This window comes from Klebsiella sp. Ech2A, from assembly GCF_030078455.1.
Classification (GTDB): domain Bacteria; phylum Pseudomonadota; class Gammaproteobacteria; order Enterobacterales; family Enterobacteriaceae; genus Klebsiella; species Klebsiella terrigena.
In genome coordinates this window covers 1-52,662 of the sequence record NZ_JAQGFU010000019.1, presented here as the reverse complement: position 1 = coordinate 52,662, position 52,662 = coordinate 1, and the positions used below count along the sequence as shown (strand labels likewise).

General features: G+C 59.0%; 51 protein-coding genes, 1 pseudogene and 1 other annotated feature. Of the genes and pseudogenes, 28 read left to right on the top strand and 24 right to left on the bottom strand.

The window, feature by feature from the left end:
* The 5 genes from PFH44_RS06890 to PFH44_RS06870 all read left to right on the top strand — a co-directional run.
* Positions 1-650: 2-dehydro-3-deoxygalactonokinase (locus PFH44_RS06890; RefSeq protein WP_283824634.1), on the top strand; the 650-nt coding region annotated here is incomplete at its 5' end.
* The gene (locus PFH44_RS06885; protein ID WP_045853750.1) at positions 634-1,251 is read left to right on the top strand and encodes a 2-dehydro-3-deoxy-6-phosphogalactonate aldolase; all 618 of its coding nucleotides are present in this window, start codon (positions 634-636) and stop codon (positions 1,249-1,251) included. The genes PFH44_RS06890 and PFH44_RS06885, both read left to right, overlap by 17 nt.
* Positions 1,248-2,396, top strand: coding sequence for a galactonate dehydratase (dgoD, locus tag PFH44_RS06880; protein WP_045853751.1), 1,149 nt, complete (start codon positions 1,248-1,250; stop codon positions 2,394-2,396). Before PFH44_RS06885 ends, dgoD begins: the two co-directional genes overlap by 4 nt.
* A 177-nt stretch (positions 2,397-2,573) precedes the next feature.
* Entirely contained in the window at positions 2,574-3,911 is a 1,338-nt protein-coding gene (locus PFH44_RS06875) for an MFS transporter (RefSeq protein ID WP_161795632.1), read from the top strand.
* A gap of 51 nt (positions 3,912-3,962) precedes the next feature.
* Positions 3,963-5,189 (top strand): DUF3748 domain-containing protein, encoded by a 1,227-nt coding sequence (locus tag PFH44_RS06870; RefSeq protein ID WP_283824633.1) that lies wholly within the window; start codon positions 3,963-3,965, stop codon positions 5,187-5,189.
* A gap of 1 nt (position 5,190) precedes the next feature.
* Here the strand turns inward: PFH44_RS06870 and PFH44_RS06865 are convergent, their stop codons facing one another.
* Positions 5,191-5,523 (bottom strand): YceK/YidQ family lipoprotein, encoded by a 333-nt coding sequence (locus tag PFH44_RS06865; protein ID WP_045853754.1) that lies wholly within the window; start codon positions 5,521-5,523, stop codon positions 5,191-5,193.
* Positions 5,524-5,762: 239 nt separating this feature from the next.
* Positions 5,763-5,837 (top strand) — a sequence feature (ROSE (Repression Of Heat Shock gene Expression) occurs in the 5'-region of heat shock genes and acts as an RNA thermometer to modulate expression.).
* Between PFH44_RS06865 and ibpA the strand changes: the two genes are divergently transcribed.
* From ibpA to PFH44_RS06850, 3 genes are all read left to right on the top strand, one after another.
* Positions 5,831-6,244, top strand: a complete 414-nt coding sequence (gene ibpA, locus PFH44_RS06860; protein WP_041143322.1) for a small heat shock chaperone IbpA — start codon at positions 5,831-5,833, stop codon at positions 6,242-6,244. It overlaps the preceding feature by 7 nt.
* A gap of 112 nt (positions 6,245-6,356) precedes the next feature.
* Positions 6,357-6,785, top strand: a complete 429-nt coding sequence (gene ibpB / locus PFH44_RS06855) for a small heat shock chaperone IbpB (RefSeq protein ID WP_283824632.1) — start codon at positions 6,357-6,359, stop codon at positions 6,783-6,785.
* Positions 6,786-6,975: 190 nt separating this feature from the next.
* A complete protein-coding gene (locus tag PFH44_RS06850; RefSeq protein WP_283824631.1) occupies positions 6,976-8,637 on the top strand; it encodes a putative transporter in 1,662 nt (553 codons plus the stop codon).
* On the opposite strand, the gene PFH44_RS06845 is transcribed toward PFH44_RS06850, so the two are convergent.
* Positions 8,584-9,351 (bottom strand): GntR family transcriptional regulator, encoded by a 768-nt coding sequence (locus PFH44_RS06845; protein ID WP_041143319.1) that lies wholly within the window; start codon positions 9,349-9,351, stop codon positions 8,584-8,586. The two genes, PFH44_RS06850 and PFH44_RS06845, sit on opposite strands and share 54 nt — an antisense overlap.
* A 298-nt stretch (positions 9,352-9,649) precedes the next feature.
* On the opposite strand from PFH44_RS06845, the gene PFH44_RS06840 reads away from it, so the two are divergent.
* From PFH44_RS06840 to PFH44_RS06820, 5 genes are all read left to right on the top strand, one after another.
* On the top strand, positions 9,650-11,272 hold the full coding sequence (locus tag PFH44_RS06840) for an alpha-glucoside-specific PTS transporter subunit IIBC (RefSeq protein WP_283824630.1): 1,623 nt from the start codon (positions 9,650-9,652) through the stop codon (positions 11,270-11,272).
* A complete protein-coding gene (locus tag PFH44_RS06835) occupies positions 11,269-12,591 on the top strand; it encodes a 6-phospho-alpha-glucosidase (RefSeq protein ID WP_045853758.1) in 1,323 nt (440 codons plus the stop codon). Before PFH44_RS06840 ends, PFH44_RS06835 begins: the two co-directional genes overlap by 4 nt.
* Before the next feature lie 107 nt (positions 12,592-12,698).
* Positions 12,699-13,046: a YidH family protein gene (locus PFH44_RS06830; RefSeq protein ID WP_045853759.1), complete on the top strand. Its 348-nt coding sequence runs from the start codon at positions 12,699-12,701 to the stop codon at positions 13,044-13,046.
* 7 nt (positions 13,047-13,053) lie between these two features.
* Positions 13,054-13,398 carry a DUF202 domain-containing protein gene (locus PFH44_RS06825; protein ID WP_045853760.1) on the top strand — a complete coding sequence of 115 codons (345 nt, stop codon included), beginning with the start codon at positions 13,054-13,056 and terminating at the stop codon, positions 13,396-13,398.
* Positions 13,399-13,457: 59 nt separating this feature from the next.
* The gene (locus tag PFH44_RS06820; protein WP_283824636.1) at positions 13,458-13,898 is read left to right on the top strand and encodes a radical SAM protein; all 441 of its coding nucleotides are present in this window, start codon (positions 13,458-13,460) and stop codon (positions 13,896-13,898) included.
* A 7-nt stretch (positions 13,899-13,905) separates the two neighbouring features.
* On the opposite strand, the gene dsdA is transcribed toward PFH44_RS06820, so the two are convergent.
* Complete coding sequence (gene dsdA / locus PFH44_RS06815; RefSeq protein WP_283824629.1) at positions 13,906-15,234, bottom strand: D-serine ammonia-lyase; 1,329 nt, start codon at positions 15,232-15,234, stop codon at positions 13,906-13,908.
* Between the two features lie 17 nt (positions 15,235-15,251).
* Positions 15,252-16,589, bottom strand: coding sequence for a D-serine transporter DsdX (dsdX, locus tag PFH44_RS06810; protein ID WP_237372191.1), 1,338 nt, complete (start codon positions 16,587-16,589; stop codon positions 15,252-15,254).
* 226 nt (positions 16,590-16,815) lie between these two features.
* Here dsdX and dsdC point away from each other — a divergent pair, with 226 nt between their 5' ends.
* Complete coding sequence (gene dsdC, locus PFH44_RS06805; RefSeq protein ID WP_045853764.1) at positions 16,816-17,745, top strand: DNA-binding transcriptional regulator DsdC; 930 nt, start codon at positions 16,816-16,818, stop codon at positions 17,743-17,745.
* A gap of 62 nt (positions 17,746-17,807) precedes the next feature.
* Here the strand turns inward: dsdC and emrD are convergent, their stop codons facing one another.
* The 4 genes from emrD to tisB form a co-directional block, all read right to left on the bottom strand.
* On the bottom strand, positions 17,808-18,992 hold the full coding sequence (gene emrD, locus PFH44_RS06800) for a multidrug efflux MFS transporter EmrD (protein WP_045853765.1): 1,185 nt from the start codon (positions 18,990-18,992) through the stop codon (positions 17,808-17,810).
* Between the two features lie 175 nt (positions 18,993-19,167).
* Positions 19,168-20,001 carry a DMT family transporter gene (locus PFH44_RS06795; RefSeq protein ID WP_283824628.1) on the bottom strand — a complete coding sequence of 278 codons (834 nt, stop codon included), beginning with the start codon at positions 19,999-20,001 and terminating at the stop codon, positions 19,168-19,170.
* Positions 20,002-20,070: 69 nt separating this feature from the next.
* Positions 20,071-20,517, bottom strand: coding sequence for a GNAT family N-acetyltransferase (locus tag PFH44_RS06790; RefSeq protein ID WP_128876859.1), 447 nt, complete (start codon positions 20,515-20,517; stop codon positions 20,071-20,073).
* Between the two features lie 88 nt (positions 20,518-20,605).
* Positions 20,606-20,695: a type I toxin-antitoxin system toxin TisB gene (gene tisB / locus PFH44_RS06785; RefSeq protein WP_072051767.1), complete on the bottom strand. Its 90-nt coding sequence runs from the start codon at positions 20,693-20,695 to the stop codon at positions 20,606-20,608.
* Between the two features lie 575 nt (positions 20,696-21,270).
* On the opposite strand from tisB, the gene ivbL reads away from it, so the two are divergent.
* From ivbL to ilvN, 3 genes are all read left to right on the top strand, one after another.
* Positions 21,271-21,363, top strand: a complete 93-nt coding sequence (gene ivbL, locus PFH44_RS06780; protein ID WP_283824635.1) for an ilvB operon leader peptide IvbL — start codon at positions 21,271-21,273, stop codon at positions 21,361-21,363.
* Positions 21,364-21,464: 101 nt separating this feature from the next.
* Positions 21,465-23,153: an acetolactate synthase large subunit gene (gene ilvB / locus PFH44_RS06775; RefSeq protein WP_283824627.1), complete on the top strand. Its 1,689-nt coding sequence runs from the start codon at positions 21,465-21,467 to the stop codon at positions 23,151-23,153.
* Between the two features lie 3 nt (positions 23,154-23,156).
* Positions 23,157-23,447: an acetolactate synthase small subunit gene (gene ilvN, locus PFH44_RS06770; protein ID WP_283824626.1), complete on the top strand. Its 291-nt coding sequence runs from the start codon at positions 23,157-23,159 to the stop codon at positions 23,445-23,447.
* 1 nt (position 23,448) lies between these two features.
* Here the strand turns inward: ilvN and PFH44_RS06765 are convergent, their stop codons facing one another.
* Positions 23,449-24,240 (bottom strand): DeoR family transcriptional regulator, encoded by a 792-nt coding sequence (locus PFH44_RS06765; protein WP_045853769.1) that lies wholly within the window; start codon positions 24,238-24,240, stop codon positions 23,449-23,451.
* Positions 24,241-24,575: 335 nt separating this feature from the next.
* On the opposite strand from PFH44_RS06765, the gene rbsK reads away from it, so the two are divergent.
* The 7 genes from rbsK to uhpT all read left to right on the top strand — a co-directional run bounded on the left by rbsK (position 24,576) and on the right by uhpT (position 32,985).
* Positions 24,576-25,496 carry a ribokinase gene (gene rbsK, locus PFH44_RS06760; protein ID WP_041143306.1) on the top strand — a complete coding sequence of 307 codons (921 nt, stop codon included), beginning with the start codon at positions 24,576-24,578 and terminating at the stop codon, positions 25,494-25,496.
* Between the two features lie 26 nt (positions 25,497-25,522).
* Complete coding sequence (gene fucP / locus PFH44_RS06755) at positions 25,523-26,839, top strand: L-fucose:H+ symporter permease (protein WP_283824625.1); 1,317 nt, start codon at positions 25,523-25,525, stop codon at positions 26,837-26,839.
* An 11-nt stretch (positions 26,840-26,850) separates the two neighbouring features.
* Positions 26,851-27,867 carry an aldose 1-epimerase family protein gene (locus PFH44_RS06750; RefSeq protein WP_283824624.1) on the top strand — a complete coding sequence of 339 codons (1,017 nt, stop codon included), beginning with the start codon at positions 26,851-26,853 and terminating at the stop codon, positions 27,865-27,867.
* 82 nt (positions 27,868-27,949) lie between these two features.
* Positions 27,950-28,543 carry a transcriptional regulator UhpA gene (gene uhpA / locus PFH44_RS06745; RefSeq protein WP_128876863.1) on the top strand — a complete coding sequence of 198 codons (594 nt, stop codon included), beginning with the start codon at positions 27,950-27,952 and terminating at the stop codon, positions 28,541-28,543.
* A 17-nt stretch (positions 28,544-28,560) separates the two neighbouring features.
* A complete protein-coding gene (uhpB, locus tag PFH44_RS06740) occupies positions 28,561-30,042 on the top strand; it encodes a signal transduction histidine-protein kinase/phosphatase UhpB (protein WP_161795660.1) in 1,482 nt (493 codons plus the stop codon).
* A gap of 9 nt (positions 30,043-30,051) precedes the next feature.
* Positions 30,052-31,380, top strand: a complete 1,329-nt coding sequence (gene uhpC / locus PFH44_RS06735) for an MFS transporter (RefSeq protein ID WP_045853773.1) — start codon at positions 30,052-30,054, stop codon at positions 31,378-31,380.
* A gap of 213 nt (positions 31,381-31,593) precedes the next feature.
* Complete coding sequence (gene uhpT, locus PFH44_RS06730) at positions 31,594-32,985, top strand: hexose-6-phosphate:phosphate antiporter (protein WP_045853774.1); 1,392 nt, start codon at positions 31,594-31,596, stop codon at positions 32,983-32,985.
* A 47-nt stretch (positions 32,986-33,032) separates the two neighbouring features.
* Here the strand turns inward: uhpT and PFH44_RS06725 are convergent, their stop codons facing one another.
* Complete coding sequence (locus PFH44_RS06725) at positions 33,033-33,944, bottom strand: LysR family transcriptional regulator (protein WP_045853775.1); 912 nt, start codon at positions 33,942-33,944, stop codon at positions 33,033-33,035.
* 105 nt (positions 33,945-34,049) lie between these two features.
* Between PFH44_RS06725 and PFH44_RS06720 the strand changes: the two genes are divergently transcribed.
* From PFH44_RS06720 to nepI, 3 genes are all read left to right on the top strand, one after another.
* Positions 34,050-34,502 (top strand): DUF1198 family protein, encoded by a 453-nt coding sequence (locus tag PFH44_RS06720; RefSeq protein WP_283824623.1) that lies wholly within the window; start codon positions 34,050-34,052, stop codon positions 34,500-34,502.
* 103 nt (positions 34,503-34,605) lie between these two features.
* Positions 34,606-35,133, top strand: a complete 528-nt coding sequence (locus PFH44_RS06715; RefSeq protein WP_045853777.1) for an SRPBCC family protein — start codon at positions 34,606-34,608, stop codon at positions 35,131-35,133.
* A gap of 256 nt (positions 35,134-35,389) precedes the next feature.
* On the top strand, positions 35,390-36,577 hold the full coding sequence (gene nepI / locus PFH44_RS06710; RefSeq protein ID WP_283824622.1) for a purine ribonucleoside efflux pump NepI: 1,188 nt from the start codon (positions 35,390-35,392) through the stop codon (positions 36,575-36,577).
* Between the two features lie 82 nt (positions 36,578-36,659).
* On the opposite strand, the gene PFH44_RS06705 is transcribed toward nepI, so the two are convergent.
* The 4 genes from PFH44_RS06705 to PFH44_RS06690 form a co-directional block, all read right to left on the bottom strand.
* Complete coding sequence (locus PFH44_RS06705) at positions 36,660-38,039, bottom strand: carbohydrate porin (protein ID WP_283824621.1); 1,380 nt, start codon at positions 38,037-38,039, stop codon at positions 36,660-36,662.
* Between the two features lie 92 nt (positions 38,040-38,131).
* Complete coding sequence (locus PFH44_RS06700) at positions 38,132-38,434, bottom strand: PTS lactose/cellobiose transporter subunit IIA (protein WP_283824620.1); 303 nt, start codon at positions 38,432-38,434, stop codon at positions 38,132-38,134.
* A 133-nt stretch (positions 38,435-38,567) separates the two neighbouring features.
* Positions 38,568-39,893 carry a PTS sugar transporter subunit IIC gene (locus PFH44_RS06695; protein WP_283824619.1) on the bottom strand — a complete coding sequence of 442 codons (1,326 nt, stop codon included), beginning with the start codon at positions 39,891-39,893 and terminating at the stop codon, positions 38,568-38,570.
* 11 nt (positions 39,894-39,904) lie between these two features.
* Entirely contained in the window at positions 39,905-40,219 is a 315-nt protein-coding gene (locus PFH44_RS06690) for a PTS sugar transporter subunit IIB (protein ID WP_041143294.1), read from the bottom strand.
* 294 nt (positions 40,220-40,513) lie between these two features.
* Between PFH44_RS06690 and PFH44_RS06685 the strand changes: the two genes are divergently transcribed.
* Positions 40,514-41,455, top strand: a complete 942-nt coding sequence (locus PFH44_RS06685; protein ID WP_283824618.1) for a LacI family DNA-binding transcriptional regulator — start codon at positions 40,514-40,516, stop codon at positions 41,453-41,455.
* Positions 41,456-41,573: 118 nt separating this feature from the next.
* On the opposite strand, the pseudogene PFH44_RS06680 reads toward PFH44_RS06685, so the two are convergent.
* The 10 genes and pseudogenes from PFH44_RS06680 to PFH44_RS06635 all read right to left on the bottom strand — a co-directional run.
* Positions 41,574-41,865 (bottom strand): annotated as a pseudogene (locus tag PFH44_RS06680) (YicS family protein).
* Between the two features lie 100 nt (positions 41,866-41,965).
* Positions 41,966-42,868, bottom strand: coding sequence for an EamA family transporter (locus PFH44_RS06675; protein WP_041143291.1), 903 nt, complete (start codon positions 42,866-42,868; stop codon positions 41,966-41,968).
* A 121-nt stretch (positions 42,869-42,989) separates the two neighbouring features.
* Positions 42,990-43,298, bottom strand: a complete 309-nt coding sequence (locus tag PFH44_RS06670; RefSeq protein ID WP_045853782.1) for a CcdB family protein — start codon at positions 43,296-43,298, stop codon at positions 42,990-42,992.
* 2 nt (positions 43,299-43,300) lie between these two features.
* Positions 43,301-43,537 carry a type II toxin-antitoxin system CcdA family antitoxin gene (locus PFH44_RS06665; protein ID WP_045853783.1) on the bottom strand — a complete coding sequence of 79 codons (237 nt, stop codon included), beginning with the start codon at positions 43,535-43,537 and terminating at the stop codon, positions 43,301-43,303.
* Between the two features lie 98 nt (positions 43,538-43,635).
* Positions 43,636-45,069, bottom strand: coding sequence for a PTS N-acetylmuramic acid transporter subunit IIBC (gene murP / locus PFH44_RS06660; RefSeq protein WP_283824617.1), 1,434 nt, complete (start codon positions 45,067-45,069; stop codon positions 43,636-43,638).
* A 24-nt stretch (positions 45,070-45,093) separates the two neighbouring features.
* Positions 45,094-45,996 (bottom strand): N-acetylmuramic acid 6-phosphate etherase, encoded by a 903-nt coding sequence (gene murQ, locus PFH44_RS06655; protein ID WP_283824616.1) that lies wholly within the window; start codon positions 45,994-45,996, stop codon positions 45,094-45,096.
* A gap of 163 nt (positions 45,997-46,159) precedes the next feature.
* Entirely contained in the window at positions 46,160-47,323 is a 1,164-nt protein-coding gene (locus PFH44_RS06650) for a multidrug effflux MFS transporter (protein WP_283824615.1), read from the bottom strand.
* Positions 47,324-47,371: 48 nt separating this feature from the next.
* On the bottom strand, positions 47,372-48,736 hold the full coding sequence (locus PFH44_RS06645) for an efflux transporter outer membrane subunit (protein WP_045853787.1): 1,365 nt from the start codon (positions 48,734-48,736) through the stop codon (positions 47,372-47,374).
* 3 nt (positions 48,737-48,739) lie between these two features.
* Positions 48,740-51,847 carry an efflux RND transporter permease subunit gene (locus tag PFH44_RS06640; protein ID WP_283824614.1) on the bottom strand — a complete coding sequence of 1,036 codons (3,108 nt, stop codon included), beginning with the start codon at positions 51,845-51,847 and terminating at the stop codon, positions 48,740-48,742.
* Positions 51,847-52,662 (bottom strand): efflux RND transporter periplasmic adaptor subunit (locus tag PFH44_RS06635; protein WP_283824613.1); only part of this gene is annotated, 816 nt, incomplete at its 5' end. The genes PFH44_RS06635 and PFH44_RS06640, both read right to left, overlap by 1 nt.

Below are 52,662 nucleotides of genomic sequence, written 5' to 3'. Positions count from 1 at the left end.
CTCCTTACTTACCGGTTCCTGCCCATTTTTCGGCGATTTGCCAACATTTAACCGCCGTTGGCGACAATATCTGGATCGTTCCCGGCCTTAGCGTCTCCCGGGAAGATAACCGCAACGTGATGCGCGGCGAAGAGACGCAGCTGCTCGGCGCGCGCGCGATCGCCCCCTCATCGGTCTATGTGATGCCCGGCACCCACTGCAAATGGGTGCAGGCCGATCGCGAGCAAATTCTTGATTTTCGTACCGTGATGACCGGCGAACTGCACCATTTACTGCTGCAACACTCGCTGGTGGGCGCCGGTCTCCCACGGCAGGAAACCTCCGCGGCGGCATTTTCTGCCGGCCTCGAGCGCGGGCTGAACTCGCCCGCCGTGTTAGCGCAGCTCTTTCAGGTTCGCGCTTCGCACGTTCTCGGCACGCTGCCGCGCGAGCACGTCAGCGAGTTTTTATCCGGTCTGCTGATTGGCGCTGAGGTTGCCACTATGAGCGAAAGCGTGATTGGCCAGCAGATTACCCTCGTTGCCGGAGAGGCGTTGGCGAACCGCTACCAGCAGGCGCTGGCCACATTTGGTCGTCAGGCGACGGTCGTTTCCGGCGATACCGCATTTCAGGCAGGTATAAGGAGCATCATATATGCAGTGGCAAACTAAGCTTCCGCTGATCGCAATTCTGCGCGGCATCACGCCGGAAGAGGCGCTGGCGCACGTGGGCGCCGTTATCGACGCGGGATTCGATGCCGTCGAAATTCCGCTGAACTCGCCCCGCTGGCAGCAAAGCATTCCGGCCATCGTCGAGGCGTTTGGCGATCGGGCGCTGATTGGCGCAGGCACCGTGCTGCAGCCGGAGCAGGTTGACGAGCTGGCGAAGATGGGCTGCCGGCTGATCGTTACGCCCAATATTCACGCTGAGGTTATTCGCCGCGCGGTGGGCTACGGCATGACCGTCTGTCCCGGATGTGCGACCGCCACCGAGGCCTTCACCGCGCTCGATGCGGGTGCCAGAGCCCTGAAGGTGTTCCCGTCCTCCGCTTTTGGCCCGGATTACATCAAGGCGCTGAAGGCCGTTTTACCGCCAGAGGTCCCCGTTTTCGCCGTCGGTGGCGTCACGCCGGAGAACCTGGCGCAATGGATTGATGCCGGCTGTATCGGTGCCGGACTGGGGAGCGATCTTTATCGTGCCGGACAGTCCGTTGAACGCACCGCCCGCCAGGCTGCCGAATTTGTTAAAGCGTATCGAGAGGCTGTGCAATGAAAATAACCAAACTGACTACTTACCGTTTACCGCCGCGGTGGATGTTCCTGAAAATTGAAACCGATGAAGGCGTTGTTGGCTGGGGCGAGCCGGTCATTGAAGGGCGCGCGCGCACCGTTGAAGCGGCGGTACATGAGCTGGGAGAATACCTGATTGGCCAGGACCCGGCGCGTATTAACGACCTGTGGCAGGTGATGTACCGCGCCGGTTTCTATCGCGGCGGCCCTATTTTGATGAGCGCCATTGCCGGTATCGATCAGGCGCTGTGGGATATCAAAGGAAAAGTGCTGAATGCGCCGGTATGGCAGCTGATGGGCGGCCTGGTGCGGGACAAAATTAAAGCCTACAGCTGGGTTGGCGGCGATCGCCCGGCGGAAGTTATCGATGGCATTAAAAAGCTGCGCGGGATTGGCTTTGATACCTTCAAATTAAACGGCTGCGAAGAGATGGGGGTTATTGATAATTCCCGCGCGGTAGACGCAGCGGTGAATACCGTGGCGCAAATCCGCGAAGCCTTCGGCAATGAAATTGAGTTTGGTCTTGATTTCCACGGCCGCGTCAGCGCGCCGATGGCCAGGGTGCTGATTAAAGAGCTGGAGCCGTATCGTCCGCTATTTATTGAGGAGCCGGTACTGGCCGAGCAGGCGGAATATTATCCAAAACTGGCGGCGCAAACGCATATTCCGCTCGCGGCGGGTGAACGTATGTTCTCGCGTTTCGAATTTAAGCGGGTATTGGAGGCGGGCGGCCTGGCCATTCTGCAGCCGGACCTGTCGCACGCCGGGGGGATCACCGAATGCTATAAAATTGCCGGCATGGCCGAGGCCTATGACGTGGCGCTGGCGCCGCACTGTCCGCTGGGCCCGATCGCCCTGGCCGCCTGCCTGCACGTCGATTTCGTCGCCCGCAATGCGGTCCTCCAGGAACAAAGCATGGGCATCCACTACAACAAGGGCGCGGAACTGCTCGACTTTGTGAAGAATAAAGAAGACTTCAATATGGAAGGCGGCTTCTTTAAACCGTTAACGAAGCCGGGGCTGGGTGTGGAAATTGATGAAGCCAGAGTGATTGAGCTCAGTAAAAATGCGCCGGACTGGCGTAATCCATTGTGGCGTCATGAGGATGGTTCCGTCGCCGAATGGTAATGTGCGTCATGCTTTGCACCGGTGATGCGTTGGCTGCATTTTCTGACCCCAGTTACATACTAACGTATGCTCCAGGGAGTGTGAAAAGTTGCCGCCTTTCCCCGGCACAAATTATTTAGCGCATTACGCTTAAGTTATTAATAAAAATTCAAATAAACCCTCTGTAAATTACAGGGCATGGTGAGCGGTTTCGCTATGCCCAAAATCTGGAGACAGATTGCTATGGATATTTCAGTGACTGCTGCAAAACCCGGTCGTCGTCGTTATTTGACGCTGGTCATGATCTTTATTACCGTTGTTATTTGCTACGTTGATCGGGCGAATCTTGCCGTCGCGTCAGCGCATATTCAGGAAGAGTTTGGGATTAGCAAAACGGAAATGGGCTATATTTTTTCGGCTTTTGCCTGGCTATATACGCTGTGTCAAATTCCCGGCGGCTGGTTCCTCGACCGCGTCGGTTCGCGAATGACCTACTTTATTGCCATTTTTGGCTGGTCGGTGGCGACGCTATTTCAGGGCTTTGCCACGGGGCTGATGTCGCTGATTGGTCTGCGAGCGATTACGGGTATTTTTGAGGCCCCGGCTTTCCCGACCAACAACCGCATGGTGACCAGCTGGTTCCCGGAGCACGAGCGCGCCTCGGCGGTCGGCTTCTACACCTCCGGTCAGTTTGTGGGGCTGGCGTTCCTGACGCCGCTGCTGATCTGGATCCAGGAGCTGCTGAGCTGGCACTGGGTGTTCATCGTCACCGGCGCTATCGGTATTGTCTGGTCGTTAGTTTGGTTCAAGGTCTACCAGCCACCGCGCCTGACTAAAAGCATCAGCAAGGCCGAGCTGGATTATATTCGCGACGGCGGCGGCCTGGTGGACGGCGATGCGCCGGTCAAAAAAGAGGCGCGGCAGCCGATGACCGCGGCCGACTGGAAGCTGGTATTCCATCGCAAGCTGGTCGGCGTCTACCTCGGGCAGTTTGCCGTCACCTCCACGCTGTGGTTTTTCCTGACCTGGTTCCCGAACTACCTGACTCAGGAAAAGGGGATCACCGCGTTAAAAGCGGGCTTTATGACCACGGTGCCGTTCCTTGCCGCATTCGTTGGCGTGCTGCTCTCGGGCTGGCTGGCGGACCGGCTGGTGCGAAAAGGCGTCTCGCTGGGCGCCGCGCGTAAAACGCCCATTATCTGTGGGCTGCTGATATCGACCTGTATTATCGGCGCGAATTACACCAACGATCCGGTGTGGATTATGACCCTGATGGCCATCGCCTTCTTCGGCAACGGCTTTGCTTCTATCACCTGGTCACTGGTGTCATCGCTGGCGCCGATGCGCCTGATTGGGCTGACCGGCGGCGTGTTTAACTTTGTCGGCGGTCTGGGGGGGATCACCGTTCCGCTGGTCATCGGTTACCTGGCGCAGGGATATGGCTTTGCGCCTGCTCTGGTTTATATTGCCGTCGTGGCCCTGATTGGCGCGCTTTCCTACATCGTGCTGGTGGGCGATATTAAACGTGTAGGCTAATTCTTGCCGATACTATACCCTGATGCGAACGCCGTGCATCAGGGTAGTCCTATGAAACAAATCACTTTTGCCTCTCGTCATCATCAGTTGACCAATACGCGCGTCTGGACTGCGGACAGCCAGTGGCTGGTTTTTGACGTCCGTCCGTCCGGAGCCTCCTTCACCGGGGAGACGATTGAGCGGGTCAACGTCCACACCGGCGCGGTAGAGACAATCTATCGCGCTCAGCAGGGCGCCCACGTTGGCGTAGTGACCGTTCATCCAACGAAAGATGCCTACGTTTTTATTCACGGACCCGAACATCCGGATGAGAGCTGGCGGTATGATTTCCACCACCGCCGCGGCGTGGTGTCGTTTCAGGGTGAGTGCCGTAACCTCGATGCGATGGATATCACCGCCCCCTATACCGCAGGCGCGCTGCGCGGCGGTAGCCACGTCCATGTTTATAGTCCTGATGGTCAGCGGGTCAGCTTTACCTATAACGATCACGTGATGCACGAGCGCTCGCCCGCGCTGGATCTGCGCAACGTAGGGGTAGCGGTGCCCTATGGCCCGGTGGTTCCGAGCGGGCAGCATCCGCGTGAATACGGCGGCAGCCACTGGTGCGTGCTGGTCAGCCGGACGACGCCTGAGCCGGCGCCGGGCAGCGATGAAATCAACCGCGCTTATGAAGAGGGCTGGGTCGGTAGCCACGCCCTGGCCTTTATCGGCGACACGCGATCGGCAGAGGGTGAAAAGGTCCCCGAACTGTTTATCGTCACCCTGCCGGATAGCGAACAAGGCTGGAAGCAGCAGGGCGACGCGCCGCTGGCGGGTACCGAGACGACGCTGCCCGCGCCGCCGGCCGCGGTGATGCAGCGGCGCCTGACCTTTACCCACGACCGCCGCTATCCCGGATTAGCCACCGCGCCGCGCCACTGGGTGCGGGCTAACCCGCAGGCGACGGAGATTGCGTTTCTGATGCGCGATGATGCCGGCGTGGTTCAGCTGTGGCTGATTTCGCCGCAGGGTAGCGGCCTGCGGCAGCTCACCGCTAATCGTTCGGATATTCAGTCGGCGTTTAACTGGCACCCGTCGGGCGAATGGCTGGGATTTGTGCTGGAGAATCGGATTGCGCTTTGCCACGCGCGGTCGGGGGCGGTGAGCTTTTTGACGGCTGAGGGAGAAAGCGCGCCTTCAGCGGATGCGATCGTCTTTTCGCCGGATGGCAAATATCTGGCATGGATGGCGGAGGTGGACGGCTATCGTCAGCTGTGGACCACCGAAGTTACGCCTTAGATCAAGGGGTTGTCATTGATGCTGGCGGGATAACCGAATTGGTCGCCAGCGTCTCTCTTTCGCTTTTTTCTACGCGCGATTTTATCGAGCTATCGGTACGGAACATATCCCACGGCAGCAGCAGCGTGTCCATCACCGCGGTGAGGGGCATATCTATTGCCACCAGGGATTTTGTGCCCCAGTTGGCATCGCTGTTGCCCAGCATCTGCGCGCTGGCTCGCGTTCCCGGGTAGGTTCCTTCCTTGCCGCCGGTATGAGACATCACGCTGGAGCAACCGCTCAAGCCTACCATTCCGCCGAACAGGACCAGCTTTAACAGACCGCTTTTCATCATTCTTCCATTATTGTTTCGGGCATTGAGATAACCATTTATCGGTTATATCGAGCCATCCTCTGAATGCATAGCGTTATTGCGCCGCACTGTGGCAGGCATCGCATTTTGCCTTTTGTGCTACCCCCAGTCTAAGCAATCGTCGGCAAACTGCAAAAAAAATTGCGGCATTCGTCTTGAAAAGCGCGTCGGGAAACCCATTTTAGAAACGTGGCCCGATGAGAATACGCCTGCGGGGTATTCCGGGTAATAACGACCTGTCCATGATGGAAGGTCATAAAACTCTCGCTGATTTCAGGAGCTATTTATTATGCGTAATTTCGATCTCTCTCCGCTGTATCGTTCTGCTATTGGTTTTGACCGCCTCTTTAATCTGTTAGAAAACAATCAGAGCCAGAGCAATGGCGGCTACCCTCCGTACAACGTCGAGCTGGTAGACGAAAACCATTACCGCATTGCGATCGCCGTTGCCGGCTTTGCCGAAAGCGAGCTGGAGATCACCGCCCAGGACAATCTGCTGATCGTCAAAGGTGCCCATGCCGGTGAGCCGAAAGAGCGTACCTACCTCTATCAGGGCATCGCCGAGCGCAACTTTGAGCGTAAATTCCAGATCGCGGAAAACATCCACGTTCGCGGCGCAAACCTGGTGAACGGTCTGCTGTATATCGAACTGGAACGCGTGATCCCGGAAGCGGATAAACCGCGCCGTATCGAAATCAACTAATCCCGTCGGGTCGCCCGCGCGGCCCGATATTAAAACTTGCTCGCCGTCAGGGGGCAGATGCGGGTTAACCAACCCGCGGTATTCACTCGCTTCTTAGAAGGAGAAACACATTATGCGTAACTACGATTTATCCCCGCTGCTGCGTCAATGGATCGGTTTTGACAAACTGGCCAACGCTCTGCAAACCGCCGGTGAAAGCCAGACCTTCCCACCTTATAACATCGAAAAAAGCGACGATAACCACTATCGCATTACCCTTGCGCTGGCCGGTTTCCGTCAGGAAGATCTGGATATTCAGCTGGAAGGTACGCGCCTGAGCGTGAAGGGTACGCCGCAGCAGGCGGAAAAAGAGACGAAGTGGCTGCATCAGGGGCTGGTAAGCCAGGCCTTTAGCCTCAGCTTTACGCTGGCCGAAAATATGGAAGTCTCCGGAGCCACCTTTAATAACGGTTTGTTGCATATCGATCTCACCCGCAATGAACCGGAAGCGGTCATCCCGCAGCGGATCGCCATTAGCGAGCGTCCGGCGCTTAACAGCTAATCTGACCCCCTCATCAAAGCCCCGATCCGTCGGGGCTTTTTTTTGCCGTGCAGCGTTGAAATGATCCGGCAGAAATAGCCTCTACGCGCTTTCGATGACCCGCTGATTATTGTGCGCCAGGCTGCATACAGGCCCGGAGGCTTGGGCCATAATCCCTGTCATTACTAATGTTATTCACAGGGAAAAGACGATGAGTGATATAGCATTGACCGTCAGCGTCCTGGCGCTGGTTGCGGTCGTCGGATTGTGGATCGGCAATGTCAAAATTCGCGGCGTGGGTTTTGGCATTGGCGGCGTGCTGTTTGGCGGTATTATCGTCGGCCACTTTGTCGACCAGGCCGGCGTGACCCTCAGCGGTCCCATGCTGCACTTTATTCAGGAATTTGGCCTGATCCTCTTCGTTTACACCATCGGTATCCAGGTTGGGCCGGGGTTCTTTGCCTCTCTGCGCGTCTCAGGGCTGCGGCTCAACCTCTTTGCTATCCTCATCGTTATTCTCGGCGGCCTGGTGACCGCGGTGCTGCATAAGCTTTTTAATATTCCGCTGCCGATAGTCCTCGGCATTTTCTCCGGGGCGGTCACCAATACCCCGGCGCTGGGGGCCGGGCAGCAGATCCTGCGCGACCTTGGCGTGCCGCTCGACGTGGTAGACCAGATGGGGATGAGCTATGCCATGGCCTATCCGTTTGGCATTTGCGGCATTTTGCTCACCATGTGGCTGGTGCGCCTGTTCTTTCGCGTCAACGTCGACAAAGATGCCCAGCAGTTTGACGAGAGCAGCGGTAACGGCCATGCGCTGCTGCAGACCATTAACGTCCGCGTTGAAAACCCTAATCTGAACAATATGGCGATTCAGGATGTGCCGATGCTCAACAGCGACAGGCTGATCTGTTCGCGCCTGAAGCGCGATGAGCTGCTGATGGTCCCGGCTCCGGGCACGCTGATCCAGACCGGCGACCTGCTGCATCTGGTGGGGCGCCCGGAGGATTTACACAATGCGCAGCTGGTTATCGGCAAGGAGGTCTCCACCTCGCTCTCCACCCGCGGTACCGATCTGAAAGTCGAACGGGTGGTGGTGACCAGCGAGAAAATCCTCGGCAAGAAGATCCGCGATCTCAACTACAAGCAGCGCTATGACGTGGTTATCTCCCGGCTTAATCGCGCCGGCGTGGAGCTGGTGGCCAGCAGCCACGCCAGCCTGCAGTTTGGCGATATCCTTAACCTGGTGGGGCGCCCGGAAGCAATTGACGCGGTTGCCGCTGAGCTGGGTAACGCGCAGCAAAAACTGCAGCAGGTTCAGATGCTGCCGGTCTTTATCGGCATTGGTTTAGGGGTGCTGCTGGGTTCTATCCCGCTGTTTATTCCAGGTTTTCCCGTTGCGCTTAAGCTGGGCCTGGCCGGCGGGCCGCTGATTATGGCGCTGATCCTCGGGCGAATCGGCAGCATCGGCAAGCTCTACTGGTTTATGCCGCCCAGCGCCAACCTTGCGCTGCGCGAGCTCGGGATCGTGCTGTTTTTGGCGGTTGTTGGCCTGAAGTCGGGCGGTGATTTTATCCTGACGCTGACCCACGGCGACGGCCTGAGCTGGATAGCCTACGGTATTTTCATTACCGCCATTCCGCTGCTGACGGTCGGGGTTCTGGCGCGAATGCTGCTGAAAATGAACTATCTGACCCTCTGCGGCATGCTGGCCGGTTCAATGACCGATCCCCCGGCGCTGGCCTTCGCCAACAACCTGCACGCCACCAGCGGCGCGGCGGCGCTGTCTTATGCCACGGTTTACCCGCTGGTGATGTTTTTACGCATCATCACCCCGCAGCTCCTCGCCGTGCTGTTCTGGGGGATGAGCTAACGGACTATCGAGGTGGACGCGGCGTAAGTGGTAGTCCACCTGATACTCGCTGGCGTTGCGAAACATAACGGAATAATTGAGAAATTCGCCGCTGTCGCTGTAGGAGAGCGAGGTGATGCGCAGCAGCGGCGTCTGCTCAGGGACATTCATCGATTTTGCCAGCTGCTTGTCCGCCAGCACCGGGGAGAGGCTCTCATAGTTACCGCTAATCGTTAGCCCGCACTCCTTCTCGATGTAGTCAAATTTTGACCCCTCGAGATGCACCAGCGACAGGTTACGAAACAGTTTGACCGGCATATAGCTGTCTTCCAGCATCAGGGACTTTCCGTCCACGTAGCGCACGCGTCGTGAGAAATAGATCCGCTCGTTAATCTGAATCCGCAGCTGGCTGGCAATCGCGGGCGGCGCGGGCATCACCTCGAAAATCAGCACCTGGCTGACCACCTCTTTCCCCTGCTGGCGCAGCACCTCGGCCAGGCCGGTCAGGTTGGTGGTTTCATGGTGCACATCTTTGCGCGCAACGTAGGTGCCGCTACCGTGGCGACGTACCACCAGCCCCCAGTTCACCAGCAGGTCGATGGCTTTGCGAATGGTCATCCGCGCGACGCCAAACTCCTGCGCCAGCTTTTTCTCTCCCGGCAGCGGGCTGCCGATATTGAAATCCGATGAATTGAGCCGCAGACGCAATCTTTCAGCAATAGATTTGTAGATCACCAGTAGACCTCTATTCCAGTATCAGAGGTAATTATCAAACCTCTGTTTCGTATTTAAAATCATTAAATTACATATGAATACGCTGACATTTTTACAGGCTGGAGATGGGTGGCATTGTTGTTGTCTATGTTTTATTCCAAAAGTAGACAACATCGCTGTAATTAAAACCATGAAAGCGATCACGAATCGCACCGACATTGCATGTTGGATGACGGGTAAATTCCTATTCTCGCTTTAGGCCGATACTCAAGACAAATAAGGCCTCTAACCCTACTGGTTGTTAAATGAGGATTTTAAAATGCTCAGTCAAATACAACGTTTTGGCGGCGCCATGTTTACCCCGGTTTTGCTGTTTCCGTTTGCCGGGATCGTGGTCGGGATTGCCATTATGTTGCGCAACCCGATGTTTGTCGGCGAAGCGCTTACGGCCCCCGATAATTTATTTGCGCAAATCGTTCACATTATTGAAGAGGGCGGCTGGACGGTATTTCGTAATATGCCGCTGATTTTCGCCGTCGGCCTGCCGATTGGCCTCGCTAAACAGGCGCAGGGCCGGGCCTGTCTCGCGGTGCTGGTCAGCTTCCTCACCTGGAACTACTTCATTAACGCGATGGGGATGACCTGGGGCCATTTCTTCGGCGTCGACTTCTCCGCCGAACCCACCGCCGGCAGCGGCCTGGCAACGATCGCCGGAATTAAAACGCTGGATACCAGCATCATTGGCGCAATTGTTATTTCCGGCTTCGTGACCGCGATTCATAACCGCTATTTTGATAAACCGCTGCCGGTTTTCCTCGGTATTTTCCAGGGCTCTTCGTTTGTCGTCATCGTGGCATTCCTGGCGATGATCCCCTGCGCCTGGCTGACGCTGCTCGGCTGGCCGAAGGTGCAGATGGGTATTGAATCTCTGCAGGCGTTTTTACGCTCGGCCGGGGCGCTCGGGGTCTGGGTTTATATTTTCCTTGAGCGGATCCTGATCCCAACCGGCCTGCACCATTTTGTCTACGGTCCGTTTATCTTCGGCCCGGCGGTGGTGGAAGGCGGCATCCAGATGTACTGGGCGCAGCATCTGCAGGAGTTCAGTCAGAGCACCGAGCCGCTGAAGGCCCTGTTCCCGGAAGGCGGCTTCGCCCTGCACGGCAACTCGAAGGTCTTTGGCTCGGTGGGTATTGCGCTGGCGCTCTACTTTACCGCCGCCCCGGAAAACCGCGTCAAGGTTGCCGGCCTGCTGATACCGGCCACCCTGACCGCCATGCTGGTCGGCATTACCGAACCGCTGGAGTTCACCTTCCTGTTTATCTCTCCGCTGCTGTTCGCCGTGCACGCCGTGCTGGCGGCGACGATGGCGACGGTGATGTATATGTGCGGCGTGGTAGGCAATTTTGGCGGCGGTTTGCTGGATCAGTTCCTGCCGCAAAACTGGATCCCGATGTTCCACAACCACGCCTCGATGATGTTTATCCAGATCGGCGTCGGGGCATGCTTCACCGGTATCTACTTCGTTATTTTCCGCACCCTGATCCTGCGCCTCAACCTGAAAACGCCGGGACGGGAAGAGAGTGAAATCAAGCTCTACAGCAAGGCCGACTACCAGGCGGCGCGCGGCAAAACCAGCGCCGCGGGCGCGACGGAGACCAAGCTCGGCCAGGCCGCAGGCTTCCTGCAGGCGCTGGGCGGGGCGAGCAATATCGAGAGCATCAATAACTGCGCCACCCGACTGCGTATCACGCTGGTCGATATGGCGAAAACGCAAAGTGACGACGTCTTTAAAGCGCTGGGCGCCCACGGAGTGGTGCGGCGCGGCAACGGAATTCAGGTCATCGTTGGCCTGCACGTTCCTCAGGTTCGCGACCAGCTTGAAACCCTTATCAAAGATTCTCTACAGACCGAACAAAACACCATGACGGAGGCAGTATCATGAAGAAATTCTCAGTTGTTATCGCAGGCGGCGGCAGTACCTTTACCCCGGGCATCGTATTAATGCTGTTAGCGAACCAGGACCGTTTCCCGCTGCGGGCGCTGAAATTTTATGACAACGACGGCGCGCGGCAGGAGACTATCGCCGAAGCCTGTAAAGTTATTCTCAAAGAGCAGGCGCCGGATATTGAGTTCAGCTACACCACCGACCCGCAGGCGGCCTTTACCGACGTGGATTTCGTGATGGCGCACATTCGCGTCGGTAAATATCCGATGCGTGAAAAAGATGAAAAAATCCCGCTGCGTCACGGCGTGCTGGGCCAGGAAACCTGCGGACCTGGCGGCATCGCCTACGGTATGCGCTCTATCGGCGGCGTGCTGGAGCTGGTGGACTACATGCAAAAATATTCGCCGAACGCGTGGATGCTTAACTACTCCAACCCGGCGGCCATCGTGGCAGAAGCGACCCGCCGCCTGCGCCCGGATGCGAAAATCCTCAACATTTGCGATATGCCGATCGGCATCGAAGGGCGAATGGCGCAAATCGTCGGCCTGAAAGACCGCAAGCAGATGCGCGTGCGCTACTACGGCCTTAACCACTTCGGCTGGTGGACGTCGATTGAGGATCTGCAGGGTAACGACCTGATGCCAAAACTGCGTGAACATGTCGCTAAATATGGCTACGTTCCGCCGTCAAACGACCCGCATACCGAAGCGAGCTGGAATGATACCTTTGCCAAGGCAAAAGATGTGCAGGCGCTGGATCCGGACACCATGCCGAACACTTACCTGAAGTATTATCTGTTCCCGGACTATGTGGTGGCGCACTCCAACCCTGAGCGCACCCGCGCAAACGAGGTCATGGATCATCGCGAGAAAAACGTCTTCACTGCCTGCCGGGCTATTATTGCCGCCGGTAAATCCTCTGCCGGCGATCTGGAGATCGACGAGCACGCCTCGTACATCGTTGACCTCGCGGCGGCGATTGCCTTCAACACCCAGGAGCGCATGCTGCTGATTGTGCCGAACAATGGCGCTATCCATAACTTTGACGCCGACGCGATGGTCGAAATTCCGTGCCTGGTTGGCCATAACGGGCCGGAGCCGCTAACGGTGGGCGACATCCCGAACTTCCAGAAAGGGATGATGGGCCAGCAGGTGGCGGTCGAAAAGCTGGTGGTCGATGCCTGGGAACATCGCTCCTACCACAAGCTGTGGCAGGCGATTACGCTGTCGAAAACCGTGCCGAGCGCCTCCGTTGCGAAGGCTATCCTTGATGACCTGATTGCGGCCAATAAAGAGTACTGGCCAGAGCTGCACTAATCCCTCCCTCTAACCGGCATCCGTTGGGTGCCGGTTTTCCCTCTTCCCCTGTTCGCGATGAATTAGGCTATGCTGGAGCCTGGCCGTGGCACGAACAAGGAACCCTGATGAAAATCTCCCGCGTGGGTGAAGCGCCGGATTACCGCTTTTCACTCGCTAATGAACGTACCTTTCTCGCCTGGATCCGCACGGCACTGGGCTTTCTCGCCGCCGGGGTCGGCCTCGATCAGCTGGCGCCCGACTTTGCCACGCCGCTGATCCGCGAGGTGCTGGCGCTGCTGCTGTGCCTGTTTGCCGGTGGCCTGGCCATTTACGGCTATCTGCGCTGGCTGAGTAATGAAAAGGCGATGCGTCTGAAGCAGGATCTGCCCTACACCAGAACGCTGCTGGCGATCAGCATTCTGCTGCTGCTTGTGGTCGTGGTGGTGACGGGACTGGTGCTCTACGGTGGATAGGCGACGGATGCGGCGGGAGCGCGACCCTGGCCTGCAGCCGGAGCGCACGTCGCTGGCCTGGTTTCGCACGCTGCTGGGCTACGGGGCGCTGATGGCGCTGGCTATCAAGCATAACTGGCACAGCGCGGGGGCGCTGTTCTGGCTGTCGATTGGCGTGCTGGTTGCCGTAGCCATTATTCTCTGGCGCTATACCCGCAGCCGCAACCTGATGGATATCAGCGAGAGCGATTTTGCACAATCCCGGGCGGTACGTGACAAATTTTTGATCTCCCTCGCAGTGCTTTCGCTGGCGTTAATGTTTGCTGTAACTCATCTACGGCAGATTGTTTTATTCATTAAGGATGTGACATGACAGGACGTTGCCACAGGAGGAGTGCCGCAGAGAGAGAGCTGAAGGTACTGGACGTCAATATTTATCGCCATCACTGCCTGAGCCCGCAGGAATATTATCACCAGCTACGCCAGCAGGGCGTTTCAGCGATCCGCTTTGTTCCGCAGCTTCAGCCACAGGATGCCGAGGCCTGGGGGGATTTTCTGTGCGCGGTTTTTGCCATTTGGGTACGCGAGGATATCGGCCGGATGGTGATTTTGCCCTTTGAGAGCGCTCTGCGCGGCTGGTGCGGGGAAGCGGTGCGTCCCGCCGGTGCGCCGGTTACGCCGGATTGTCGCGACTGTCCGTGGCTGAGGTTATGCGGCGGTGATTGCCCGCCGCTGAATGCGCAAAATAGCCCAAACCCGCTGTGCGCGGGCTATCGCCAGTTTTACAGCATGAGCGCGCCCTATATGCGCGTCATGCGTGACTTACAAAGCCAGCAGCGCTCGCCCGCCGAGCTGATGCCGCTGCTGCGCTGACGACGGGCTAGCGGCCCTTCGCCAGGTACTGCGCCATCTCTTCTTCCGGCACCATGCCGCCGCCGGTGGCCCACACCAGGTGGGTGGCGTTCTGCATCTGCTCCGGGCTAAAGCCGTGCATCTGCTGGTACGCCGCGCTGGCGCACACGCGCTGCGGCCCGGCCATGCCCGCCAGCGCCGAAGGCTCGAGGCGGATATTCTCCGCCTGCGCCAGCCAGCCCAGCATGTCGTACATCGTCTGGTCGTCGAGGGTATAGAGGCCGTCGAGCAGGCGCTCCATTGCCCGGCCGACGAATCCCGACGCGCGGCCAACGGCGAGCCCGTCGGCGGCGGTGAGGTTATCGATACCTAAATCCTGGACCGCAATCGCGTCGTGCAGCCCGGTATAGACCCCGAGCAGCATGCAGGGAGAGTGGGTCGGTTCGGCGAAGAAGCAGCGCACGTGGTCGCCGAAGGCCAGCTTGAGGCCAAACGCCACCCCGCCAGGGCCACCACCCACGCCGCATGGCAGATAGACGAACAGCGGATGGTCGGCATCGACCACCCGGCCCTGCTGAGCAAACTGGGCCTTCAGACGCTCGCCGGCAACGGCGTAGCCGAGGAACAGCGTGCGCGAGTTTTCGTCGTCGATAAAGAAGCAGTTAGGGTCTGATTCGGCGGCTTTACGCCCCTGCTCAACCGCCACGCCGTAATCCTGATCGTACTCCACCACCGTCACGCCGTGGCTGCGCAGCTTGGCTTTTTTCCACGCCCGGGCGTCGGCGGACATATGCACGGTGACCTTAAAGCCGATGCGCGCGCTCATGATGCCAATCGACATTCCGAGGTTCCCGGTGGAGCCGACGGCGATGCTGTACTGGCTGAAGAACTGTTTAAATTCAGGCGTTAGCAGCCTGCTGTAGTCGTCCGCAGCGGTGAGCAGACCGGCTTCCAGCGCCAGCTTTTCCGCATGGGTCAGCACCTCATAAATGCCACCTCGCGCTTTAATTGAGCCGGAGATGGGCAGATGGCTGTCCTTTTTCAGCAGCAGCTCGCCCGCCACCGGCTGCGCAAATTCCTGCTCCAGCCGCGCCTTCATGGCCGGGATTGCCACCAGCTCGGATTCAATTATCCCGCCGGTAGCCGCGGTTTCCGGGAAAGCCTGCGCCAGATACGGCGCAAAGCGATCGAGGCGGGCGCGGGCGTCCTGGACGTCTTCGCCGGTCAGGCCGACGTAGGGTAACCCCTCGGCCAGAGCGGTGGTTGCCGGGTTAAACCAGGCGGTTTCTTTCAGGGCAATCAGATCCTTCAGCAGCGGGAACTGTGCGATTAAAGTGGTCATGTCAGCGTTTTTCATATTACGTCTCTTGGCGCTCAGATGATGAAAGAAAGCAGGAACGTGCAGGCCAGCGCAAGTAAGGATGCGATAAATGTGGCCGTTGTATAGTATTTAAACGTCTCGCTCAGGCTCGCTCCGCAGTATTGTTTGACCAGCCAGAACAGGGAATCGGTGACGATCGTGCAGCCAATTGCGCCAGAACCGATGGCAATGGCGATGATCTCCGGACTCACGCCGGGATAAAGCGGCAGCATCGGAGCAACGATGGCGGTTGCGCCCATCATCGCGACGGTGGCCGAGCCGACCGCCGCGTGCAGGATCAGCGCCACCAGCCAGGCCAGCAGGATGGGGTGCATATGCAGGTTCGACAGGATCACCGCCAGCGAGTCCGCCAGGCCGCTGGTTTTCAGTATCGCGTTGAACGCGCCGCCGGCGCCGATAATCAGCAGGATATTGGCAATTGAACCAAAGCCGTTCTCGGTATGGGTCAGTAGGACGCTCATTCCGAGATGCTGACGGATGCCGAGAATGTAGTAAGCCACGAAGACGGCAATAAACATGGCGGTGATCGGGTTACCGATAAACTCCAGCAGCATGTACAGCGTGCCGCCCCTGGTCATATTCAGCTCGGCAACGGTTTTTACCAGCATCAGCGCGATAGGCAGCAGGATAGTAAAGAGCGTAGCGCCGAGCGACGGCAGCGTCTCTTCCTGACGAACTTCCAGGTTAGAAAACTCGGCGGGAACCGGCTTAAACGGCAGGCGATTGCCGAGGAGCTTAAGGAACAGAGGGCCGCCAACCAGCGAGGCCACCAGCCCGACCAGCAGGCCGTAGACGATAACCGTCCCGATATCGGCGCCGAGCTTATTGGCAACGAACAGCGCGGCCGGATGCGGCGGAACCACGCAGTGGACGGCCATCAGCGCGGTACACAGCGGAATCGCCAGCTTCAGCAGCGAGGTGTGGGTCTTTTTGGCAATGGAGAATGCCAGCGGGATCAGCAGCACGACGCCAACTTCCACAAACAGCGTAATCCCGCAAATCAGGCCCACCAGCACCATAATGACGTCAACCGATAGCCAGCGGCAGCGCTGGAGCGTCAGGCCGATACGCTCTGCGGCGCCGGAGACCTCCATCATTTTACCCAGGATAGTGCCGAGGCCGATGACCGCCGCAAGGAAGCCCAGGGTTCCGCCAATCCCGCTTTCAATGGCGTTCACCATATCCAGCGGGCTCATCCCCATCATTGCGCCGACAAAAAAGCTGGCTAACAGCAGCGCCAGGAAGGGGTGAAACTTCAGTTTGACTATAGTTAACACGATCAGCACGATGCTTATCAGCAGCGTGCTCACAACCCAAATCTGCGACTCCATACCCCACCTCGCCTGTGAATAATCTGCGCTTATTGAACAGAAAAACGCCACCGGCTGACAAACGATATAATTGGCTCTTCAGGTGAATTAGATTGAATCAAATGAGTGATTGATGTCTAAAAATGGCGTTGTTTTTCGTTATGGGTCACTTTTATTCATCTTTAAGGCGGCGATAGGCGGCCGTTTTCTTTACAATCAGCGCTGATAAAATCGGGGGAGACGCAGGATGGATGCGCAACAAGAGAGGGGTAACCGGCTGCTCAACGGCTGGCAGCTGTCAAAGCTCTATACCTTTGAGGTGGCCGCGCGGCACGAATCTTTTGCCCTGGCGGCGGAAGAGCTATCGTTGACGCCCAGCGCGGTGAGCCACCGCATGAACCAGCTTGAAGAGGAGCTGGGTATTCAGCTGTTCGTGCGCTCGCACCGCAAGGTGGAGCTGACCCACGAAGGCAGGCGGGTGTTCTGGGCGCTCAAGTCATCCCTCGATAGCCTCAATCAGGAGATCCTGGATATCAAAAATCAGGAGCTGTCCGGCACCCTGACGGTCTACTCGCGGCCGTCGATTGCCCAGTGCTGGCTGGTCCCGGCGCTGGGCGACTTTACCCGCCGCTACCCGTCGATCTCGCTGACCGTGCTGACCGGCAACGATAACGTCAATATGCAGCGCGCCGGCATCGACCTGGCTATCTACTTCGACGATTTGCCGTCATCGCAGCTCAGCCACCACTTTCTGATGGACGAGGCGATTGTGCCGGTATGCAGCCCGGACTATGCCCGCCAGCACCAGCTGCAGCAGAATCCCGATAACCTCCAGCACTGCACGCTGCTGCACGATCGCCAGGCCTGGAGCAACGACTCCGGCACCGACGAGTGGTTTAGCTGGGCGCAGCAGTTTGGGATGACTATGCCGCAATCGTCGGGGATTGGCTTCGATCGTTCCGATTTAGCGGTGATAGCGGCGATGAACCACGTCGGCGTGGCGATGGGGCGCAAAAGGCTGGTGCAAAAGCGGCTGGAAAGCGGGGAGCTGATCGCGCCGTTTGGCGAAATGACGCTGAAATGCCACCAGCACTACTATGTGACCACGCTCCCGGGCCGCCAGTGGCCAAAAATCGATGCCTTTATCCACTGGCTGCAGAGCCGGGTGCAGGCTTAGCAGCCGGATGGGGAGCCCAGGCAGGACGCATCGCGACCGGCCCGGGGAGAATCGCCGAAGCCCTAAACCGGCTGCTGATGGCGGCTAAAGCGTGACGCCAGCGGCAGCCAGCACAGCATAATCAGCAGCCCCATCAGCATCATCAGCAATCCGAGGCTGCCCTGGCCGGTCTGCGGCATCATGGCCGATAGCCAGGCCAGGACGCCGGAGCCGATATTCTGCAGGCCGCCAACCAGCGCGCCGGCGGTACCGGCGAGGAACGGGAACGGCTCCATTGCGCCGCTGGTTGCCAGCGGAAACAGCATGCCGGCACCGAAGAAGAACAGCGCGGCCGGCACCAGCAGCGTCCAGACGGTCATGACGCCCATCAGCCCCGGGATCCACATCATAATTCCCGCCAGCAGGCAGCAAATCACCGATTGCCACATCAGCGTCGGGAAGCGCTTGTTCTGACGCCCGGCGAACCAGGCGCCGAAGAAGGCCGCCGGGATCGGCAAAATAAACAGGATGCTGACCGCCATGCTGCTCAGGCCCAGCACGGCGCCCATCAGCACGCCGGAGCAGGCCTCGAAAACGGCAATTCCCGCGAGGCCGCCAACCAGCATCAGCAGATAGCAGTTGAACGCGCCGTTGCCGAAAAGCGTTCTGTAGCTGGTGGCGAGGCGGGTTCGCGGCGCGCCGGCCGGGCGGGTTTCCGGCATCCAGCGCGCCATGCTGAAGGTCACCACGGCGCACAGTACCAGCAGGAAGGCGTAGCAGGCGCGCCAGCTCCAGAGGGTATTGAGGATCCCGCCAAGCAGCGGTGCCAGCAGCGGGCTGACCAGAATCCCCATATTTAGCAGGCTGTTGGCGTGCCTGAGCTGCGCGCCTTCGTATAGATCGCGCGGCAGGGTACGCGCCATGACGCCGCCGACGCCGGTGCCCATGCCCTGAATCGCGCTGGCGACAATCAGCACCGTCAGGCTATGGGTGGTAATGGCAACCAGCGTCGCCAGCATAAAGATAGACATGCCGACCAGAATCACCGGGCGTCTCCCCACGCGGTCGGACAGCGGCCCGTAAAAGAGCTGCGATACGCCGTAGGTCAGCAAGTAGGCCGCCATCACGCTCTGCACGGCGCCCTCGCGGGCGTTGAGCGAGACGGCCATGTCGGCAATCGCCGGAATATATATGGTCTGCGCCATCTGGCCAACGGCCACCAGCACGACCAGCATCAACAACAAATTGAAGTTCTTATGCCGTTTCATGTCGATGAATACTTTGTTAGTAGAGATAAATGAAGAATATGTGACTGGCACATCCGGTAAACGATGGAGGAATCTACCACATAAAAATGACAGAACAACCACCCGGCGGCGATTGTCGGGGAATTAAAGGCAGGTTTTGTAAACAATAATCGGCAACTAATGTTGCCATGATCCGCTAAGAGAGGCGCAGCAGGATCGCGCCGGCCGCGATGCCGCAGGCGGCGGCAATGCGCAGCGGTATGACCCGCTCTTTAAGCAGCACGAAGGCGATGAGCGCGCCGAACAGAATCGAGGTTTCACGCAGCGCGGCAACCACCGCCAGCGGCGCCTGGGTCATGGCCCACAGCGCCAGGCCGTAGGAGCCCATGGTGCTGACGCCTCCGAGCAGCCCCTTGTGCCAGTGCTGGCGCAGATAGCGGCTGACTTCACGCCGACGAGCGATCGTCGCCCAGCCCAGCAGGCAGCTTCCGTTCATCAAAAAGGACCACAGCGTGTAGCCCAGCGCAGAGCCGGAGAGCCTGACGCCGGTACCATCAACCAGGGTATAGCCGGCAATAAAGCAGGCGTTAATCAGCGCCAGCACCACGCCGCGGCGCGAGCTGGCGCGCCCGTTGTAGGCCATCGCCAGGATCGCCAGACAGATGACTCCGATGCCCGCCCATGCCAGAGGGGAGAGGCGGTCGCCGAGGAATGCAACGCTCACTATCGCCACCAGCAGCGGCGCCGTGCCGCGCATCAGCGGATAGGTCTGGCTCATGTCCGACACCTGGTAGGTTTTTGCTACCAGCACGGTGTAAACCACCTGCAGAGCGCTGGAAAGCAGCAGATACGGCGCGCTGGCGAGGGTCGGCTGCGGTGCGAAAGGCAGCAGCAGCAGGGCAATAACCGCCGCCGAACCGCTCACGCTGATTGCCGCGTACATCTTATCGCCGCTCGCCTTGACGATCGCATTCCAGCTAGCGTGCAGCAGGGCGGCGAACAGCAGAATGCAGAAAACGTTTATCGTCATCAGGGTGGGGCACTGTCGGGACAAGGTAGTGAAACTGTAACATGCGTCATTTCGCCCAGCCAGAGGCGGCTACAGCGAGCAGAACAGGCGATGCGTTACCCGCGGCTCATCGTAAACCGGACGAAACCCCAGGCTTTCATAGAACGGCCACGCCGACGACGGCGCGTGGGTATTAAGAAAATCGAACCAGGTGCCGGAATGGGTGATAACCGCCACCAGCAGCTGCTGCCCGACGCCCTGGCGCCGGTAGCGCTCGCCGATGTACAGATGACGAATGCGCCCGGCCCGCGGCTGCTGGCTGTAGGCGTCAGCGTTCAGCCCACAAACGCCCACCAGCTCTCCACCACGGAAGGCCCCAAGCAGCTTTTCTCCCGGCGCGTTAAAGCGGTTTTCTCCGCTCTGCCAGTTCTCCGCCAGGCGGCGCAGCATATTAAAGTGCTGGGCGAGGCTTTCGCTACGCAGGGCGAGAAAGCCGGCGTCGTCCGGCGTGGTGGCAGCAATCAGCAGCGGTGGCATACGTTTCTCCATCAGTTGGCGCAGGTAAAGGGAGACCTCCTGTAGAGGGGCGGTTTCCCGCCCCTCTCAGGTGCGACCTGAACCTGAATCAGCGGAACTGTTTCAGGACAGCATCAAGCAGTTGCAACAGGGCAACCATGAGTTTCAGGATAAGAACAATAATATCCATCGTGCCCATACGCGTCTCCTCGGTAAAGGAGCACAGCCGGCTGGCGTACCTTTCCGCCGCCTGTTGCCAGCCAGGGTCTACGCCGCCTGCCTGAACACGTTGCCGTGCCCGGAAGGCATTAGCGTATTTGTTGACGTAACACAGTGTGCTCTTTCAGGGTTAAGGCGCTGACGGCACCACCCGTTTCAGCCAGGACTTGATTGCGCCGGTAAACATGCGGCCCCCGAATGGCACAGAGTGAACGCTTTCAGTATAAGCATTCACTGTATAAATAAACAGTATTTTTCTCGACAAAAATCCACCGCCGATCCATACTCTATTTTATGAAAAACCCTGGCTAAAATTGCGTGAACTTCCGCGAACGCGTATACTTTTGCCGTTGACGTAATACAGTGTGCTTGCGGTTACCAGCCGCAAAAATGCTGAAAAAAACCTCGCTGCGGCGGGGTTTTTTGCTTTCTGACGCCGGGTTAAAAAATTGTGATCCTCTGCGCAAATTTCCGTGGTTGAAAATAAATCCATTGTTTAATGGCCGCGGCTGTGTTTGTATAAATTCAGTTAATTTTTCGACTCAAAGGCCCCTAATGAACGCTTCCATGCTGACTTCGACCCTACTAAAAACCGCGCCTGCCGCGGTGGTCGTCGTGCGTGTGGTGGTCGTCGGCAATGCGCCGTAGGGTCCGGAACAACACGATTCCAAACCCCGCCGGCGCAAACCGAGCGGGGTTTTTTTTCGACCCTCGCCCGGTAGGTCGGCTCAGAATAAAAGGACTGGAGCATGGCAAGTTCGGGCACAGCATCACACAAAATGCGCTTTACCGGCGCGCAGTTAGTTGTTCATTTACTGGAACGTCAGGGGATCACCACGGTAACGGGTATTCCGGGCGGCTCTATTCTTCCGGTTTACGACGCGTTAAGCCAAAGCAAGCAGATTCGCCATATTCTGGCGCGTCACGAGCAGGGGGCCGGATTTATCGCCCAGGGCATGGCGCGCACCGAGGGCAAGCCGGCGGTTTGTATGGCCTGCAGCGGCCCGGGGGCGACGAACCTGATCACCGCCATCGCCGACGCGCGTCTGGATTCAATCCCGCTGGTCTGCATTACCGGCCAGGTGCCGGCCTCGATGATCGGCACCGATGCGTTCCAGGAAGTCGATACCTACGGCATCTCTATCCCCATCACTAAGCACAACTACCTGGTTCGCGACATTGCCGAACTGCCGCAGGTGATAAGCGACGCTTTTCGCATTGCGCAGTCCGGGCGCCCGGGGCCGGTGTGGATAGATATTCCTAAGGACGTACAGACCGCAACCATCGAACTGGACGTATTACCCGAGCCCGGCGTTCGCACGGCGGCGCCTGAGTTTGACGGCGCCAGCGTACGCGAAGCGGCGGCGATGATTAATGCCGCTAAGCGCCCGGTGCTCTATCTGGGCGGCGGGGTGATGAATGCTCCGGAGCAGGTCCGCCAGCTGGCGGAAAAAGCCAACCTGCCGACCACCATGACCCTGATGGCGCTGGGCATGCTGCCAAAGGCGCACCCGCTGTCGCTGGGCATGCTCGGCATGCACGGCGCGCGTAGCACCAACTTTACGCTGCAAGAGGCTGATTTACTGATTGTTTTAGGCGCTCGTTTTGATGACCGGGCGATTGGTAAAACCGAGCAGTTCTGCCCGAATGCGCAGATTATTCACGTCGATATCGACCGCTCCGAGCTGGGCAAAATCAAACAGCCGCACGTCGCAATCCAGGGCGATGTTGCCGAGGTTCTGGCGCAGCTGATCCCACAGGTTGAAGCGCAGCCGCGCAGCGAATGGCGCCAGCTGGTTGCCGATCTGCAGCGCGAGTTCCCGTGCACCATCCCGCAGCAGCAGGACCCGCTCTCTCATTACGGTTTGATCAATGCCGTCGCCGCCTGCGTGGATGATGAAGCGATTATTACCACCGACGTCGGCCAGCACCAGATGTGGACCGCGCAGGCCTATCCGCTGAATCGCCCCCGCCAGTGGCTGACCTCAGGCGGCCTGGGTACGATGGGCTTTGGCCTGCCGGCGGCGGTTGGCGCAGCCCTGGCGAACCCGCAGCGGAAGGTTATCTGCTTCTCCGGCGACGGCAGCCTGATGATGAACATTCAGGAGATGGCCACCGCCGCTGAAAATCAGCTCGACGTAAAAATCATACTGATGAACAACGAAGCGCTGGGCCTGGTGCATCAGCAGCAGAGCCTGTTCTACCCGCAGGGCGTGTTTGCCGCCACCTATCCGGGGATGATTAACTTTATGCAGATTGCCGCCGGCTTCGGCCTGCAAACCTGCGACTTAAATCATGAAGCCGATCCGCAGGCGGCGCTGCAGGCGATAATTGACCGCCCTGGCCCGGCGCTGATTCATGTGCGAATCGATGCCGAAGAAAAAGTTTATCCGATGGTACCGCCGGGTGCGGCAAATACAGAAATGGTGGGGGAATAAACCATGCAACAGCAGACTCATGACAACGTTATTCTGGAACTCACCGTACGCAACCACCCTGGGGTCATGACCCATGTTTGCGGCCTGTTCGCCCGTCGCGCCTTCAACGTGGAAGGTATCCTCTGCCTGCCGATTCAAAACAGCAATCAGAGCCACATTTGGCTGCTGGTCAATAACGACCAGCGTCTCGAGCAGATGATCAGCCAAATCGACAAGCTGGAAGACGTCGAGAAGGTGACGCGCAATCAGTCCGTTCCTTCCATGTTTAATAAAATCGCCGTCTTTTTCGAGTGAACTAGTCGCTCGTCGAATCCGGCGTGATGACTTTTACCGACCCGTTCCGGCAGTGCAGGGCGTAGTCTGCCGGCAGGGGACGATCGCTGATCAGGACATCAAAGGCCGATAGCGGGGCGATGCTCGCGGGCGCGACCTCATCGAACAGCGCGTAGCGTGCGAGCAGGATTTTGCGTAACCCGCGATCCAGCGCCTTACGTTTAGTGGTGAGATCGTCGGGGTTAAACCAGCTCACGCCAAAATGGTCGTGCACGCCGCTGGCGGAGATAAACACCTTCCGCGGATTCAGTGAATCGAGCGCCGAGGGGTTGTTGGCATCATAAAACGCATCGCTCTTGGCCCGATAGGTGCCGCCGCAGAGGATCGCGGTGGCGTTAGGCTTTTCATTCAGCGCCGCAAACACCCGGTGCGAATAGCAGATCCCGGTAAAGGTAATGTCATCCGGGATCATGCCAATCACCAGCGGCATCTCGCTGCCGTTATCGAAAAAGACCAGGTCGTTTTCGCTGACCAGCCCGGCGGCGAGGATGGCGACGGATAAATCGTCCCGGTGGTGGGGGCTTTTGCCCGCCGGCGGAGCGCCGACCGAGGGCGATGAGGGCTTGTTCACCATCACCACGTAGCCGCCCAGCAGCGTCAGCGGCAGCGGTTCGTCATTCTCGAGGCTGAGATCCCGACGAATGGTCATTACCGAAACTTCCAGCATCCGCGCGGCTTCTTTAAGATGAATGCGGTCGGTTTTCTTGAGCAGCTCCATCAGACGCCGGATACGTTCTTTTTGCTTTGTTTCCATTCACCTTCTCCGCGAGTTTGGGCGAAAATGTTCCTTTAGTAACATTATTCGTTCGTCGAAACATTCTGCATTCACACTACTATACTGTGGGCTATCAAGAATTAAAAGCGGGGAAGAACGCGACCCTATAATTATAACTATTTTATTTTCAACATCTTATTGTTGATGTCCGTATTGGTTGTGTTACGAGCATGAAGAGCCCCTGAACGAGGCTGGTTGTTAAATAAACAGGCTGTGATTCTGCAATCGCGATCCTGGTCACAAATGATACGAAAGTAACATGATAATGTTACTATAATATCATTGTTATATGATTGTTTCTAAGGGGTAGTAAAATGGATATCGCGGTTATCGGCTCAAATATGGTGGATCTGATCACCTACACCAATCAGATGCCTAAAGAGGGGGAAACCCTCGAGGCGCCCTCTTTTAAAATTGGCTGCGGCGGTAAAGGCGCCAACCAGGCCGTCGCGGCAGCCAAGCTTAACTCCAAAGTCCTGATGCTGACCAAGGTTGGCGACGACATCTTTGCCGATAACACGATTCGTAACCTCGAGTCCTGGGGCATCAATACGACCTACGTTGAAAAAGTCCCCTGTACCAGCAGCGGCGTGGCGCCGATTTTTGTTAACGCCAACTCCAGCAACAGTATTCTGATTATTAAAGGCGCCAATAAGTTTCTCTCCCCGGAGGATATTGACCGCGCTGCCGAAGATTTAAAAAAGTGTCAGCTGATTGTTTTACAGCTTGAGGTTCAGCTGGAAACGGTTTATCACGCCATTGAGTTTGGTAAAAAACACGGCATCGAAGTCTTATTAAATCCGGCGCCAGCGCTGCGTGAATTAGATATGTCCTATGCCTGCAAATGTGACTTTTTCGTCCCTAATGAAACCGAGCTTGAAATATTAACCGGACTCCCCGTGGATACTTACGATAATATTCGCGCCGCCGCCCGCAGCCTCGTCGAAAAAGGGCTTAACAATATTATTGTCACCATGGGTGAGAAAGGTGCGCTATGGATGACGCGCGATCGGGACGTTCACGTTCCGGCGTTTAAGGTCAGCGCGGTTGATACCAGCGGCGCCGGCGACGCCTTTATCGGCTGTTTTGCGCATTACTACGTCCAGAGCGGCGATGTTGAAGCCGCGATGAAAAAAGCCTCGCTCTTTGCCGCCTTCAGCGTCACCGGCAAAGGTACCCAATCGTCTTATCCCAGTATTGAGCAATTCAATGAATATCTGGCGTTAAACGAATAACCCTCTGCACTGTAAAAGGTAGCACTATGAACGATAAAAATATCGTTCAGATGGCCGATGGCTATCTGAATAAAACCCCTCTGTTCCAGTTTATTTTGTTATCCTGTTTATTCCCGCTATGGGGATGCGCTGCGGCATTAAATGATATTTTAATCACGCAGTTTAAAAGCGTATTTGCGTTGAGTAACTTTGCCTCGGCGCTGGTACAAAGTGCGTTTTATGGCGGTTATTTTTTAATTGCCATTCCAGCCTCGTTAGTGATTAAAAAAACCAGCTATAAGGTGGCGATTTTAACCGGCCTGACGCTTTATATCGTCGGCTGTACGCTCTTTTTCCCGGCCTCGCACATGGCAACCTACACCATGTTCCTGGCCGCGATTTTCGCCATTGCTATCGGCCTGAGCTTCCTTGAAACGGCGGCGAACACCTACAGCTCAATGATCGGGCCAAAAGCGCAGGCGACGTTGCGCCTGAATATCAGCCAGACCTTCTATCCGATTGGCGCCGCTGCCGGGATCCTGCTGGGCAAATATCTGGTCTTTTCCGACGGTGAAAGCCTCGAAAAACAGATGGCGGGCATGAACGCCGAGCAGATCCATAACTTTAAAATCCTGATGCTGGAAAACACCCTTGAGCCCTACAAGTACATGATCATGGTACTGGTGGTGGTAATGGTGCTGTTCTTGCTGACCCGCTTCCCGACCTGCAAAGTGGCGCAGACGGCGAATCATAAGCGTCCGTCGGCGCTCGACACTCTGCGCTACCTGGCGAGCAACGCCCGCTTCCGTCACGGGATTATCGCCCAGTTCCTCTACGTCGGTATGCAGGTCACCGTCTGGTCGTTCACGATTCGCCTGGCGCTTGAGCTGGGGGATATCAACGAGCGCGATGCCTCAACCTTTATGGTCTACAGCTTCGCCTGCTTCTTCATCGGCAAGTTCATTGCCAACATCCTGATGACGCGCTTCACGCCGGAAAAGGTGCTGATTATCTACTCGGCGATCGGCGCGCTCTTCCTCGCCTACGTGGCGCTGGCGCCGAGCTTCAGCGCGGTGTACGTGGCGGTGCTGGTGAGCGTTCTGTTTGGACCCTGCTGGGCAACCATCTATGCCGGGACCCTCGATACGGTTGATAACGAGCATACCGAAATGGCCGGAGCGGTGATTGTGATGGCGATTATCGGCGCGGCGGTGGTGCCGGCGATTCAGGGCTACGTTGCGGACATGTTCCACTCCCTGCAGGTGTCGTTCCTGGTGCCGATGCTGTGCTTCATCTACGTGGGCGTCTACTTCTGGCGTGAGTGCAAAGCGCGCCGCGCCCTGACCGAAGCGACGGCCTCCTGAGGAAAATCATCATGACGACACGTTTAACCCTATGGCGCCAGCTGTTTACCGAGCATCCTCGGGTACTGCTGGCAAACGATGCCTTTACGGTCACCGCGTTCCGCTACGCCAGCGGCGTAGAGGGCCTGCGGGTAGAGAACTCGCGCGGCCACCTGGTCATTCTGCCCTGGCTGGGGCAAATGATCTGGGACGCGGAGTTCGACGGCCGCGACCTGACGATGCGCAATATGTTCAGCGAGCCGAAGCCGGCGGCGGAAGTGGTCGCCACCTACGGCTGCTTCGCCTTCCACTCCGGGCTGCTGGCGAACGGCTGCCCTTCGCCGGAGGATACGCATCCGCTGCACGGCGAGATGGCCTGCGCCGCGATGGATGAAGCCTGGCTGGAGCTGGAGGAGGAGAGCCTGCGGGTGACGGGGCGCTATGAATACGTCATGGGCTTCGGTCATCACTATCGGGCGCAGCCTGCGGTGGTCGTGCATAAAGAGAGCGCGCTGTTTGATATTCACATGGCGGTCACCAACCTCGCCTCCGTTGCGATGCCGCTGCAGTATATGTGCCATATGAACTATGCCTATGTCGCCGGGGCCTGCTTCAGCCAGAATATCCCCGACGACGCGCTCGCGCTGCGCGAATCGGTACCGGCCCACGTGCGGCCGACCGAGCGGTGGCTGGCGTTCAACCGGCGTATTCTGCAAGGGGAGGCGTCGCTGGCCGCGCTGAACGAGCCGGACGATTACGACCCGGAAATCGTCTTTTTCGCCGACAGGCTGGATCGCTACACCGACAGGCCGGAATTCCGCATGACGGCCCCGGATGGCACCACGTTCATCACCCGCTTCTCCAGCGCGGAGCTGAACTATGTGACCCGCTGGATCCTCTATAACGGCGATCAGCAGGTGGCGGCTTTTGCGCTGCCGGCCACCTGTCGTCCCGAAGGATTTCTGGCGGCGCAGCGTAACGGCAGCCTGATCTCGCTGGCTCCGCAGCAGACCCGCGCCTTCAGCGTGACCACCGGCATCGGCGGCTGAGGCGGATAATAGTGCTCAAGGCTTGAACAGCAACGCGCTTATCGTTAAGGTAAGCGCGTTTTTTTATCCGCCAGGAAACGCCATGACCTCCATTGCCCTTATTGACGATCATCTCATCGTCCGCTCCGGTTTTGCGCAGCTGCTGGCGCTGGAAACCGATTTCCAGGTGGTGGCGGAGTTCGGCTCCGGCCGCGAGGCGCTGGCGGGTCTGCCGGGCCGCGGCGTGCAGGTCTGCATTTGCGATATTTCGATGCCGGATATCTCGGGCCTCGAGCTGCTGAGCCAGCTGCCCAAAGGCATCGCGACCGTTATGCTCTCGGTCCACGACAGCCCGGCGCTGGTGGAGCAGGCGCTGAACGCCGGCGCTCGCGGCTTTCTCTCCAAACGCTGCAGTCCGGATGAGCTGATTGCCGCCGTCCGCACGGTGGCGACCGGCGGCTGCTACCTGACGCCGGATATCGCCATGAAGCTGGCGGCCGGCCGCCAGGACCCGCTCACCAGGCGCGAGCGGCAGGTGGCGGAAAAGCTGGCCCAGGGGATGGCGGTGAAGGAGATTGCCGCCGAGCTTGGGCTATCGCCAAAGACCGTCCACGTTCATCGCGCTAACCTGCTGGAAAAGCTCGGCGTCAGCAACGACGTTGAGCTGGCGCGACGCATGTTCGATAGCTGGCAGTGAAGGCGCTATTCTCGCGACTGTTCTCGGTCGTCGGCTGCTTCTTTATCTTCTCCGCCGCGTGGTTCTGCCTGTGGAGCATCAGCCTTCACGTGGTGGCGCGCCCGGACCTCGCGGTGCTGCTCTTTCCCTTCGGTCTGCGCCTTGGCCTGATGCTGCAGTGCCCGCGCGGCTACTGGCCGGTACTGCTGGGGGCGGAATGGCTGCTGATCTTCTGGCTGGCGCAGGAAGTGGCGCTGGCCCATCCGATAATATTGACGATCGGCGGTCTGCTGACCCTGCTGCCGGTGGCGCTGATTTCGCGCTATCGCCAGCAGCGCGACTGGCTGACCCTGCTGCGCCAGGGCGGCGCGCTGATCGCCGCCGCGCTGCTGCAATCGCTGCCGTGGCTCGGCGAAGGCAGCGACGGCCTCAACGCCCTGCTGCTGACGTTGACCGGCGGCCTGACGCTGGCGCCAACCTGCCTGGTCATCTGGCACTACCTCACCAGCACCGTCTGGCGTCCGCTGGGGCCCGCGCTGGTTTCGCAACCGGTGAACTGGCGCGGGCGGCATCTGATCTGGTATCTGCTGCTGTTTATGGTCAGCCTGTGGCTGCAGCTGGGGCTGCCCGCCGAGCTCTCGCGCTTTACGCCGTTTTGCCTGGCGCTGCCGATTATCGCCCTCGCCTGGCACTACGGCTGGCAGGGGGCGCTGATTGCCGCCCTGATGAACGCGATTGCCCTTATCGCCAGCCAGACCTGGCACGACCATCCGGTGGATTTACTGCTCTCCCTGCTGGCGCAAAGCCTGACCGGCCTGCTGCTGGGGGCTGGCATTCAGCGCCTGCGCGAGCTGAACCAGTCGCTGCAAAGCGAGCTGGCGCGCAACCGCCGGCTGGCGGAGCGGCTGCTGGAAACCGAAGAGAGCGTGCGCCGCGACGTGGCGCGCGAGCTGCACGACGATATCGGCCAGACTATCACCGCCATCCGTACCCAGGCCGGGATCGTCCAGCGCCTGGCGCCGGAGAACGGCGGCGTCAGGCAGAGCAGCCAGCTCATCGAGCAGCTCTCCCTGGGCGTCTATGACTCGGTGCGTCGCCTGCTGGGGCGCCTGCGCCCGCGGCAGCTGGACGATCTGACCCTTGAACAGGCGGTACGTTCGCTGATGCGCGAAATGGAGCTCGAAGATCGCGGGATAGTCAGCCACCTCGACTGGCGCATCGATGAACCCGCGCTGAGTGAGAGCCAGCGCGTCACCCTGTTCCGCGTCTGCCAGGAGGGGCTGAATAATATCGTGAAGCACGCCAGCGCCAGCGCGGTTACGCTGCAGGGCTGGCAGCAGGACGATCGGCTGATGCTGGTGCTTGAGGATGACGGCAGCGGGCTGCCGCCGGGCACCGGACAGCACGGCTTTGGCCTGATCGGCATGCGCGAGCGCGTGACGGCGCTGGGCGGGACCTTAACCATTTCCTGCACCCACGGCACGCGCGTCTGCGTCAGTCTGCCGCTGCGCTACGCCTGAGGAACGAAGATGTTTACCTTTATGAAATCTCCCCCTGACGCCGCGCCGATAGTCGATAAGCAGGCCCTCGACGAGCGCTACCGCTACTGGCGGCGCCATATTCTGCTGACCATCTGGCTGGGCTACGCGCTGTTCTACTTCACGCGCAAAAGCTTCAACGCCGCGGTGCCGGAAATTCTTACCAGCGGCGTGCTGACCCGCAGCGACATCGGCCTGCTGGCGACGCTGTTTTACATCACCTACGGGCTGTCTAAATTTTTATCCGGCATCGTCAGCGACCGCTCCAACGCCCGCTACTTTATGGGCCTCGGCCTGATTGCGACCGGCGTGGTCAATATCCTGTTCGGCTTTTCCACCTCGCTGTGGGCCTTTGCGCTGCTGTGGGCGCTGAACGCCTTTTTCCAGGGCTGGGGCTCGCCGGTATGCGCCCGTCTGCTGACGTCCTGGTACTCCCGTACCGAGCGCGGCGGCTGGTGGGCGCTGTGGAACACCGCCCACAACGTCGGCGGCGCGCTGATCCCGATGGTCATCGGCGCCGCGGCGCTGCACTACGGCTGGCGCGCCGGGATGATGATTGCCGGGATGCTGGCAATCCTCGCCGGGCTGTTTCTCTGCTGGCGGCTGCGCGACCGGCCGCAGGCGGTGGGGCTGCCTGCGGTAGGCGACTGGCGTCACGATGAGCTGGAGATCGCCCAGCAGCAGGAGGGGCAGGGCCTGACGCGCAGGGAGATCCTCTACAAGTACGTACTAACAAACCCCTATATCTGGCTGCTATCGCTGTGCTACGTGCTGGTTTACGTGGTGCGGGCGGCGATTAACGACTGGGGCAATCTCTATATGTCGGAGACCCTGGGGGTCAATCTGGTGACCGCCAACTCGGCGGTGACCATGTTTGAGCTGGGCGGGTTTATCGGCGCGCTGGTGGCCGGCTGGGGCTCGGACAAGCTGTTCAACGGCAACCGCGGGCCGATGAACCTGATTTTTGCCGCCGGGATAATGCTCTCGGTAGGTGGCCTGTGGCTGATGCCGTTTGCCAGCTACGTGATGCAGGCCGCCTGCTTCTTTACCACCGGCTTCTTTGTCTTCGGCCCGCAGATGCTGATCGGCATGGCGGCGGCGGAGTGCTCGCACCGGGACGCAGCGGGTGCGGCAACCGGGTTTGTCGGGCTGTTTGCCTATCTGGGGGCCTCGCTCTCCGGCTGGCCGCTGGCGCAGGTGATGGACGTCTGGCACTGGAGCGGTTTTTTTGTGGTGATCACCATCGCCGCCGGCATTTCGGCGCTGCTGCTGCTGCCGTTTTTAAACGCCCAGGCACCGAGAACCGCCAGCGAAGCGTGACCTGGCTCTCCTTTTTGCCCCGAGTGCGGCAAAACTAAGAAATTTTCCCGGTTTCACCTGGACGCTGTCTCAGGCAAGCCGCACGGCCAGTTTTTACAATAGCGGTCATTCAATAGCATTTTCCCAAAATAATTCATGTTGCAGGAAGGCGGCAGGCGAGCGTCGCCAACGTACCTGAGGCCTGAGGCATCAAGGGAAAACCTGGAGTGTCCTATGCTGGCCTTTCTAAACCAGGTACGTAAACCGACCCTGGATCTGCCGCTCGACGTGCGGCGCAAGATGTGGTTTAAACCGTTCATGCAGTCCTATCTGGTGGTCTTTATTGGCTACCTGACCATGTATCTGATCCGCAAGAACTTTAACATCGCTCAAAACGACATGATTTCGACCTACGGGTTGAGCATGACGCAGCTGGGGATGATTGGTCTGGGCTTCTCCATCACCTACGGCGTGGGTAAAACGCTGGTTTCCTACTACGCCGACGGCAAGAACACCAAGCAGTTCCTGCCGTTTATGCTGATCCTCTCCGCCATCTGTATGCTCGGCTTCAGCGCCAGCATGGGCGCCGGGTCGACCAGCCTGTTCCTGATGATCGCCTTCTACGCGCTAAGCGGCTTCTTCCAGAGCACCGGCGGCTCGTGCAGCTACTCGACGATTACCAAATGGACGCCGCGACGCAAGCGCGGATCGTACCTCGGGATGTGGAATATCTCCCACAACCTGGGCGGCGCGGGCGCGGCAGGGGTCGCGCTGTTTGGCGCCAACTACCTGTTCGACGGCCACGTTATCGGGATGTTTATCTTCCCGTCGATTATCGCGCTGATCGTCGGCTTTATCGGCCTGCGTTTTGGCAGCGACTCCCCTGAGTCCTACGGCCTCGGCAATGCCGAAGAGCTGTTCGGGGAGGAGATCAGCGAAGAGGATAAAGAAACCGAAGATAGCGCGATGACCAAGTGGCAGATCTTCGTCGAGTACGTGCTGAAAAACAAAGTTATCTGGCTGCTGTGCTTCTCCAATATTTTCCTCTACGTGGTGCGTATCGGCATCGACCAGTGGTCAACCGTCTACGCTTTCCAGGAGCTTAAGCTGTCAAAAGAGGTGGCGATTCAGGGCTTTACCCTGTTTGAAGTCGGCGCGCTGGTCGGCACCCTGCTGTGGGGCTGGCTGTCGGATCTGGCCAACGGCCGCCGGGCGCTGGTTGCCTGCATCGCTCTGGCGCTGATCATTGCGACGCTCGGCGTTTACCAGCATGCCAGCAATCAGTATGTCTATCTGATGTCGCTGTTTGCCCTCGGCTTTTTAGTCTTTGGCCCGCAGCTGCTGATCGGCGTCGCCGCCGTCGGTTTTGTGCCGAAAAAAGCCATCGGCGCAGCGGACGGCATCAAAGGCACCTTCGCCTACCTGATTGGCGACAGCTTCGCCAAGCTGGGCCTCGGGATGATTGCCGACGGCACGCCGGTCTTCGGCCTCACCGGCTGGGCGGGCACCTTCGCGGCGCTGGACGCGGCGGCCATTGGCTGTATCTGCCTGATGGCCATCGTCGCGGTATTTGAAGAACGTAAAATTCGCCGCGAGAAGAAGAAACAAAGATTGCAGACCGCCTGAGGCATCAGGTATTGGTAACCTTGCCCGGCCTTCCCGCCGGGCTTTTTTTATGCCGCAGATCCAGGCTGGCTCACCTGCCAGAGCAGCTCCCGTAGCCACCGCTGAGCCGGATCCCGATGGTTACGCTCGTGCCAGGCCATACTTTTGGTAAACCCCGGGATCGTCAGCGGCGGCGGCGCGATGAGCATTCCTGACGTCACCGCTGCCAGCCGGCGCGGTACCACTGCGATCATGTCGCTGACCGCCAGTATCTCCGGGAGCACCAAAAAGCTGCTCACCGATAGGCCCACCCGGCGGCTACGGCCGACGGCTGCCAGCGCCTTGTCGGTCACCCCGCGAAAGCTATCCCCTTCCCAGGAGACCAGCATATGCTCTAGCGCGCAGAAAAGATCGAGCGTCAGCGGCGCGCCGGCCTGGGGATGATCGGCGCGCATCAGGCAGACGTACTCTTCGAGGTACAGCGCCCGGCCGTGGAGCTCGGGCGGCGTTGACGCGGGCGTGAGGAGCGCAACGTCGACCTCTCCGCGTTCGGCCTGAGCCAGCAGCGTGGACGGCGACTCCGGAATAATACGTACGCGGATCCCCGGCGCCAGCGGCTTCAGGGCGGCGATAAACGGCACGATTACCGCCTTCAGCGCATAGTCGGTGGCGGCGATAGTCCAGGTGAAATCGGCGTCAAGCGGCGTGAAAACGGCGGGCTGTAGCAGGGCTTCGGCGTCGGTCAGCAGCTGCTTTACCGGCGAAGCCAGCGCCTGCGCGCGCAGAGTCGGGATCATGCCGTGCGGAGCGCGGATAAACAGCGGGTCGTTAAACGCATCGCGAAGCCGCGTAAGCATGCCGCTCACCGCCGGCTGCGTCAGCGCCAGCCGCTGGGCAGCGCGGGTCACGCTCCGTTCATCAAGCAGGGCATCCAGCGTTTTCAGCAGATTAAGATCGAGGTTTCTGATATCAGATTTCATGATAGCTTTCCGCAGCCGCGATAAGTCACATAATGGTACGCCCGGTAGTCGACAGCGCGCAAATTCCCATTATGATAGTGGGGCTGCGATAGAGTGAGAGGAAGCATGATCTGGTTAGGACTGGCCACGCTGGTGGTAGTATTTGTTGTAGGATTTCGGGTGCTTACCTCTGATTCTCGTCGTGCGATTCGTCGTCTGAGCGAACGGCTGGGTATTACTCCTGTCCCGCTGGAATCGATGATCGATCAGCTGGGGAAAACCGCCGGTAGCGAGTATCTGCGCTATCTCGAGCGGCCTAACGAAGCGCATTTGCAAAACGCGGCTCAGGTCCTGCTTATCTGGCAGGTTGGCATCGTCGATAGCAGCGAGCAGAACCTGCACTACTGGTATCGTTTGATGCAAAAATCTCGCCTTGCGGCGCCGATTACCGATGTGCAGATCCGCCTGGCTCAGGGGTTTCTTCGCGAACTTGAGCCGGAGTACGGCGAAATTATAGCCCTGCAGCAGCGCTATAACGCCCTGTTTTTACCGGAAGATGGCGTTCACTGGCTGCACTGATATCACAATCGGTGATGATGTTTATCCACAATACTGATTAGATTTATATCATCCCCCGACGCATCATTAACCTCGTAAATACTATTCACTCACGAGGTTAATGATGCACCAGCCCACCCAACAAAGCGCTATCGTCTGGCCGGAAGCCTATCTCCCGGGAACCACCGACAACTTTGCCTCCAACGAAATCATCGTCAGCGGTTTGACGGCGGCGGAAATCTGGGTGCAGCTCGACGATACGACGCGCTGGCCGACCTACTACAGCAACGTTGCGGATATCCATTTCGAGGCCGACGGCGGCCCGCTGCTGAGCGCGAATGCGCGCTTTCGTTTCTCAACCTTTGGCTTCCCGATCGAGGCGCAGATCGTCGAGTACGTTCCGCCTGCCGCCGGACAGGCCGCGCGCGTTGCCTGGCACGGTTGGGCGGAAGGCGACGAAAGCACGCGCCTTGACGTCATCCATGCCTGGCTGTTCGAGGATTTACCCGGCGGACGCGTGCGTATTTTGACTCAGGAGTCGCAGAAAGGTGTTCCGGCGCAGACGCTGGCGGCGAGCGTGCCGAATCTGATGATTAACGGCCATCAGGAGTGGATTTGCGGGCTGGCGACAGCGGCACGCGCAGCGCAATGACTGATTACCGCCCGGTGGCGGCGCAGCGGGCGGTACCCTCACGCCCGCGCTTTTACCTTCTCTTTTTGTACGACGCCGGGATGCTTCCCGTCCTTAGTGGCGCTTTGCCCCGCCTTCCCGTTAACGCGATTGTCCGGTTATGCGATCCGCTACGCCGGCGCTTTGTAAAGTCTGAAAAGTTGTCAAAACGTTAAATACGTCACATTTAAAATGCTACACTGCGCGGCTTCCCCGTATTCAACCATGCAGGTAACTAATGACTCCTTCGAATGCATCCACCTCACATGCCAGCCAGCCGGCGCGGCCAAACTGGTCGGCGGTTTTTGCGGTGGCCTTTTGCGTCGCCTGCCTGATAACCGTTGAGTTCCTGCCGGTGAGCCTGCTGACGCCGATGGCGCAGGATTTAGGCATTTCCGAGGGGATGGCCGGACAGTCGGTCACCACGACCGCGTTTGTGGCGATGTTTGCCAGCCTGTTTATTACGTCCCTGATCCGCACCACCGATCGCCGCTACGTGGTGATCCTGTTTTCCGTGCTGCTGACGCTCTCCTGCCTGCTGGTCTCCTTTGCCAACAGCTTTTGGCTGCTGCTGGTAGGTCGCGCCTGCCTGGGGCTGGCGCTAGGGGGATTTTGGGCGATGTCGGCGTCGCTGACCATGCGCCTGGTTCCGATGCGGATGGTGCCAAAGGCGCTGTCGGTTATCTTCGGGGCGGTGTCGATTGCGCTGGTGATTGCCGCGCCGCTGGGCAGTTTCCTCGGCGGCATTATCGGCTGGCGCAACGTCTTTAATGCGGCGGCGGTAATGGGCGTACTGTGCACGATTTGGGTACTGAAGGTGCTGCCTTCGCTGCCCGGTGAAGCGCCGCATCAGCAGCAAAATATGCTGAGCCTGCTGAAGCGTCCCGGCGTAATGGCCGGGATGTGCGCTATTTTCATGGCCTTCGCCGGCCAGTTTTCCTTCTTTACCTACATTCGCCCGGTCTATATGACCCTCGCGGGCTTTGACGTTGACGGACTGACGCTGGTGCTGCTGAGCTTTGGGATTGCCAGCTTTATCGGGACCTCGCTGTCGTCGATGCTCCTGAAGCGCTCGGTGAAAACCGCCTTAGCGACGGCGCCTCTGGTTCTGGCGGCCAGCGCGGCGGTGCTGGTGCTGTGGGGAGAAAGTCAGATTGTGGCCTCCGCGGTGGCGATTATCTGGGGCTTTGCTTTTGCCCTGATCCCGGTGGGCTGGTCAACGTGGATCACCCGTTCGCTGTCAGACCAGGCGGAAAAGGCCGGTTCTATCCAGGTCGCGGTGATTCAGCTGGCGAATACCTGCGGGGCCGCGGTTGGCGGCGTGGCGCTCGACCACCTGGGCCTGCTGTCGCCACTGATTATCTCGGGCGCCCTGATGCTGCTCACCGGACTGCTGGTGGCAACGAAGGTGCGGATTTCGTCATAAAAAAAGCCCCGGGGCGCAGCGCCGGCCGGGCAACCAAACCCGGGCCGGGCATTCACGTCGCGACCCGGGACTGCTTTCTGACTTAGAACCAGGCCTCGAACATCCCGCCGACGTTCAGCGAGTCCAGCCGATCGCTGCTGGTGCCGTTGACCTTAGCGGTATGTTTATTATCCACCTGGCCGCCGGTGACGTAGAAGCGCAGCATCGGCCGGAACTCAGGCCCCATACCAATCGCGATGTTCTGCGACAGCGTCAGCTTCCAGCCTTTGTTGTCGCCACCCCGATCGTAGTCAACGCGCTGATAGCCGGCTTCCAGCCAGGTTGAATGCACGTCGTTCCAGAAATACATCGGACGGATAATCGCGCCGTAGTTTTTACGGTTATCGGTATTGTCCTTGCCGTTGTCGTAGTCATGGAAGGCCAGCAGGTATTCAACCTGCGCCTGGCGGGTAAACTTGTGGCTGCCCTCAAAGCTGGCGTAGATGGCCGTCAGCCCGTCGGTTTTGTTATAGACGCTGTTATCCGAGTTATCGGAATAGCGCAGGATAACTTTGTTGACCCCACCGTCGTTGGTATGGCTCAGCACCAGGCCGCCCTGCCAGGCATCGAGCTGCGCGTCGTTATCCACCGCTTTTGAATCAAAGCCGTAGTTGGCGTACACCTCAACGTCGATTGGGCCAGCCTTCATATTGTGGATTTTTGACGTCAGCGCGTAGTGGCCGTCATCGCCGGTACCCGAGCCGCCGGTACAGGTGATGCGCGACGGGTTGGACTCATCGGCCATCACCTCCGGGCTGCAGGACTCAACCTGTGAGACCCCCGCCGCGTCAAACTGCACGCCGCCGATATCAAAGTTTTTCACCCCGGCGCCCTGGCCGTCGTGGTTCATCCAGAAGTAGTCGTTGATCCCCTGCTGCGGACGCTGGTGGAAGTCGCGACCGGCCCAGATATAGGCGTTGGGGTTTGATTCGAGGACGTTAGTGACGCCGACGTAGGCCTTTTTCAGGTTCACTTCGTCGCTCCAGTGGTCGAACATGACGTTAATATCCCAGATAGCGCCCTGGCTGCTCTTAAAGGCTTTGGTAATCTGGAATTCGCCGCCGTTACCTTCGTTGCCGAGACGGCCGATTGCCGACGCGCCGTTGTAGGAGCCGTCGACGCCGACGAACTTCTGATCGCCGGTCTGGAACTGGGCGCCGTAGCGGGCGTAGCCGCTAAACTTCAGGCCGAATGGAATAGCCATATCCGGCGAGGCCGCGGTGGTCTGCGGGTTGGTAATGACGTCCACTTTTTTATCGGCGACGGCATCGATTTTGGCCTGACGGTCGGCCAGCGCTTTATCCACGGCTTTCGCCACAATGGCGTCGATTTGTTGCTGAGTAAAATCTTGTGCTAATACAGAAATTGGGCACAGTGCGGCAACGACCGCCATGGCTAATGGCAGCATTTTTACATTATTCATAATTATCTCGCTGGTAATAATTTATATATTAAGATAATAACCATCCCGCCCATATTAATATCCAGGGAAAGCTAAGGGATGACGTTTATATATTAATGTTGGTATAAGTGAATAATTTCCTGTGAAAACTCGCGAGCCAGCAGTGAATTCATCAGATGGTCCTGAGCGTGGACCATAATCAGCGTCATCTGCTGGCGCGCCTCGCCCGCATCCTGCTCGATAAGCTGGGTCTGCATCTGGTGCGCCCGGCGGGCGTAGCCGTCGGCTTCATTAAGGAGTAGTTTAGCTTCATCAATATTACCGTGGCGGGCAGCGTGAATCGCTTCGAAACATAATGAGCGTGACTGTCCCGCATTCACGATAATTTCCATTACCGCATCTTCTAATTCAATCATAATAGTTCCTGAGATCATTAACTTTATTATTTAAAGCGTACGGCGAAAATCCCTTTTCCGCATAATTCCTGATGACGGTGTTATTTTTATCGGACGCTCCGGGAAATACAGCTAAGAGCGTATTTCCCGACTATTACTGACTGACTGTTTCAGCAACCGGAACGGCGGCTTTGGCTTTTTCGACTTCAGTTTTCATTAATGAGCGTTCATAGGCGCGGAGGAATGGCAGGTAAATGACGGCTGACATCACCATGCAAATGACGCACATCACCACCGGGCTCAGGGTCCAGTTGGCGGCCCAGGAGGCGCCGATAGGGGCCGGAGTGGTCCACGGCGTCAGCGAGACCACCTGCGTCAGCCAGCCGAGACGCGTTGCGCCGTAGGCCAGCACCGCGTTGATCATCGGTACGAACACGAACGGGATAAACATCATCGGGTTCATGATAATCGGCGCCCCGAACAGAATCGGTTCGTTAATGTTGAAGAAGCTTGGCACGATGCCCATTTTGCCGATGGTCCGCAGGTGCGCTACGCGGCTGCGCAGCAGCAGGAATGCCAGCGGAAGCGTCGAACCCACGCCGCCAATCAGCAGATAGTGGTCCCAGAAGCCCTGCAGGTAAACGTGCGGCAGCGCGGCGCCAGCGGCCAGTGCCGCCTGGTTTGCCGACAGGTTCGCCATCCAGAACGGGTTCATAATCCCGGTCACAATCAGCGAGCCGTGGATCCCGGCAAACCAGAAAATCTGGCACATCAGCACGGAGAGCAGGATTGCCGGCAGGGAGTCGGAGGCAGACACCAGCGGCTCCAGCAGGTGCATAATCGCCTGCGGCAGGATCATGCCGGTTTGCGCTTCGATAAACAGGTTCAGCGGATGCAGCGTAGCGATCACCACCAGCACCGGGATCAGGATTTCGAACGAGCGCGCGACGCCGGTGGGCACCTCTTTCGGCAGGCGGATAGTAATATTATTCTGCTTCAGCCATGCGTAAATGCGGGTGGAGTAGATAGCGGTAATTAAAGCGGTGAAGATCCCCTGACCTGACAGATACTGGGTGGAAATTTTACCGTCGGCGTAGGGCGCCGCAACCAGCAGGAAGGCCATAAATGCCAGCAGGCCGGACATCACCGGGTCGAGCTGAAACTGGCGGCCGAGGCTGGCGCCAATGCCGACGGAAATAAAGAAGGTCATGACCCCCATGCTCAGGTTAAACGGCAGCATCAGCTGCTCACGATACTGCTGTGAGAAATCCAGCCAGCCGCGGGCAAAACCGTTGGTGGTGTCGGGTGAAAAAGGAGGAAAGATAAATACCAGCATGAAAGAGCCGATGATCATAAACGGCAATGCGGCAGTGAAGCCATCGCGGATGGCGATAACGTATTTCTGCTGCCCAAGGCGTCCTGCCAGCGGAGTAATAGATTGCTCGATCGCGGCAATCATGGACTGATACAGAGAACTCATTTGCACACCTCTTAATGCGCCGCTGCTATCAGCGACAGAGCATAATCCAGGACGTTATCTCCCCGCTGCATTCCGTAGTCCATGGCGTTTATCGGCTGGACCGGAATATTCAGGGAAGCGGCTTTCTCAGATAATGTTTTCAGCATGTATTTTACCTGGGGCCCGAGCAGCACCACCTGGTATTGCGGAAACTGCATGTCAAACTCGGAAACGCCATAGGCGTCTATCTGCACAGGCAGGTTACGTTCCTTCGCCTCATCGACCATCTTCCTGACCAGCAGACTGGTGGACATCCCCGCAGAGCAGCACAGCATAATCTTGTACATCGACACTCATCCTCAATATGTAAAAAGTTATTGCGTGGATGATTTGATATCAGACGGAAACCGGTTTCCATTTATAAAAAACAGAACTGTGATAACCGTCAAGAACTAACGGTGTAAGGGCTGATTAATTAGATTCTGCTCACATAATTTCGTGGTTTTTGCGATGATTTTCCATGAAACGGAAAATCGGTTTCCAAATAAAAAAGGAAACGGATATACTGCCGTTGATTACTATTGAAGCGATTCAGGTTTAAAGATTTACAGGGATCGGCCCGACCCTGTCAGGGGAGAAAGATGTCTACAATCAACGATGTATCTCGGTTAGCTGGCGTCTCAAAGGCCACGGTTTCACGCGTGCTGAGCGGCTCTCGCGGCGTCAAAGAGGCCAGCCGTCAGGCGGTACTGCAGGCGGCGGAAGAGCTCAATTACCGGCCAAATATGATTGCCCAATCCTTGTTCAGCCAGAGCACGGGCTGCATCGGGGTCATTTGTGCCCAGGATAATATCAATCAAACCACCAGCTATCTGTATGCCCTGGAAAAACAGCTGAGCCAGCATCAAAAGCATCTGCTGCTGCGCTTTGCCAACACCCGCGACGGGGTGATGAACTCGCTCGAAGAGCTCAGCTGCGGCCTGTGCGACGATATCCTGATTATCGGCGCCCGCTTCCCGCTGAATATCGATCGGCCGGACGTGGCGCTGATTGACTGCCTCGAGAGCGAAGGGGAGAACAGCATTCAGTTTGACCACGCTTTTGCCGCGGAAACTGCCTGTAACTATTTGATTAGCCAGGGTCGACGCCAGATTGCGCTCATCCATCCCGAGGGGAGCGGCTTTGCCGATCAGGTGCTGCTGGGCTACAAGCATGCGCTGGAGAAAAATTTCCTGCCGTTTAACCGTAACCTGGTGTTCCTCGACAGCACTTCGCCGTCGGTGGCGGTGCAGGAGCTGGTGAGCAACGCGACGACGCTGAATTTCAATGCGCTGCTGGTTGCCGACGAGCTGCAGGCGCAGCGGGTTGTCCCGCAGCTGCAGGCGTTCAGCCGCGCGGTGCCGGAAAAGGTGATGGTCTTTAGCCTGGCGGGATCGCTACAGCTGCCCGGTATTCCGACCATTCCGGCGATTGAGTACTCGATGGATGTGATGGCGATGCGGATCGTCAGCTGGCTGACGGAAAAGACGCAAATGCTGGGCGGCAGCATGCTGCGCGGGGATCTTATTATTCCGAAAATCTAAGCTGGCCTGCGCGCGGGCGCGGTCCATGATGAAGTCAAAAAAATACCTGCCAGTGGCGTTACTGACAGGTATTTTTATTTGCGCGGCGGGCGGCCTGCTGGCCGCGTTGCAAGCGCGATCACTGCGCCGGGCAGGAAATCTTGTCGATAGCCGCCCGGTAGTTTTTCTGGTTATTACGCTCTTTTGCCAGGGTCGCCTCGCGCACGTAGGTTTGATTCTCTTTTGAGGCAAGAACCTGATTGGCAAAGTCGTTATCGCTAAGGGTTGCCGCCGGGGTGCATTTTTTCCTTCACCGCTTTTAATACCAGCTGCTTTTGCTGCTCGAACTGCAGGCTTTGTAGCGGCGATTCGGCCCACGCAGCCGAGGCGCCGAGGGCGCTGACCAGGCACAACATCCAACACGCTTTCATGGCGCTTCTCCTTCAAGGGTGATACCCAACTATATGCATAGGGCGAAAAACACGCAAATCGTCTGGATTATAAATTGTTTAAAATCAGTCTATTGCTTTCCTATGCCGCCCGGACGCGCCGCCGTGAATCCACGGCTATCAGCACCACCGACGACAGGATCAGCAGCGTGCCGAGCCAGTCCGGCAGCGTAAAGGTGATGCCCAGCAGCAGCAAAGAGAGCAGGGCGCTGCTCAGCGGCTCGGCGCAGCTGAGGATCCCCGCCTTCGCGCCGCCAATCATCTGCGCGCCGTTCAGATAAAGGCTGAAGGTCAGCGAAGTGCCGATCACCACCAGATAAAAGAAGGCCAGCAGCAGGGGGCCGTTGACCACAAAGTTGCTGCCCTGGCCGCCGTAGAACGGCAGCAGCATCGCCCCGCCGAGCAGCATGCTCCAGCCGACGATCGGCAGGGTGCCGTAGCGGGCGATAAGCGTTGACGGATAGGTGGTGTAGAAGGCGGCGGCAAAGGCTGAAGCCACTCCCCAGAAGAGCGCGGCGGGTGAAATAGAGAGCGTTGTCGGGTTGCCGTGGGTCACCAGCAGAAACGTTCCAGCCAGCGAAGTGCCGATCGCCGCCAGCACCAGCGGGCGAGGGCGCGTTTTGCGGGCCAGCGCGAACCAGGCGACGATAATCGTCGGCGACAGGAACTGCAGCACCGTCGCGGTCGCGGCGTTTGATTTTTCGATGGTCATCAGGAAGGTGTACTGCACGGTCAGCGCGCCAAACAGCGAGAAAATCAGCAGGCTGACGGCATCTTTGCGGTTTTGCAGGACGCGGAAAATTTTATCGCCGTGGACGAAAGAGAGCATCAGCAGAATCAGGCCGGCGAATAGCAGGCGCGTCATGGTCAGAAACGGTGATGACATCTGGCTTTGCTGCATAATGTACTGCGCGCAGACGCCGGAACTCCCCCATAGCACGGCGGCTATAAGTACATTCAGCATCCCTTTTTTACTGGAGCCCATCTTTCCCTCAGGTGGTATATCGCAAAAAGGGAATCATAGCATGGGCGCGTTCGGACGGCGGGGAAGGAAATGGTCGTCGGACCATTTGGTCTGGCGATCCATCGCGCAAGCTGAAGGCGAATTAGATCCCGTCGAAAAGAAAATCTATTGACGCTTTAATGACCTGGCGCTGGTTATTCAGATTACAGACTTCTTCACCCACAGCCCGGTGCGGAATGCTGGCAAGTTCATGGGTCATCACGACGTAGGCTTCCCCTGCCACGGTGACGACTGGCGTTAAACGATCGGCGCGTGGGCCTGTGTAAGCTGCCAGAGGAAACAGAGGGATCACAACCCGAGTATTGCGCTTACCAATGATGTCACTTTGTACATCAAGGAGATAAGGATATGCAGCAACGCGTCCCGTATTCTTATAAACGTAATACTGCATATTTAAAACGTCCTGTATTCGTCAGAAATAGTTCCATTTTCCTCAGTTAAATCATTGAGATACTCAATGGCCTGCGCATTCTCTTTTTGCCAGCGAGCCACTTCAATGCTGTGGATCTCGCTTTTCAAGGCTTGAGAAAGCGTTTGAGAGAGATTGATGCCGGCCTCGCGGGCCCGTTTAACCAGGGCTGGGTCCAGCGTCACGCTGACATTTTGCTTATTGCGTTTTGCTGCTGCCATAGGGGATCTCCTGTGTGATTCACACGTGTAGATTACACAGAAATAAACAAACCCGCCATCAGGCGGGTTAAAATTCGTGCAATGCTTATATGCAGGCTTTAGCTCAAATCGACGTTTTTACTGCCGAACAGCCAGGTCAGAGCAAAGCCGCACAGGTAGGAGACGACCAGCCCTGCCGCGTAGACCGCCATCCCGGCGTAGATGCCGCTGCCGGAGGTCATCAGCGGCAGCGCCACCAGGCCGGAGGGCCCAAAGACCGTATTCAGCCCCACCGGCAAGCCCAGCCACGCGATCAGGCCGAGGAAGAAGCCGCCGCAGGCGCCGCCGATGCAGGCGGTGATAAACGGCTTCATCCGCGGCAGGGTGACGCCATAGATCAGCGGTTCGCCGATGCCGAGAAAGCCGGGGATAATCGCCCCTTTGATCTGGGTGCGCAGCAGCGAGCCGTGCTTTGCCCGCCAGTAGAGGGCCAGCGCCGCGCCAACCTGCCCGGCGCCAGCCATCGCCAGAATCGGGAACAGCGAGTTAAAGCCCTGCGCATCCACCAGCGCGAAATAGACCGGGACAAAGCCCTGATGGACGCCAAACATCACCGCCAGCAGGAACAGCCCCGCCAGCACCGCCGAACCGAACGGGTTACCGTTGAGGTGCAGGAACAGCCACGACATTCCGGTAAACAGCCAGCCGCCAATCGGCATGATCACCGTAAAGGTGATCGCGCCCATAATCAGCAGCGTGACCGCCGAGGTGAGGATCATATCGAGGTTGGCCGGCATGATACGCCGCACCTGTCTTTCCACCCATGCGCCGATAATCGAGGCGATCAGCACGCCGATAATATTGCCGCGCGGGTCGATGCCGTGGCCGAAGAAGGTGGTGATCCCGGCGTAAAATCCGCTGGTCGCTTCCGGGTTGTAGCCGAGAACGAACAGCGAAGCGATAATCGCCCCGTTGACCCCGGAGCCGCCAAACGCCTTCTGGGCGTTATAGCCGATTAAGATACTCAGGAAGGTAAACATCCCTTTGCTGAAGATCTTCATATAGCCGATCAGCGCCACCAGGCTGGCGTTAGGGTGCGCATTCTCCAGGACAAAGATTTGTTCTGCCAGGGTAGCAAAGCCGAGCAGCAGGCCGACGGCGATAAAGCCGGGGATCAGCGGCGTAAAAATGGTGGCGAATTTGGCGAGAAACTTCTGTACCCCGCTGGTCTGCTTGCTCTTCAGCGCCTGTTTCTTCTCGGCGGCGACGTCCGCCAGCGACGGAGCGTCCTGCGGCGCATCCTCCAGCATGGCGTTCATCATTTCCGCCGCGGTTTGCGCTTTGCCCGGGCCAAGCACGACCTGAAACTGCTCATCGCTGACGATAACCCCCATCACGCCTTCAACCTGACGGATTGCGGCGCTATCGGCCAGCGCTTCGTCGCGCAGCGTCAGGCGCAGGCGGGTCATGCAGTTACCGGCCTGGGCCACGTTTGCGGCTCCGCCGACGTGGGCAAGGATCCGCGCTATCATCTCTTTATTTATTTTTGCCATTGCAGTTTACCTGTCTGTTGGCGCTCAGGCGTTACCCAGCGCTTTGCGGATATAGCCGCTATTTTTGGCCAGCAGCGACTGCGCTTCTTCGGCGCCAAGATCGGCAAGCACCATCACAATAGCCGTTTTGCAGTGGCGGCCGCAGGCGTCCAGCGCGCGCTGGGCAGCGTCGCGATCGCACTCGGTCGCCTCCATGACGATGGAGACCTGACGCTCGATAAGCTTCGCGTTGGTGGCCTCAACGTCCACCATCAGGTTGCTGTACACCTTGCCGACGCGGATCATTGCCCCGGTCGAAATCATATTCAGCACCAGCTTTTGCGCGGTGCCTGCCTTCAGGCGGGTTGAGCCGGTCACCACTTCCGGGCCGACGACCGGAGTGATGGCGACGTCCGCCAGCCGGGTCATCTCGCCGTGCGGATTGCAGCTGACGATGGCGACAAAGGCGTTCTGGCTATGGGCGTACTCCATCGCGCCGATGACGTACGGCGTCCGTCCGCTGGCGGCAAGGCCCACCAGCACGTCGCGGTTGCTGAAATTAAGGTTCTGCAGGTCCATTGCGCCCTGCGCTTTGTTGTCTTCGACGTTTTCCACCGCGCTAAGAATCGCTTTATGCCCGCCGGCGATAATCCCGACTACCTGCTCCGGGCGCGTGCCGAAGGTGGGCGGACACTCGCTGGCATCGAGGATCCCGAGGCGACCGGAGGTGCCTGCACCGATGTAAATCAGGCGCCCGCCTGCCTGCAGCGCCGCGGCGACCTTGTCGACAACCTGAGCGATCTGCGGCAAATAGGGGGTAATTGCCTCGGCCACCAGCCTGTCTTCCCGGTTAATCACCGTCAGCATTTCAACGGTAGACAGGGTGTCAATATTGGCGCTATTGGCGTTGCGCTGCTCGGTCAGCAATTTGCTCAGGTCGATACTCATAACAAAACCTCATTATTCACGGTGGCGGGTATTCTAAGGAATTAATTATTCCATTCATGTGAAGGTTATCACGATTAGCGCATGGCGGATAATAAGATATTTTCAGGTATGGCGGGGGATTGTGCGGTAATAAAAATGGAATATTTTATTACCGCAGGCTGGGCTAGCGTATCGCTGCGGGCTTTTTCAGGCTCAGCAGCAGGGCCAGAAAATAGCTTATCGCCATGGCCAGGCTCATTTTCAGCATGGTTTCACCGCCGAGTCCGGCGAGCGGCGCGGCGATGCCGCCAAAGACAAACATCAGCGTACCTAACAGCGCGGACGCGGTGCCCGACTGCCCGGCATCAACGGCATTCATCGCTTCGGCCCCGGCCACGGTGCTGATGCCGCTCATAAACGACACGGTGAAAAACAGGCCGATCAGCGCCGGCAGCGGCAGCTTCAGCCAGGCGAACAGCAGCATGCCGGCGGCGCACAGCACCGCCAGCATCAGCCCGGTGCGCAGCAGGGACTCTGCCGAAAAGCGGCGCGTCAGGCGGGAGAAGATAAGCGCGGCAATAATCAGCCCGATCCCGTTCAGGCCGAACAGCAGGCTGAACTGCATGGCGCTCATGGCAAATTCACTCTGCATCACGAAGGACGACGAGCCGATATAGGAGAACAGGCCGGCCATCATAAAGGCCTGAATCAGGCAGTAGCGCATAAAGCGGCGATTTTTCAGCACCGGCGAGCCGCCCGCTTTACGCGAGGTAGCGGCGCCTTTTGGCGGCAGGGTTTCGTGGAGGATCGCCAGGCTTAACAGCAGCAGTACGCCGCCGATCGCCGCCATTATCCAGAACAGAGTGCGCCAGTCGAAGGCGGTGATGACGTAGCCGCCAAGCACCGGCGACAGAACCGGCGCAATGCCGTTGACGGTCATCAGCAGGGCAAAGAACTGCGTCAGCAGCGCGCCCTGATAGCGGTCGCGGGCAATCGAACGCGACAGCACCGAGCCCCCCGCGCCGGCAAAGCCCTGCAAAAAGCGCCAGAGAATCAGCAGATGGATATCCTGGGTCAGGGCGCACATCGCCGAGGAGACGATAAACAGCAGCAGAGAGAGGATCAGCGGCCTGCGGCGGCCGATGCGGTCGCTGAGCGGGCCAAAAAACAGCTGGCCGAGGCCCAGCCCAAGCAGCGCGGCGGTCAGCGAGAGCTGGGTTTGCGTGCTGGTCGCGTTCAGCTGGCGGGTGATATCCGGCAGCGCCGGCAGGTAGAAGTCGGTACAGAGCGGGCCGATGCCCGAGAGCAGCCCGAGAATAATAACCCAGGAGAGAGAAATACGCGGCATAGCGGGTCCTTATGAGGATGCCGGGCCCGGCGGCCCGGCGGGAGCAGATCAGCTGGCGCCGCCTCCCAGCGACTGCCAGAGCGTAATGCGGTTTTGCAGATCGGTTTGCTGGAGGGTAATCAGCGTGGCCTGCGCCGACCACAGCGTACGCTGTGCGGTCAGCACCGACAGATAGTTGCCGATCCCTGCCTGATAGCTGCGGGTGGCGATATCCAGCGATTTCTGCTCGGCGGCGACGTACTGCTGCTGGGCATCCAGCTGCTCGCCCAGGGTTTCCCGGCGCGCCAGGGCGTCGGCGACGTCTTTGAATGCGCTCTGAATGCTTTTCTCGTAGGTGGCGATCAGCCCCTTTTTCTCCGCTTCGGCATAGCGAAGCTGCGCCAGATTGCTGCCGCCGGTAAACAGCGGCAGGCTGATTGACGGCGCGAACGACCACACCTGCATCCCGTGGCTGAACAGCGAGGAGAGCGAATCGCTGCCGACCCCGGCGCTGGCGGTGAGCGAAATGCTCGGGAAGAAGTTGGCGCGCGCGGCGCCAATATCGGCGTTGGCGCTCTTGAGGTTGTGCTCGGCCTCCTGAATATCCGGGCGGCGCAGCAGGACCGACGAAGAGACGCCGGCGGGGATCAGGGCGATGCTGCTGTCGCCGAGGCTTTGCAGCGTGCCGGGCAGCAGGCTCTCAGGGACGCTTTCGCCGGCCAGCAGGTTGAGCGCATTTTTATCCTGCGCGACCTGGGTACGATAGCTGGCGACGCTGGCGCGCGCCTGCTGGTAAACCGCTTCGGCATCGCTCAGATCGCTGGCCGCAGCGGTACCGACCGCCATCTGGCGGGCGACGATTTTGCGCGAGCTGTCGGCGCTGGCCATGGTTTCCTCGGCCAGCGCCAGGCTGCTGTTGTCCGCCGCGAGGGTGATCCACGCGGTAGTCAGGTCGGCGATCATCGTCAGCCGCGTATTCTGGGCGGTGAATTCGCTGGCAAGCCAGGTTTCCCGCGCCGCGCGGCTCAGGCTCTGGTTCTTGCCGAACAGGTCCAGCTCGAAGCTGGAGACCGCCCCGTCGGCCTCCGCCGATGAGGTGAGGCCGCTGGCCACCGTTTTGCTGCGGGTATGGCTCAGCTCGGCGTCAACGGTGGGGAACAGAGAAGCGCGGGTTTCGCCAAACTGGGCGCGGGCGGCTTCGATATCGGCCAGCGCTTTTTGCACGTCGCGGTTGCTGTTCAGCGCGATGGTCACCACTTTTTTGAGCCGGGCGTCGTTCACCACCTGCTGCCACTGGCTGACGACCGTCGTCGCTTCGCCGTGGACGCCGGGTAGCGTGGCGGGCACCGGCGCAGCCGGGCGCTCATAGTGCGGGTCAAGGGAGACGCAGCCTGCGCTCAGGAGCGCGATAAAAACTAACGTAAAACGAAACATAACCTACTCCTGAGAAGGACGCTGGCGGGTGAAGAACCGCTTCACCAGCACAAAGAACAGAGGAACGAAGAACACCGCCAGCAGCGTGGCGGTCAGCGTGCCGCCGATGATCCCGCTGCCGATCGCCACGCGGCTGTTGGCCCCCGCGCCGGTCGCCACCGCCAGCGGCAGCACCCCGGCGATAAACGCCAGCGAAGTCATGACGATAGGGCGCAGGCGGGTTTGCGCGGCGCGGATTGCCGCCCGGGAAAGTGAATAACCTTCATCTACCGCCGATTCGGCAAACTCAACGATCAGAATGGCGTTCTTCGACGACAGGCCGATTGTCGTTAACAGCGCAACCTGGAAGTAGACGTCGTTATTCAGATCGCGCAGCCAGGCCGCCAGCGCCGCGCCGAGCAGGCCGAGCGGGATAACCATGATCACCGAGAACGGCACCGACCAGCTCTCATACAGCGCCGCGAGGCACAGGAACACCACCAGAATGGAGATGGCGTACAGGCTCATGGCCTGGCCGCTGGCCAGTTTTTCCTGCAATGACATGCCGCTCCATGCCCAGGTGGTGCCCGCCGGCAGGCTGTTGGCGAGGGCTTCCATTTTGTCCATCGCCGCGCCGGAGCTGGAGCCGGCGGCGTTTTCGCCCTGGATTTCAAATGCGGCGGAACCGTTGTAGCGCACCAGGCTTTCCGGGCCGTACTGCCAGCGGGTGGTGGCGAAGGCGGAGAACGGCGTCATGGCGTCATCGCTGCCGCGCACGAACCATTTCCCGAGATCGGCGGGGACGGCGCGAGAATCGCTATCGCCCTGGATATAGACCTTTTTCACCCGTCCGCGATCGATAAAGTCGTTGACGTAGGTGCCGCCCCAGGCGCTGGAGAGGGTGGCGGTGACGTCGCTCAGCGATAGCCCCAGCGCCACCGCTTTGTTGTTGTCGATATCCACCTGCAGCTGCGGCATCTGCGGCAGGTCGTTGGCGCGCACCGACTGCAGCTGCGGGCTCTGATTGGCCGCAGCCAGCAGCTGGCTGCGCATTTTCATCAGGCTGTCGCGATCGGTGCCGCCGCTGGCCATTAGCTCAAAGGTAAAGCCGTTGCTCTGCCCGAGGCCGTCCACCGAAGGGGGCGTCATGGCAAACAGCGAGGCGTCGCGGATGCTGCCGAGCTCTTTGGTGGCGCGCAGGGCAATGGCCTGCGCGGTGTTGGCTTCGCCCTTGCGCTGGGACCAGTTTTTCAACGACACGAAAGCCATCCCGGCGTTCTGTCCGCTGCCGCTGAAGCTGAAGCCGTCGACGGTAAAGATAGCGCTGGTATTGGCCTTCTCTTTGGTCAGGAACCAGTCGGTCACCTGGCGGCGAACCTCGGCGGTGCGCACGGCGGTCGCGCCTGCCGGCAGGGTGTACTGCACCATGATTTCGCCCTGATCCTCAGCCGGCAGGAAGCTGCCCGGCAGCTTCCACATCGCCAGCGCCATGACGGCGCAAATCAGGGCGAAGGCGCCCATCATCGTCGCCGAACGGCGCAGGCCGCCGATCACGCGGTGCTGATAGCCCTGCTCCGTGCGCCCCCACAGGCGGTTAAACGCCCCGAAGAAGCCGGTGGTATGCGGCTTAGAGTGGCTCAGCAGCGCGCCGCACAGCGCCGGGGTTAAGGTCAGCGCCACCACCACGGAGAGCATCATCGCCGAGATAATGGTTATCGAGAACTGGCGATAGATAACGCCGGTTGAGCCGCCGAAGAAGGCCATCGGCAGGAACACCGCCGACAGCACCAGGGCAATGGCGATCAGCGCCCCGGAAATTTCGCCCATCGACTTTTCGGTGGCTTCCCGGGCGGAAAGCCCCTCATCGCGCATAATTCGCTCGACGTTTTCCACCACCACGATGGCGTCATCCACCAGCAGGCCGATCGCCAGCACCATCGCAAACAGCGTCAGGGTATTGATGGAGTAGCCAAACAGCGCCAGCACGCCGAAGGTGCCAAGCAGCACCACCGGCACCGCCACCGCCGGGATCAGCGTGGCGCGGAAGTTCTGCAGGAACAGATACATCACGCAGACCACCAGCACGATGGCCTCAAACAGCGTTTGAATCACATCCTCGACCGATATTTTAATAAACTCGGTGCTGTCCTTCGGATAGGCAATGTCGTAGCCCTGCGGCATCTGGCGCTGATACTCGGCAATCTTATCCTTCACCCGCGTCGCGGTATCCAGCGCGTTAGCGCCCGGCGCCATCATGACGGCGATGCCGGCGGCAGGGTGGCCGTTGAGGTTCGCTGAGGCGGTGTAATCTTCGCTGCCCATTTCAACCCGGGCGACGTCGCTCAGGCGGACGACCGAGCCGTCGCTCTTGCTCTTCACAATGATGTTTTTGAACTGATCGACGGTTTGCAGGCGCGACTGAGCGCGCACGGTGGCGGTAAGCTGCTGGGTGCCAGAGGACGGCAGCGCGCCGATTTTACCCGCCGAGATCTGCACGTTCTGCGCTTCGATTGCCGTTTCGACATCGGAAGGCATCAGCGCATAGGAGGCCAGTTTGGTCGGGTCCATCCAGATGCGCATCGCGTATTCAGCGCCAAATACCTGCAGGCTGCCGACGCCTTCCACGCGCGCCAGCGGGTCCTGCATGTTGCTCACCAGCCAGTCGGCGATATCGGAGCTGGTGGCCTTGTCGGTTTTATCGTACACCGCGAGGATCAGCAGGAAGCTGCTCTGCGATTTCACCACCGTCACGCCGGACTGCTGCACTTCGCTGGGCAGCCGCGATTCGGCCTGCTGGACCTTGTTTTGCACCTGCACCTGGGCGGTGTCCGGATCGGTCCCCTGCTCGAAGGTTACGTTAATGCTGACCGAGCCGTCGGAACTGCTGGTGGAGCTGAAATAGAGCAGGTTATCCAGCCCGGTAAGCTGCTGCTCAATAACCTGGGTCACGCTGTTTTCCAGGGTTTCGGCAGAGGCGCCGGTGTAGGTGGCGGAAATTTTCACCGACGGCGGTGCGACGTCCGGGTACTGGGCGACCGGCAGCGTGCGGATGGCGAGGATCCCGGCGAGCATAATCAGGATGGCGATAACCCAGGCGAACACCGGGCGCCGGACGAAGAAGCGGGAGAACATCAGGCGTTGCCTCCGCTGTTTTTCATCTCTACGGCTTTAACCTGCTGCCCGGCGGCCACCTTGCTGGTTCCTTCAACGATCAGCCTGTCGCCGCTCTTCAGCCCGCTCTCCACCAGCCACTTATCGCCGTAGGCTTCGCCGGTTGCGACCTCGCGCTGGGCGACTTTGCCGTCGGCATCGACCACCAGCGCGGTGGCGTTACCTTTGGCATCGCGGGTGATCCCCTGCTGCGGGGCGAGGATCGCGTTGTCCATCACGCCCTCATCGATGCGGGCGCGGACGAACATCCCCGGCAGCAGGACGTGCTGTGGGTTGGGGAACACCGCCCGCAGCGTGACCGAGCCGGTTGATTCATCCACCGCCACTTCGGTCAGCGCCAGGCGGCCCTTCTCGGCATAGGTGCTGCCGTCTTCGAGGATCAGGCTGACGCTGAGGGTATCGGCGTTGGTCGCCAGCGTTTGCTGGCGCAGGCGCAGCAGATCAACGCTCGATCGCGTGAGATCGACGTAAATCGTCTCCAGCCCGCGGATCGTCGCCAGGGCCGTATCCTGATCGGCGGAAACCAGCGCGCCAGGGGTCACGGAGGAGATGCCGATCCGCCCGGCAATCGGCGCGCTGACGGTGGTCCAGTTCAGGTTGATGCGGGCGCTCTCCAGCGCGGCCTTTTTCGACTCGACGCTGGCCTTGTCCTGGTTACAGGTGGACTGCGCGTCATCGGCATCCTGCAGCGACACGCCGTTGTCTTTGACCAGCTGCGTATAGCGGCGGGCTTTCTGGCAGTCGGCAACCGTCAGCGATTGCGCCTGCTTCAGGGC

Excerpts from the sequence above, each read along its gene's own strand:
- PFH44_RS06885 (WP_045853750.1), top strand. The coding sequence starts at position 634 with ATGCAGTGGCAAACTAAGCTTCCGCTGATCGCAATTCTGCGCGGCATC.
- dgoD (WP_045853751.1), top strand. The coding sequence starts at position 1,248 with ATGAAAATAACCAAACTGACTACTTACCGTTTACCGCCGCGGTGGATG.
- PFH44_RS06875 (WP_161795632.1), top strand. The coding sequence starts at position 2,574 with ATGGTGAGCGGTTTCGCTATGCCCAAAATCTGGAGACAGATTGCTATG.
- PFH44_RS06870 (WP_283824633.1), top strand. The coding sequence starts at position 3,963 with ATGAAACAAATCACTTTTGCCTCTCGTCATCATCAGTTGACCAATACG.
- PFH44_RS06865 (WP_045853754.1), bottom strand. The coding sequence starts at position 5,523 with ATGATGAAAAGCGGTCTGTTAAAGCTGGTCCTGTTCGGCGGAATGGTA.
- ibpA (WP_041143322.1), top strand. The coding sequence starts at position 5,831 with ATGCGTAATTTCGATCTCTCTCCGCTGTATCGTTCTGCTATTGGTTTT.
- ibpB (WP_283824632.1), top strand. The coding sequence starts at position 6,357 with ATGCGTAACTACGATTTATCCCCGCTGCTGCGTCAATGGATCGGTTTT.
- PFH44_RS06850 (WP_283824631.1), top strand. The coding sequence starts at position 6,976 with ATGAGTGATATAGCATTGACCGTCAGCGTCCTGGCGCTGGTTGCGGTC.
- PFH44_RS06840 (WP_283824630.1), top strand. The coding sequence starts at position 9,650 with ATGCTCAGTCAAATACAACGTTTTGGCGGCGCCATGTTTACCCCGGTT.
- PFH44_RS06835 (WP_045853758.1), top strand. The coding sequence starts at position 11,269 with ATGAAGAAATTCTCAGTTGTTATCGCAGGCGGCGGCAGTACCTTTACC.
- PFH44_RS06830 (WP_045853759.1), top strand. The coding sequence starts at position 12,699 with ATGAAAATCTCCCGCGTGGGTGAAGCGCCGGATTACCGCTTTTCACTC.
- PFH44_RS06825 (WP_045853760.1), top strand. The coding sequence starts at position 13,054 with ATGCGGCGGGAGCGCGACCCTGGCCTGCAGCCGGAGCGCACGTCGCTG.
- dsdA (WP_283824629.1), bottom strand. The coding sequence starts at position 15,234 with ATGAAAAACGCTGACATGACCACTTTAATCGCACAGTTCCCGCTGCTG.
- dsdX (WP_237372191.1), bottom strand. The coding sequence starts at position 16,589 with ATGGAGTCGCAGATTTGGGTTGTGAGCACGCTGCTGATAAGCATCGTG.
- dsdC (WP_045853764.1), top strand. The coding sequence starts at position 16,816 with ATGGATGCGCAACAAGAGAGGGGTAACCGGCTGCTCAACGGCTGGCAG.
- emrD (WP_045853765.1), bottom strand. The coding sequence starts at position 18,992 with ATGAAACGGCATAAGAACTTCAATTTGTTGTTGATGCTGGTCGTGCTG.
- PFH44_RS06795 (WP_283824628.1), bottom strand. The coding sequence starts at position 20,001 with ATGACGATAAACGTTTTCTGCATTCTGCTGTTCGCCGCCCTGCTGCAC.
- PFH44_RS06790 (WP_128876859.1), bottom strand. The coding sequence starts at position 20,517 with ATGCCACCGCTGCTGATTGCTGCCACCACGCCGGACGACGCCGGCTTT.
- tisB (WP_072051767.1), bottom strand. The coding sequence starts at position 20,695 with ATGGGCACGATGGATATTATTGTTCTTATCCTGAAACTCATGGTTGCC.
- ivbL (WP_283824635.1), top strand. The coding sequence starts at position 21,271 with ATGAACGCTTCCATGCTGACTTCGACCCTACTAAAAACCGCGCCTGCC.
- ilvB (WP_283824627.1), top strand. The coding sequence starts at position 21,465 with ATGGCAAGTTCGGGCACAGCATCACACAAAATGCGCTTTACCGGCGCG.
- ilvN (WP_283824626.1), top strand. The coding sequence starts at position 23,157 with ATGCAACAGCAGACTCATGACAACGTTATTCTGGAACTCACCGTACGC.
- PFH44_RS06765 (WP_045853769.1), bottom strand. The coding sequence starts at position 24,240 with ATGGAAACAAAGCAAAAAGAACGTATCCGGCGTCTGATGGAGCTGCTC.
- rbsK (WP_041143306.1), top strand. The coding sequence starts at position 24,576 with ATGGATATCGCGGTTATCGGCTCAAATATGGTGGATCTGATCACCTAC.
- fucP (WP_283824625.1), top strand. The coding sequence starts at position 25,523 with ATGAACGATAAAAATATCGTTCAGATGGCCGATGGCTATCTGAATAAA.
- PFH44_RS06750 (WP_283824624.1), top strand. The coding sequence starts at position 26,851 with ATGACGACACGTTTAACCCTATGGCGCCAGCTGTTTACCGAGCATCCT.
- uhpA (WP_128876863.1), top strand. The coding sequence starts at position 27,950 with ATGACCTCCATTGCCCTTATTGACGATCATCTCATCGTCCGCTCCGGT.
- uhpC (WP_045853773.1), top strand. The coding sequence starts at position 30,052 with ATGTTTACCTTTATGAAATCTCCCCCTGACGCCGCGCCGATAGTCGAT.
- uhpT (WP_045853774.1), top strand. The coding sequence starts at position 31,594 with ATGCTGGCCTTTCTAAACCAGGTACGTAAACCGACCCTGGATCTGCCG.
- PFH44_RS06725 (WP_045853775.1), bottom strand. The coding sequence starts at position 33,944 with ATGAAATCTGATATCAGAAACCTCGATCTTAATCTGCTGAAAACGCTG.
- PFH44_RS06720 (WP_283824623.1), top strand. The coding sequence starts at position 34,050 with ATGATCTGGTTAGGACTGGCCACGCTGGTGGTAGTATTTGTTGTAGGA.
- PFH44_RS06715 (WP_045853777.1), top strand. The coding sequence starts at position 34,606 with ATGCACCAGCCCACCCAACAAAGCGCTATCGTCTGGCCGGAAGCCTAT.
- nepI (WP_283824622.1), top strand. The coding sequence starts at position 35,390 with ATGACTCCTTCGAATGCATCCACCTCACATGCCAGCCAGCCGGCGCGG.
- PFH44_RS06705 (WP_283824621.1), bottom strand. The coding sequence starts at position 38,039 with ATGAATAATGTAAAAATGCTGCCATTAGCCATGGCGGTCGTTGCCGCA.
- PFH44_RS06700 (WP_283824620.1), bottom strand. The coding sequence starts at position 38,434 with ATGATTGAATTAGAAGATGCGGTAATGGAAATTATCGTGAATGCGGGA.
- PFH44_RS06695 (WP_283824619.1), bottom strand. The coding sequence starts at position 39,893 with ATGAGTTCTCTGTATCAGTCCATGATTGCCGCGATCGAGCAATCTATT.
- PFH44_RS06690 (WP_041143294.1), bottom strand. The coding sequence starts at position 40,219 with ATGTACAAGATTATGCTGTGCTGCTCTGCGGGGATGTCCACCAGTCTG.
- PFH44_RS06685 (WP_283824618.1), top strand. The coding sequence starts at position 40,514 with ATGTCTACAATCAACGATGTATCTCGGTTAGCTGGCGTCTCAAAGGCC.
- PFH44_RS06675 (WP_041143291.1), bottom strand. The coding sequence starts at position 42,868 with ATGGGCTCCAGTAAAAAAGGGATGCTGAATGTACTTATAGCCGCCGTG.
- PFH44_RS06670 (WP_045853782.1), bottom strand. The coding sequence starts at position 43,298 with ATGCAGTATTACGTTTATAAGAATACGGGACGCGTTGCTGCATATCCT.
- PFH44_RS06665 (WP_045853783.1), bottom strand. The coding sequence starts at position 43,537 with ATGGCAGCAGCAAAACGCAATAAGCAAAATGTCAGCGTGACGCTGGAC.
- murP (WP_283824617.1), bottom strand. The coding sequence starts at position 45,069 with ATGGCAAAAATAAATAAAGAGATGATAGCGCGGATCCTTGCCCACGTC.
- murQ (WP_283824616.1), bottom strand. The coding sequence starts at position 45,996 with ATGAGTATCGACCTGAGCAAATTGCTGACCGAGCAGCGCAACGCCAAT.
- PFH44_RS06650 (WP_283824615.1), bottom strand. The coding sequence starts at position 47,323 with ATGCCGCGTATTTCTCTCTCCTGGGTTATTATTCTCGGGCTGCTCTCG.
- PFH44_RS06645 (WP_045853787.1), bottom strand. The coding sequence starts at position 48,736 with ATGTTTCGTTTTACGTTAGTTTTTATCGCGCTCCTGAGCGCAGGCTGC.
- PFH44_RS06640 (WP_283824614.1), bottom strand. The coding sequence starts at position 51,847 with ATGTTCTCCCGCTTCTTCGTCCGGCGCCCGGTGTTCGCCTGGGTTATC.